This is a genomic window from Rubellimicrobium rubrum, from assembly GCF_006152115.1.
Taxonomy (GTDB): Bacteria; Pseudomonadota; Alphaproteobacteria; order Rhodobacterales; family Rhodobacteraceae; genus Rubellimicrobium; species Rubellimicrobium rubrum.
On record NZ_VDFU01000003.1, the window covers coordinates 1 to 54796 of the forward strand.

Here is a 54796-nt window from a genome sequence, read left to right on the forward strand (position 1 = left end):
GCATCTGCACGGTATGGGTGGTCTCGGTGGCGGCCGCCGCACCAGCCAGAAGAGCAAAGACGGCGGCGGTGAGGGTCTTGGTGAGCATCGGACTGTCCTATCCACGGGGTGTCGTTTCGTCTTGAAAGGAGGGATAGACTGGACGCCGAGGTCGTTTATTGATCTTGCGCAAACTCCGGAGGAACGTGTGGCCAAGCTCGACGAAAGCCTGATCGCTGCGCTGGCACCGTTCCAGAAGCTCGATCGCCACCAGATTCGCGAGATCCTCGACCAAGCTGTGCCCAAGCGCCACGACGAAGGGTCCGAGATCTTTCGCGAGGGCGAGGAGGCCGACCGCTTCTTCCTTCTGCTGGACGGCTTCGTGCGCGTGGTCCGCACGACTCCGACGGGAGAGCAGGTGATTCTCCGGCACATTCCGCCCGGCCAGCTCATCGGCATTGCGCCGGCGCTTGGTCGCCCGACCTATCCCGCCTCGGCCCTATCGGCGAGCGAGTCTCTCACCTTGGCGTGGCCGGTTCGGCTGTGGGCCGTCTTTCTGGAACGGTACCCGGGCTTCGCCAGCCATGCCATGAGCGCCATGGGGCAGCGTTTCCAGGAGCTGCATGACCATGTCACGGAACTCGCCACCAAGGCGGTGGAGCAGCGCGTGGCGGCCTGCGTGCTGCGCATGGTCAACCAGAGCGGGCGCAAGGTGGAGGGTGGGATCGAGATCGCGTTTCCCGTGACCCGCGCCAACATCGCCGAGATGACGGGCACCACGCTTCATACCGTGAGCCGACTGCTGTCGGCCTGGGAGCGCGACGGCATCGTGGAAAGCCGACGCAAGCATATCGTGGTGACCGCGCCCCACCGCCTCGTGATCCTGTCGGGCGCGACGGGGTAGCGCGACGCCCGGCCAAAGGGGCGGCCACGGGGTCAGACGGCTGCGCGCAGCCGCGCCCGGAACTCGTCCTCGTCCAGGCGGTATTCCTGCACGGCGTCGATCACGGTGTGGAACGGCGCGATCGGGCAGCCGAAGCAGAGCATCCTGCGCTCGAGGAACGCTTCCGCTGTCGCGGGCCAGTGCTCGAACAGGCGCGCCAGTGGCAGGTCCGGATCGTCGATGGAAGGGCGTCGCATGGCTCATCCTTGGGGGGTCCGGCCATGGGGCCGGGTCCGGTCAGGATCATCCCAGGTAATCTGTCCTTCTTTGCGTTGCATCAAACTCGACGCGCATCGGCTCGGCTAAGACCTGTCGGACTAGAACGTCTGCCGGAGAGCTCCATGTCGGAATACCTGACCAAGGCCAGGGCGCGGAACGTGTTCTACGGAGGCTCGCTGTTCTTCGCGGCCGTCTTCGTGGCCATGGTCGTCCACAGCCACCACTACATCGTCACCACCTCCACGGCCGGGATGCCGCTGACCGACGAGGTCGTCCTGGGCAAGCATGTCTGGGAGGAGAACAGCTGCATCAACTGCCATTCGCTCTCGGGCGAAGGCGCCTACTTCGCCCCCGAGCTCAGCAACGTCATGACCCGCTGGGGTGTGACCGACGATCCCGAGGGGGCCTACGAGATCCTCGACGGCTGGATCAAGGCGCAGCCTTCGGGGGCCGAGGGCCGGCGCCAGATGCCGTTCTTCGACCTGACCGAAGACGAGACCCGCGGCCTGGCCGAGTTCCTGCGCTGGGCCGATCACACCGACCTTCAGGGCTGGCCGCCCAACGACGCCGGCTGAGGAAAGATCGACATCATGAAGTACAAATCCCAACACGTCGCGCTGGCCTACTTCGGCGTCGCGCTCCTGCTGTTCGCGGTCCAGGTCTTCGCGGGGCTCCTCGCGGCCTGGATCTATGTCGCCCCCAACACGCTGTCCGAGCTGCTCCCGTTCAGCATCGTCCGCATGATCCACACCAACGCGCTGGTGGTCTGGACGTTGCTGGGCTTCTTTGGCGCGGCCTACTACCTCGTGCCCGAAGAGGCCGAGCGCGAGCTCTTCTCGGTCAAGCTGGCTTGGGTCCAGCTCGCCATCCTCACGGCGGGCACCCTGGCCGCGGTGGCGGGCTACCTGTTCCGCATCCATGGCGGGCGCGAGTTCCTCGAGCAGCCGCTCTGGGTCAAGTACGGCATCCTCGTGGCGGCGCTGATCTTTCTGTTCAACATCACCATGACCTCGCTTGCGGGCCGCAAGACCGCGATCACCAACATCCTGCTTCTGGGGCTGTGGCTGCTGTCGCTCCTGTGGGTCTTTGCCATCATCAACCCCGACAACCTGGCGCTGGACAAGATGTACTGGTGGTTCGTGGTCCACCTCTGGGTCGAAGCGACCTGGGAGCTGGTCATGGCGGCGATCCTGGGCTTTCTCATGCTCAAGCTCACCGGCGTGGACCGCGAGGTGATCGAGAAGTGGCTTTACGTCATCGTCGCCATGGCGCTCTTCTCGGGCATCCTGGGCACCGGGCACCACTACTTCTGGATCGGCGCGCCGGGGTACTGGCAGTGGGTGGGCTCCGTCTTCTCGACCTTCGAGGTGGCCCCGTTCTTCGCGATGATGACGTTCAGCTTCGTCATGGTCTGGAAGGGCCGCAAGAACCACCCCAACAAGGCCGCTCTCCTGTGGTCGCTGGGCTCGGCCACCGTGGCCTTCTTCGGCGCGGGTGTTTGGGGCTTCCTGCACACGCTACACGGGGTGAACTACTACACCCACGGCACGCAGGTAACCGCGGCCCACGGGCACCTGGCCTTCTACGGCGCCTATGTCTGCATCAACCTCGCGATCATGTCCTACGCCATCCCGGTCCTGCGCAACCGTGAGCCCTACAACCAGGTGCTCAACATCACGAGCTTCTGGCTGATGACCGGCGGCGTGGCCTTCATGACCTTCACGCTGACCTTCGCCGGCACGGTGCAGACGCACCTCCAGCGCGTGATGGGCCTGTACTACATGGAGGTCCAGGACCAGCTCGTGCTCTTCTACGTCATGCGCTTCGGCGCGGGTGCGGCGGTCGTCCTCGGGGCACTCCTGTTCATCTACTCGCAGGTCGCCGTCCGGCGCGAGATCGTCGCGCCCGGCCCCGCCGTCCGCCCATCCCTGCAACCGGGAGAATGACCGATGAACGCCCATCTCCAGACCCGCGCCGTGCCGTACTACCAACCCGCCGCCGACGAATGCGAGGTCTTCGCCGCCGCCCAGGCCAACGGTCTGCCCCTTCTCCTGAAGGGGCCCACAGGCTGCGGCAAGACGCGCTTCGTGGAGCACATGGCGGCCCGGCTCAACCTGCCCCTTTACACGGTCGCCTGCCATGACGACCTCTCGGCGGCCGACCTCATCGGCCGCTACCTCCTCAAGGGCGGCGAGACGGTCTGGGCCGACGGGCCGCTGACCCGCGCCGTACGCGACGGCGGCATCTGCTACCTCGACGAGGTGGTCGAGGCCCGCAAGGACGTGACCGTGGTGCTCCACCCGCTCACCGACGACCGGCGGCGGCTGTTCATCGACCGCACCGGCGAGGATCTGCACGCCCCGCCGAACTTCATGCTCGTCGCGAGCTACAACCCCGGCTACCAGAACATCCTCAAGAAGCTGAAGCCGTCCACCCGCCAGCGCTTCCTGTCGATCGGCTTCGACTTCCCCGAGCCCGAACTGGAGCAGCGCATCCTCGTCCACGAGACGCGTCTCGACGAGGGCCGCGCCAAGGCGCTGGTCCGCCTTGCGGGCCATGTCCGCAAGCTCTCGGGCATGGACCTGGAGGAGGGTGTCTCGACCCGGCTGCTGGTCTACGCCGGCACCCTGATCGCGGGCGGCATGTCCGTCGCCCGCGCTCTCGAGGCCGCCATCATCGAGCCCCTCAGCGACGACACGGACACGCAGCAGGCGCTGCGCGACCTCGCCGCCACCGTCTTCGGGTGACCGCCATGCTCCACGCCGCCCTCGACCTCATGGAGCCCGAAGATTTCGTCGGCAATCTGTGGCACGACTGGGCCAGCCGCCTCGCCGCACCCGAGCAGGGCACGACGGACCAGGCGGTCACGCTCGAGGAGATGCGGGCCTCTGTGGCCATGCTCGTTCGGGGCCTGGGTGGCGCGGGCAGCGTGGAGATCGGCCCCGCGCCCGAGACCGTGGTCGCGCGCCGGCGGCGGCTGTCCGAGCAGGTGGCCGGCGTTTGGCCCAAGGAGCACCGCGCCACCTTCGACGGCGAGCGGCTGCGCCTGCCCCCGCAGATGGCCGTGTTCCCGTCGCGTGCGCTCAATCGCGCCGCCTACCTTTGGCTGGCGGCCCTCGCGGCCGTGTCCGAGCCCCTCCCGCGGCATGACGACCCCCTGGTCGCCGACCTCCTCCAGCTCCAGGCCATGCGTGAGGCGGACCGCCGCCTTCGCGAGCTCTGCCCCGGCCTCGCGCCCGCGGCAGCGGCCATGTCGGCTCACCTCCTGATGAGCCGGGACGCCCAGCCCGCCAGTGGCGCAGAACGCGCCGTCGAGGAACTCGCCCGGCTGGTGCTCGCCGTCGCCCCGTGGACATCCGACCGCGCCCAGGCGCTCCTGCGCGACCTGGAGGCCGGCACCCTCAAGGCGCCTCGCGGCTATGTGCCCATGACCCCCGTCCCCATCTGGCCCCGGCTGGAAGCCCGCGCCCCGGGCCGCGGCGCCGCCGAGACCCAGGATCCCGCAAGCACCGGCCCCCAAGGCGCCGCCGTGTCGTCGCGCAAGAAGGGCGAGCGCCGCGACCTCGACCAGGCCAACCGCCGCGACAGCTTCATCCTGTACCGCTTCGAGGGCATCCTGTCCTGGGCCGAGAGCCTCAACCTCGCCCGGACGACCGACGACGACAACGCGGACAATGCGGCCAAGGCCGCCGAGGACCAGGACCACATCACGCTGAGCCAGCACTGGAAGCGCGCGGCTTCGCGCCTGCGGGTGTCGCTCGACCTCGCGCCCCAGGATGCCGACCACGAACGCATCGCGGACCGCTTCACCTACCCCGAGTGGAACCACCGCGCCCGGACCTACATGCCCGACCACACCCGCGTGCTGGAGGCCCCCGTCGAGCCCGGTCCCCGGGCCGTCACCCCCGACCCGCGCCTGGCCGCCCGCGTCCGGCGCCAGTTCGAGGCCCTTCACCCCCGGCGCGTCACGCTGCCCCGGCAGATGGACGGCTCGGAGCTCGATCTCGACTCGGTGGTCAGTTCCCAGGCCATGATCCGAGCCACGGGCCAGGGCAGCGACCGCATCCACATGGCCTCGCGCGCGACGGAGCGGGATCTCGCGGTCGCCCTCCTGGTGGATTGCTCGCGCTCGACCGAAGCCGTGACCGGCAACCGCTCGGTCATCGATACGGCGCGCGACGCCGTTGGTGCTCTCGCCATGGGGCTCGACAAGGTGGGCGACCGGCTCGCGATCTGGGGCTTCTCCTCGCTCAAGCGCGACCGGGTGTTCCTGCACCGCTGCAAGGGCTTCGGCGAGCCGATGTCGGCCGCTGTCACGGCCCGGATCGGGTCCTTGCGGCCCGGCCATTACACCCGCCTGGGCGCCGCGATCCGCCATGCCTCCGCGCAACTCGCACAGGAGGGCGCGGCCAAGCGCCTCCTCCTGGTCATCACGGACGGCAAGCCCAACGACCTCGACCACTACGAGGGCGTCCACGGCATCGAGGACAGCCGCATGGCGGTGCGCGAGGCCCGCGCCCTGGGCCAGTCCGTCCACGGCGTCGTCATCGACGCCGACGGCCAGGACTGGTTCGCCCGCATCTTCGGACGCGCGGGCTTCACGCTGCTGCCCGATCCGGCGCGGCTTTCCCGGGCCTTGCCCGACATCTATCACGGACTCACACGGGAGACCTGACCATGCGCGTTCTTCTCGCCTTCCTGACCCTTCTGCCCGGCGCGGCCCTGGCCCAAGCCGCATCGAGCGCTGCGCCCCAGCCCATGACCGCCGAGGCCGAGATCATGTACGCCCTGGCCTGCGCCGGGCTGGTGCTGTCGCTCGGGGCGGCGCACTGGCTGGTGGCGCGGCGATGAAGCCGTCCTGGAGGCTGGTGGCCGGGATCTACCCCTTCGCCGCCGGGGCGATGGGGCTCAACGTCTTCTTCGCCTCGCTGATCCTGGGCTGGGTGGGCGTGCCCATCCTCACGCCCTGGACGGCATTCTGGCTCAGCCTGCCGCTGGGCCTTCCGGCGGCCTGGGTCTACGCGCGGCATCTGACCCGGCTCATGGTGGAAGTGGACGGGACGCTGGAGGAGGCATGACCGGCTTCACGCTGGCCTATGCCGGCTTTCTTCTGACGCACTTCGTGCCGACCCGGCCCAGGGTCCGCGAACAGCTGATCTGGGTTATGGGACGCCGTGCCTGGTTTTCCATCTATGGGCTGATCTCGCTCGCCGTCACGGTCTGGGTCATCTGGGCCGCCGGACGCGCCACATACATCGATCTCTGGCCGCAACTCCCATGGACCCGCTGGGTGCCCAACCTTGTGCTGCCTGTCGCGATCGCGCTGACCGCCTGCGGACTGCCGGCCAAGTCGGTGACACTAGGCGGCCCGCGCGTCTCCAAGCTCGACCCCAAGCGCCCCGGCTTCGCCGCGCTGACCCGCCATCCCCTGCTCTGGGCGCTCGTCCTCTGGTCAGGGGCACACCTGTTCCCGAACGGGGACCTCGCTCATGTGATCCTGTTCGGCGGCTTCGCCCTGATGGGCCTCGCAGCCATGCCAGCCTTCGATGCCCGCGCCAGGCAGGCCCTGGACCCTTTGGAGGCTCGCGACTACTTCGCCGTGACCTCGATCTTGTCCGTCCGGCCGCTCCTCGATCCAGCCTGGAGGCACCAAGAGGGCAAGCCGCTGGTGCCAAGGCTCGTCCTCGCCGCGGCCCTCTGGCTCGCGCTCCTCCTCCTCCACCCCCTGCTGATCGGCGTCACGCCCCTGCCGCTTTGACGGAAGCCGATCCCCGAGCCGGATCCATCTTGCCAACGTCCCAACACGCGGGCTTCCTGCACGGCATGATGCAGAGTCCTGACCCGTCTGTCTTCCTTCGCGCGCTCTTCGACCGGGCGATCGAGGTCGCGGATCCCATGCGGTCCCTGATGGCTCATCTGCCAGCCCGGCCCTCGGGGCGGGTTATCGTGGTCGGCGCGGGCAAGGCGTCGGCCCGCATGGCCGAGGCGGTCGGATCTGCATGGGGCCCCTGCGAGGGATTGGTCATCACCCGCTATGGCCACGAACGACCGTTGCAGGGGATCGAAGTCGTCTCAGCCTCTCACCCGGTCCCCGACGCGGCGGGCGAGGCCGCGACCGGGCGGATGCTCGACCTCCTTGCCGGCCTGACCGAGGACGACTTCGTCCTTGCCCTCATCTCAGGCGGCGCTTCGGCTCTCCTCGTAGCGCCGGTCCCAGGCGTGACCTTGGCCGACAAGCAGGCGGTGAACGCCGCCTTGCTGGCCTCCGGCGCGCCGATCTCGGCTATGAACACGGTCCGCAAGCACCTCAGCCGGGTCAAAGGCGGGCAACTCGCCGCAACGGCCTATCCAGCGCGGATGCTCGCCCTCATGATCTCGGACGTGCCGGGCGACGACCCCGCCGTGATCGGCTCGGGCCCGACGGTTGGCGAGCCGTCTTCCTCGGCTGCCGCAGGTGTCATTCTGGAGCGCTGGGGCATACAGGTGCCGGACTCTGTCCGGCGGGCCTTGGCTGGTGCGACCGACGTGGTGCCGCCGGGCGATCCCCGCCTGTCCCGTGTCCAGAACCGCGTGGTCGCGGCACCCGCCCAGTCGCTTGCCGCTGCGGCCGAGCAGGCTCGCGCGGTCGGTTACAGGGTTCGCATCCTGGGCGATGCGCTGGAGGGAGAGGCCCGCGACGTGGCGCGGACCATGGCAGCCGAGGCTCTGATGTTGCAGCGCTCCGTGGGCCCCGAGCCGTTGGTCCTTTTGTCAGGTGGGGAACTGACCGTCACGCGCCGGGGAAATGGCGTAGGGGGCCCTAATGCCGAATTCGCGCTGGCGCTAGCTGTGGCGCTGGGTGGCTCGCCGGGCATTCATGCCATCGCCTGCGACACGGATGGCGTGGACGGCGCGGCCGAGGTGGCAGGGGCCGTGATCGGGCCGGACACACTGGCCCGATCACGCGGCCTTGGCCTCGATCCCTGGGCGGCGCTGGAACGCAACGATGCCCATGGCTTCTTCGCGGCACTGGGTAGTCAGGTGGTCACCGGTCCCACCCTCACGAACGTCAATGATTTTCGGGCCATCCTTATCATGGGGAACTGAACATGCTGCTCCACTGCGTTTTTTGTGCCATTCGCTCCGACGTCGACCCTCAAGCACTTCAGACTGTCATGGATGACCTTGCCGCCCTGCGCTCGGAGGTGGATGGGATGCTCAGCTTCCAGCACGGCCCGAATCGCGACTACGAGGGCAAGAGCCCGGGCCATGGCCATGGCTTCGTGATCGGCTTTCGCAACCGCGAGGCTCACCTCGCCTATGATGGACACCCGCGCCACAAGGATGCGGGGGCTCGGCTCGTGGCGCTCTGCGAAGGGGGATACGACGGCATCATGGTCTACGACCTGGAGGATGCGGCCAGTTCTGGATGATCGCACCTCTGGACGACAGCGGATCCGAAGGATCGGTCGTGCTCTGGCGAGTGTCCCTGCCTCGAGCTGGACGCTTGGCTGGACCGCGATCACGGCTGGCTTCCGGCAGCTTCGAAGGTCTGGGCCTCACATGGTTGCAGCCGATCGCTCAAGGTTCCGACGCGCGATGAGCTACGCTCGCGTTCCCGGACTGACGGCAGTAGCAAAAGCGTGAGCTGACAGCCAACTCCCCAAGGTCGAGAACGGCCCGGGGCCGCTCCTGAATGCCTCTTCTGAGCCATCCGTTCCATGGCAGCCGAAATCATGCCCACATCCGGCCTCGAGTGCCCAAGTTCCCAGTCACGGGTGCGTTCCCATACAGTCTGCTCGGTTTGCGCGCACAGCTTCCGATCACAGCACTCCCACGGCTTGTAACCTGCATATCATAGGCGCCGAAGTGGTCGTTCATGTCCTGCATGAAAACACTCAGGAATGGCATGGGCTTGGGGCGGCTGATCTCCGGCCTCGGCGCCCTCATGAACAGGGTGGTACATGGACCCAGGTTCGTGTTGTCCGATTGCTTGCTTCCGGTGGAGATTGATCTGCCAGCGCCACCGACAGCGCCGTCCTCCACCATTCTCTAGCTGCGTGCTGTCCCTGAGTCCGCGAACCAAGGTCACGGGATGATCGCCGGGTTCACCGACATAACGGACCAAGCTTCTCTGCACTGGAGCGTACTTGAGCGACCTTCAGTGGCATTCTTTGGGCCACGCTAGGGCCCGTAGACCCCGCAAACCTTGTACGCTGCCGTATGCGGGATTAGCCCACTTCCCTGAAGAGAGTGATGGAGGCGAGTACCGGAATCGAACCGGTCTACACGGATTTGCAATCCGCTGCGTAACCTCTCCGCCAACTCGCCGTCGCGTCGGGGGATTAGGTTTTCCGGATGCCTGCGTCAAGGGCGTATCAGGGCCGCTGGCGAAGCAGGGAGGAGAGGTCTGGGCCGACTTCGACGATTCGGCCGGTCCGTGCTCGACTTCGCGCTTCATCGGTCCTTGCAGGAACGGCTCGTGCCAGGACCTCTCGGTCAGCGCCCTCCAAGCCTGTAGCGGCGACAGCCGATGGCTTGCGGGCCACGCGGTCAGTTCATCGCGCAGGTCCGGCCGCTCGACCGATTGCTCCCGAGGATGCCCTGTGCCATCAATCGCTCTAGCTGTGACATCGGAGCGTCCCGCCCTTGCCAGATTTTCAGACCCGCCGCACGATGATGGTGGACACTCAGGTCCGCCCTTCGGACGTCACCCGGTTTCCGATCATCGAGGCCATGCTGCACGTCCCCCGCGAGGCCTTCGTGCCCGAATCGCGCCGCGAGGCGGCCTATCTCGGCGAGAACGTCGTCCTGGGACCAGGACGCGTGCTGCTTGAGCCCCGCACTCTGGCCAAGCTTCTCGAGAATCTCGACATCCAGCCGGGCGAGCGTGTGCTGGATGTGGCGACCGGGCTTGGGTACGGTGCTGCCGTGATGGAGCGGATGGGCGCGCAGGTGATCGGCGTCGAGGATGACACCGCCCGCGCTGCCGAGGCCGCGTCGATCTTGGCCGCCCAGGGCGCAGCCAACGCGCGCGTGCATCATGGGCCGCTGACCGACGGTGCGCCGGATTTCGCGCCCTACGACGTGATCCTGATCGAAGGGGCTGTCGAAACCGTCCCCGACTCGATCCTGGCCCAATTGGCGGAGAACGGGCGCATCGGCGCGCTTTTCGTCGAGGAGGCCCTGGGCATCGCCCGGCTCGGGCGGCGAGAAGGAGGGCAGGTGCATTGGCGCTATGCCTTCAACGCCGGGGCGGCGGTGCTCCCCGGCTTCGGACGGACGACCGCCTTCGTGCTTTGACGGCGGAACAACGACAGGGACAGGCGGAGGCAGATTCGATGCGCAACATCATCCGCGGGGCCCTTGCCACGCTCGTTCTTTGGACAGGAAGCGTCCAGGCCGAGACGTTGGCCGATGCCTTGGCGACAGGCTACGAAGCGTCCGGCCTGGTCGATCAGTATCGCGCCCTGCTGAGAGCGGCCGATGAGGATGTGGCCCAAGCCGTGGCGTCCCTCAGGCCCATCGTCAACTGGACCGCCGATTTATCGCGCAGCCTTAGCTATGCGGAACAGACCACGCCGTTCGGGTCTTCGGGCGTGAACACGCTGAACCTGGGCCGGTCGGCGAGCCTTGGCCTGAGCGCGAGCCTGACGCTTTATGACGCGGGCGGACGCCGGCTGACGGTGGAAGCCCAGAAAGAGACCGTCTTGGCCACCCGCGAGTCGCTTCGCAATGTGGAGCAGCAGGTTCTCCTTTCCATCGTCAGCGCCTATCAGGAGGTGCGTCGTTCAAGCGCCTTCGTGAGCCTGCGCGAGAACAACGTTCGGGTCATCACCCAAGAGTTGCGGGCAGCCCAGGACCGCTTCGAAGTGGGCGAAGTGACGCGGACCGACGTCGCGCTGGCCGAGGCGCAGCTCGCCTCCGCGCGGAGCCAGCTTGTGGCCGAGCAGGGCAACTTGGCCCAGGCCATTGCAGACTATCAGGCGGCGGTGGGTCAGGTCCCGCGCGACCTCGCGCCCGCGACGCCCGCCGCGATCCCGCAAAGCCTGGACGAGGCGCAGGCCATTGCGCAACGGACCCATCCAGCGCTTCTGCAGGCCCAGCACGAGGTCGCGGCCGCCGAGATCGGCATAGCGCAGGCCGAGGCGGCAACGCGTCCTAACCTTTCGCTGAGCGCTCAGGCCGAGGTCAACCAGGACTTCGAGGAAACGCTCGGGGTCGGGCTGTCGGCCTCGGGTCCCATTTATCGAGGCGGAGCCCTCGCTTCCCAGGTCAGGCAGTTCCAGGCTCGACGGGACGCGGCGCGGGGTGATCTTCTGGAGACGGCCCGCGACATCGTCCAGGCGGTGGGGAACAGCTACGCCTCTCTCGAGGTGTCCCGATCCAGCCGCGGTGCGTTCGTGGAGCAGGTCCGCGCAGCCCAGATCGCGTTCGAGGGCGTGCGCGAGGAGGCCACCTTGGGAGCCCGGACGACGCTCGACGTGCTCGACGCCGAGCAAGACCTTCTTGATGCCCGGGCCAACGTCGTCTCGGCCGAGATCGACGAGACGCTGGCCAGTTACCAGCTCCTGTCCGCCATGGGGCTTCTCAACGTGCAGAACCTTGGCCTCAACGTGCAGACCTACGACCCGACCGCCTACTACAATCTCGTCGATGACGCACCGTCGAGCGCTTCGGAGCAGGGCAGGGCGCTCGATCGGGTGCTCGAGGCGATTGGCGCCGGGAACTGACGCCTGCTGCAAGGCCGTTCCCTGGCTATTGAGGGTCCGGGGTGCAGGGAGGATGCTCTGATGTCCAAGCCGACCAGCCATTCCGAGGTCGAGAATGTGCTCCTGTCCATTCGGCGGCTGATCAGCGACACCCGGCCCGAACCGGTGCCGGCCGACGTGACCCCCCCGGGGCGGCTCGTTCTCATGCCATCCCTCCGCGTCGGTGAGGGGTCAGCCGACTCACCTTTGACGGGATCATCGGCTGCGGCGCCGTTGATCCTTGAAGAAGATGCCTCCCAGAAGGCGTCCCTCCTCGCCACTCCGCAGCCAGCAGTCGAGTTCGGTGCTCTGACCGTGCGCATTCCCGAAAAGGCTTCGACCGGGAGCACGGCGCAGGATGCGACCGATCGCCATGAGCAGGGCGCGTCACCGGATGCGGACGGCCCGCCAGGCTCCTTGGCCAGTGGTCATGCCGATCTGATGGCAGGGCAGGACCAGGCAGCCCTGCGGGCGCTGATCGTCGAAATCGTTCGGGATGAGCTTCGCGGCGAGTTCGGGGAAAGGGTGACGCGGAACCTCCGCAAGATCATCCGCCAGGAACTGCTCCGCACCCTCGATCCAGACGCCAAGATCTGAGGGTCACACCTCTGCCGCGAGGCCCAGGAGGGCGTCAAGATCGATGTGGCGTGCGACATGCGCGGCCAGATCATCCAACGTGGACTCGACCTGCCCGCTCCAGTCAAAGGCCTCGGCCGGCTGGCCCAGCTCGGCCAGCATCGCACCCCGAAAGGCATCGGCCGCGAAGATCCCATGGAGGTAGGTTCCCCGAACCCGACCATCCGGGGACTCCGCGCCCTCGGGGCGGCCCCCAAGGTCCAGCCAGGGCCGCGCCAGATCCGGTCCTTCGGTGCGTCCCAGATGAATTTCGTAACCTTCGACCGGGGCACCCGTGGTTCGGTGAACCCCGGAAGCCCGAGCCAGTCGCTTGTCCCGGCCCATCACTGTCGTCACGTCGAGAAATCCAAGTCCGTCGACACCGCCCGGCGGACCTTCCAAGCCATCGGGGTCTTCGATTCGCCGCCCGAGCATCTGGTACCCGCCGCAGATGCCCAGGATGCGCCCGCCCCGGCGCCGATGCGCCAGGAGATCGACGTCCCAGCCCTGGACGCGCAGATCGGCAAGATCGGCGATGGTGGTCTTGGAGCCCGGGAGCAGGACAAGGTCCGCGTTACCGGGCAGGGGGTGGCCCGGCGGGATGATCTCGACCGACACGCCGGGGGTGGCTGCAAGGGGATCGAGGTCGTCGAAGTTCGCGATGCGGCGGAAGCGCGGCACGGCGATCCTGATGCTGCCGGATGTCTTCCGCTGCCCTAGGTCAAGGATGTCCTCGGCCGGAAGACGCCACGCGTTCTCGAACCATGGGACGACGCCTAGGCCCACCCAGCCGGTTCGCTCTGCAATGAGCCGAAATCCATCGTCGAAGAGCGAGGGGTCCCCACGAAACTTGTTGACGGCAAAGGCCCGGATCATGGCCCGGTCCTCTGGGTCCAGAACGGCGTGGGTGCCTACGAGCTGCGCGATCACGCCCCCCCGGTCGATGTCGCCGACCAGGACCACGGGCACCCCGGCCGCCTGTGCAAAGCCCATGTTCGCGATGTCGCCGGCGCGCAGGTTGACCTCTGCCGGGCTGCCGGCTCCTTCGACGACGATCAGGTCGCGCTCATGTCCAAGGCGCCGGAAGCTGTCCAGGACCGGGGCCATCAGTTGCGGCTTCAACGCCGCGTAGTCACGCGCCCGGACGCTGGCCAGTCGCCGGCCCTGAACGACAACCTGCGACCCTGTGTCGGTTTCGGGCTTGAGCAGGACGGGATTCATGTCCGTCAAAGGCTCCAGTCCCGCCGCCCGTGCCTGAAGGGCCTGCGCGCGACCGATCTCTCCGCCGTCAGCCGTCACGGCAGCGTTGTTCGACATGTTCTGGGGCTTGAAGGGAGCGACCGCCAGTCCGCGGCGATGGAACGCCCGCGTCAGCCCCGCCACCAGCATGGACTTTCCAACATTCGAGCCCGCACCCTGGATCATGATCGCCTTGGGCATCGGCCCTCCTTGCAGGCAACAAAAAACGCGGTCCCGAAGGACCGCGTCAGGACTGGGAAACAAGGAAACGGATCAGGCCGCGCGCGCTTCTTCCTCGGCGGCGTGGCGACGCTCGCTTTCCTCGCGGGAAAGGGCGACAGACGTGCGGACACCCTTGGACACAAAGTCCATGAGACCTTGCACCACCCGCTCGTTAGGGTCGATGCCAGCGCAGGTCAGGACTTCGCGACCGTCCTTCGAACGCGCCCAGCGAGCAATCTGCTCGGGCCCGTTGCCGAATTTCTTGTCATCGGCGATGGCATCGTCCAACGCAGCAAGCACAACAGCGGCAAAAAGCTTGCGCGCACGGTTGCCCTGCTCGTTGTTGTAGGCGGTGCCGTCGATGAAATCCTTCATGTCGCTTCCTTTTTCGCGTTATTGTTATTTTCTCTTGCGGTCCCCGAACGCCGAGGCAAACTACCTATCGGAGTCGGTTTGAGGGGTGCTCATTCAGCATGGCTGCCATGTGAATGGGGCATGGCTGTGTGTCCTGCCGACGTGTCACAGCTTGTCTTGTCAAGCAGAGCCTCCGGCGATATGGGGGCATCGCCTAAGTGGTCAACCCTGATCACGATTTCGTCATAGGACGCCTTTCATGGCCAAGATCAATGGCAACGAGATCCGACCCGGCGCCATCCTGGACCATGACGGAGGCCTTTGGGCGGCCGTGAAGGTGGATCATGTGAAGCCTGGAAAGGGCGGCGCCTTCGCGCAGGTGGAGCTCAAGAACCTTCGTGACGGTCGCAAGCTCAACGAACGCTTCCGGAGCGCCGACAAGGTCGAGACCGTCGAACTGGAAAAGAAGGACCAGCAGTTCCTTTACGAAGCCGACGGCATGCTGACGTTCATGGACAGTTCCACCTTCGAACAGATCGAGCTTTCGGCCGACCTCCTGGGGGAGCGTCGGCCCTTCCTCCAAGACGGCATGACGGTGCGCATCGAGTATGTCGGGGACGAAGCCCTGAACGTCGCGCTCCCGCCCAAGGTGACCTGCATCATCGCGTCGACCGATCCTGTGCAGCGCGGCCAGACCGCCGCCAACAGCTTCAAGCCGGCCATGCTCGACAACGGGCTGCGCATCCTGGTCCCGCCCTTCATCGGGGAAGGGGAGCGGGTCATCGTCAACACCGAATCCATGGAATATTCCGAGCGTGCCTGAGGGGATCACCTCCGCCCAGCGCGATCTCCTCCTTGCTGCGGTGCGCGAGGCTGCGCGGCAGCGCATCATGCCGCGCTTTCGGGCGCTCCAGCCTTCGGACATCTCGACCAAATCCGGTCCTGCCGATCTCGTGACCCTGGCGGACACCGAGGCCGAGGCGCAGATCAGCGCCGCTATCCGTGCCGCCTGGCCCGAGGCCGTGGCCTTGGGCGAGGAGAGCGTCGCTGCCGATCCGTCCCTGCGCGCCGCGATGGGCGGCGCCGATCTTTGCGTGGTCATCGACCCCGTGGACGGGACGTGGAACTTTGCCAAGGGCTTGGCGGTGTTCGGGGTGCTGGTGGCGGTGCTCCGGCACGGGGTGCCGGTCTGGGGCCTCCTGTACGACCCCGTGATGGACGACTGGATAGAGGCTGCGCCCGATGCGCCCGCCTCCTTCGTCACCGGGCTGGGGACGTCGCGTCCATTGTCCACCTCCTCGGAGGCGCGGGACGAACGGCTGACCGGCTACCTGCCGCTCGGGCTGTTCGGCAAGGACGACCGGACCCGCATCGTGGCCGAGTTTCCGGATTTCATGCGGATCACCGGCCTTCGCTGCGCGCTGCATGAATACCGCATGGTCGCCCAGGGTCACGCCGAGTTCTGCCTGTCCGGCCCCGTCCCGCATCCTTGGGATCATGCCGCCGGCGTCCTCGCGGTCGAGGCGGCGGGCGGCGTGGCCCGGTTCCTGGATGGCAGCCGGTATGATGCAAACCGCCTGAAGGGCGTGCTGCTCAGCGCCGGGTCGCAGGCCGCCTGGGATTCATTGGCCCGGCGTTTCGCCTTTCTCGGCTAAGGGCGTCACGCGGGCCTCGCCCGCCGTCATGCCGTCCCGCGCCCAATCGAAGCGGAGATGCGCGATTGCCTGCCCGCCCGACCGGGTGAACAGCGTGCCCGCCTCGCGTCCCTCCGAGACGATGGGCGTACCTGCGGGGGCCGGGCCTTCGACGGCCACGCGCGTCAGGCCTTTCCGCAGTTCGGTCTTGTGCTTCATCCGGGCCGTGACCTCCTGGCCTACGTAGCAGCCCTTGCGGAAATCGACGCCATGGAGCCGCTCGAACCCGGCTTCGAGGATGTAGGTCTCGGGCGTGAGTTCCACGCCTGTCTCGGGGATGAGGTGCTCGACCCGCAGGGCGTCCCAGTCGGTGCCGTCGTCGCCGCCCTCCGTCCCATAAACCCGCCAGCCCAGAGACGGGTGGCGAGGATCGGGCAGGGCGCCCTCGGGAACCGGACCCGTGCCGCGCCGGACCAGAAGGTCGCTGGGCGCCAACTGGACGTCCGCCCGAAGCTTGTACATCGACAGCCGTTGCAGCAGCCCAGGGGCGAGCCGTTCGTCCACGTCGATCAGGATACGCCCATCCTCGCCCTTGATGAAGAAATCGGCCAGGTACTTGCCCTGCGGGGTCAGGAGCGCGGCATAGACAAGGCCATCCTTCAGGCGGCGCAGGTCGTTCGTGACGAGACCCTGGAGAAAATCCTCCCGGTCCTGTCCCGTGACCTCAATGATCGTCCGTCCGCTCATCATTCCGCTCCGATCCGGGCCGCCGGTCCGTGATGGGCCCCATCCCTGAACTGGAGACGGTGAAGCTCGGCGTAAAGGCCCCCGCGCGCCAGCAACTCCTCATGGGTGCCCTGGTCCACGACGCGGCCCCGATCCAGCACCACGATCCGATCCGCCGCCCTGACGGTGGACAGGCGGTGCGCGATGACCAGCGTCGTCCGCCCCGAGGACAGCCGATCCAGCGCCTCCTGCACGATGGTCTCCGACCGCGTGTCGAGCGCCGAGGTGGCCTCGTCGAGAAGAAGCACCGGCGTGTCCCGGAGGAGGGCCCGCGCGATGGCCACCCGCTGCCGCTGGCCGCCCGACAGCGCCGAGCCGCGTGGTCCCGCCGGACTGTCGAGCCCCCGGGGCAGGGAGGGCAGGAAGTCCGCCACATGCGCGGCCTCCACGATATGCCGGAGCCGCTCCTCGCTCACGTCGGTGCGGCCGAGCAGGATGTTCTCGCGCACTGTTTCGTCGAACAGCAGGGCATCCTGCGACACCACGCTGAACAGCCGCCGCAGGTCCGCGAGGTCCATGGCCTGCAGGGGGACGTCGCCCACCAGCACATCGCCCCCTTGCGGGTCCACGAGCCGGGTCAGCAGGTTGAACACGGTGCTCTTGCCCGCGCCGGAGGCTCCGACAAGCGCGGTGGTCTTGCCAGCCTCGGCGGTGAAGGTCAGGCCACGCAGCACCGGCTGGTCGCCGTAGGCGAGATGCACGTCCCGCAGCACGATCTCGGGCGCGCCCTCCGGGGCGGGTCGTGGCTGGGCCGGAGACAGGATCGTGGGCCGGGCCAGCAGGATCGCGTGCATCCGCTCTACGCTGGCCGAAGCCTGGCTCCACAGCCCCGACAGGTTGGCGAGGCGGCGCAGGGGCTCAAAGGCGAGCGACATTGCCGTGAAGAAGGCCATGAACTCGCCCACCGACTTTTCGCCCGCGATGATCTCGGAGCCGCCGTAGGCCAGCACGCCCACGAAGCCCAGGCCCGACATGATGTCCACCAGGGCCGGGATCGCGGCGCGTCCGGCCGCGCCCCGGACCTCGGCGCTGATCCTGCGGCGCAGCAGGTCGTCGTAGCGCCGCGCCTGATAGCCCTCGAGTCCGTTCAGCTTGATCGCGTTGAGCCCATGGAAGACCTCGTCCAGTCGCGTGGACATGCGTCCTGCGATCTCGCGCGCGGCCCCGGCGCGGCGTCGCACGAACCGCTGCACAAGGAGGGACGGGAGCACGAGAAGCGGCACGCCCACCAAGGCGACCAGAGTCCACCGCCAATCCACGCTGACGGCGACAGCGAGAAGGGAGGTGAGCGCCACCGCATCGCGACCGATCCCGGTGATCAGCGCCGTCCAGACCGAATTGGTGGCCTGCACATCGCCCTGCACCCGTTCGATCAGCGTGCCGGGTGGGTGACGGAGGTGAAAGACGCTGTCGAGCGTCATGAGATGCCGCATGAGGTCGCGGCGCAGCGACGCGGCGACCTGCTCGTTCACGCGGGTGATGACCACCTTCTGTGCCGCCGAGGACAGGGCGCGCAGGGCGAAGATGCCTGCGATGGACAGGCCGACGGTCCAGATGGCACCTTGGTTGCCCTGGACGAAGACGTCGTCGAACATCGGCTCCATCCGGCTGGCGAAAAGGCCGAGCGTCGCCCCCTCGATGGCCATGAGCAGGAGCCCCAGGCCCATCCACCGCCAGTGCGGCCGCAGATAGCCGCGCCATAGCCAGCCGAACAGGTTGCGCGGGCTCGGCTCGATCACCGGGCGGGGTCCGCTGCGAAGGGACGCTCGCAAAGCCGCGTCATGCCGGGCGTTCTGTGATGACATCGGTTCACGCGGGATCCAGCCTGTCGTTCCTGGCGCGCGTCTATGCGGAGCGGCCTTCCGGGGCAAGGCGGGCTGCCCGCTGGCGGAGGCAGGACGGGACCGCTAGGTTCGGGTGTCCGACCCACGGAGATCCCATGCTCGCCCAAGGCCGCCCTTACCTCGCAATTCCCGGACCCTCGGTCGTGCCTGACCGGGTGCTGCGCGCGATGCACCGCGCCTCTCCCGACATCTACGAAGGCGAGATCGTGGAGATGACCCATGGGTTGATCCCGTCGCTGCGCCAGGTGGCGAGGACCAGCGGCGCCGCCACGATCTACATCGGCAATGGCCACGCCGCCTGGGAGGCGTCGCTCTCCAACGTGCTGTCGCGCGGCGACAAGGTGCTGGTCCCGATCTGTGGCCATTTCGGGCGCGGCTGGGCGGGGATCGCCCGGGGCTTGGGCGCAGAGGTGGAGGTGATCGACTTCGGCCCGTCCAGCGCCATCGACCCCGCCCGTGTGGAGGCTGCCCTGCGCGCCGACCGCGACGGGCGGATCAAGGCGGTGCTGGCCGTGCATGTCGACACATCGACCTCCGTGCGCAGCGACATCGCTGGCGTCCGTGCGGCGCTCGATGCGGCGGGGCACCCTGCGCTTCTGATGGCCGATTGCGTGGCCTCGCTCGGCTGCGACCGGTTCGAGATGGACGCCTGGGGCGTGGACGTGACCATCGCCGCCTCGCAGAAGGGCCTGATGTGCCCGCCGGGCCTGTGCTTCGTGTGGTTCAACGCCAAGGCGGCAGAGGCGCGGAACGGCGCGGATTGCGTAACGCCCTACTGGGACTGGCGCGGCCGCGCCGAGCCTGCGGCCTTCTGGCAATACTGGTTCGGTACCGCACCGGCCCAGGCGCTCTATGGCCTACGCGAGGCGCTCGACATGATCGAGGAGGAAGGGTTGGAGCAGGTCTGGGCGCGGCACGACAGGCTGGCCCGGGCCGTCTGGGCGGCCTGCGAGGCCTGGGAGCAGGACGGGCCTCTCGGACTGAACGTGCCCGACCCTGATGACCGCTCCAGGGCCATCACGGCGCTCCAACTCGGGCCGGGTCAGGCGGACGCGCTGCGCGGCTGGGTAAAGCGAACCACCGGGGTCACGCTGGGGATCGGCCTTGGGCGCGAGCCGGCGGACGCCTTTTTCCGGATCGGCCACATGGGGCACGTCAACGCCCACATGGTCCTGGGCGTCCTCGGCGCCATCGAGGCCGGGCTCGGCGCCCTGAACATTGCACGCGGCCCCGGCGCCCTGGAGGCGGCGGCGCGCGTGGTGGCGGGGGCCTGACGGCCCTCACCCGCTGCCGTCACTCGGACGCGGCCTCGCCTGCGGCGTCATCGGCGCCAGCCGCCCCACCGGATACCCCCAGCCGTTCCAGCATCGCCTGCATTTCGGCGATCTCGGCCTCCTGCGCGTCGATGACGGTCTGCGCCATGGCCTTCACCTCCTCGTCGTCGCCCTGCTCCAGGACGACCCGGGCCATGTCGATGGCGCTCTGGTGGTGCGGGATCATCATCAGAAGGAAATCCGCGTCGATGTCCCCGGTCGATGTCTGCGGCATCGTGGTCATCATCGAGTGCATCGGCATCATGAGATCCTCAAGCGCAGGATCGTCCGACATCATCATGCCATGCTCCATGCCGCCGGTGCCCTCTGCCGCATCCTGGCCCATGGCCGTGCCGGCCGACAGCGTCAGCAGAAGAAGCAGGGTGGGACGCATCATCATGGGATCCTCCATCCGACTGGTGATCCCCAATAGTTAGGGCGCCGAGCGCGCTTCTGCCAGCGCGAGGGGCAGGGCCTCGGCAAAGGCGCGAAGCGCTTCGGGCGGGCCGACCGTCACGCGGATGCAGCGGTCGAGCGGAGCCACCCCCGGCATCCGCACGAACACCCCCCGACCGAGGAGCCCACCCAGCACGCGGCGGGCGAACGCGCCGTCCGCCCCGCAGTCTATCGTGACGAAGTTCGCGGCCGAGGGCAGGGGTACCAGTCCGGCCGCGCGCGCGATGGCCGCGATCCCGTCGCGCGCTTGGGCGACCCGGCCTGCGACCTCGCGCGGCCAATCGCGATCCGCCAGCGCGGCCAGCGCCCCGGCCTGGGCGATCCGTCCCAGACCGAAGTGGTTCCTCACCCGGTCGAAGGCCGCCACGAGAGGGGCTGGCCCGATGGCATAGCCCACGCGCAGTCCCGCCAGCCCGTGCGCCTTGGAGAACGTCCTCATCCGAATGACGCGCGGGTCTGCGGGATCGATGGAGGGCAGCAGGCCCTCGGGCGCGAGTTCCGCATAGGCTTCGTCCAGCACCAGCAGCGCCCCGTCGGGCACGGCCTCCACCATGCGCCCGATCACCTCGGGCCCATGGAACCCGCCCATGGGATTGTCCGGGTTCGACAGATAGACAAGCCGCGCCGACGACTCCTCAGCCAGGTGCATCAGGGCCACTGGGTCCGAGGCATCGCCATGGTAGGGAACCGTCAGGAGCCGGCCTCCGAATCCCGCCACATGAAAGTTGAAGGTCGGATAACCCCCGAGCGAGGTCACGACCGGCGTTCCCGGCCCGACCGTCAGCCGGACGAGCAGGCCCAGAAGTCCGTCGATCCCTTCGCCGACCACAACATGCGAGGGATCGCAGCCGTGATGCGCGGCCATGGCCACGCGCAGGTCGTAGACCTCCGGGTCGCCGTACATCCACACGTCCCGTGCCGTGCGCTCCATGGCCTCAATGGCTTTGGGGGAGGGCCCAAATGCGTTCTCGTTCGCGCCCATGCGCGCCGCGAAGGGCCGTCCCATGCGCCGCTCCAGCGCCTCCGGGCCGGTGAAGGGGACCGTTGGGGGAAGCGAGGCGGCGAGCGGGGTGAGGCGCGGATCGGTCATGGTCGCCAGAGTGGCCAGTCGGCGCGGCAAGGCAAGCCCGTCCGCTGTCGAATGCCGCCGCGTGTCACTCGGCCGGAACATGGCTCCAGCGCCGCTTGCGCAAGGGCTCCGCGCTGGCATGAAGGCGCTCGGACGGATCGAGCCCCACGACCCGGCGACGGCGCAGCAGGAACAGCTTGCCCCAGCCGACCCATGAACTGATCGACGGCGCGCCGACATCGCAGGGAAATCGCGCGCGCCAGTCCGGCGGAAGCGGCAATCCTTCACGCTCGAGCCGCGCCAGCATCCAGGCGAGCGGGATGTTGGCCAAGGGACGCGAGGCCGCCCGTCCGCAGACCTGCCCGCCCACATCGGCGTGGGTGCCGGGAAACCAGACCTGCTCAACGATGCCGGGCGCTTGGCCGGTGGTGGTCCAAAGGACCGGCGCGAAGGCCTCGCGCGTTTCGTGCAGCGCCAGCGCGTGAAAGGCGCGCCGGATATGCGGCCCGACTTCGTGGTTGTGGAACGAGGTCGCCGCCTCGGCCCAGCGCCACAGCACGGGAAGCCGCACCCCCAGCGCCTTGACGGTGTCCCAGCAGCCCAGGGCCGCGATCTCGACGCGCTCATGGCAGTGAAGCCGCCGGAAGGCCTCGACCGTTTGGCTCCGACGTCCAAGCCGGTAGTGGCGATAAGCGGTCCGTACGTTCCGCGCCGTGGCCGCGTCGGCCCGCAAGAGCCCCACCTGGTCGATGATGCCCGCCAGCGACCGCACGGCATAGGCCCCGCGCGAATAGCCGATCAGGATGATCTCGTCCCCGGGCCGGTAGCGCGAGGCCAGCCAGCCGTAGGTCCGCTCGATCTGCCGGTTGATTCCCTTGCCCATCATGACATGGAGCGTGCCGTTCCAGTCCCGCCACTGGACGCCTGCCTCGTAGTAGAGCGTGAGGTTCGCCCGGCGGCCCATCTCGCGCAGGAGCTTGTAGGTCAGCCCCGCGTTGGACTCATGGCCCGGCGCCAGCGAGGACATGGTGCCGTCCAGGATGATGACGTGGGTGGCTGGTCCGCGATGGCGGGCCCGCCGTTCCTTGATGCGAGGCCGCCGGTCGAACAAACCTAGGAGGCGGTCCACCGCCGCCTCGCCTGCCGTTCCTGCGCTCGCCTCCCTGCGATCCACGGACGCCTCCGCCGGGCACTGCTGGAGAATCTGCTACGGCCCGGTTGCTCAAGGCTAACAGCAATTCGTGACTACTTTGTTCCCGGATGCGTGACAGGCGAGGGGCTTGGCAGCAGCAGCCTTTTCCCCGCGCCAACCTTTCGCTAATCCCCTGGGCCGAGTTGATAGAGGTGACGCGATGGACAAGAACTTCGGGGCGGCCGAGGCCGAGGCGCGCATCGCGCGGCTTTGGGAGGAGGCGGGAGCCTTCAAGGCCGGAGCGAACGCCAAGCCCGGGGGCAAGCCCTTCTCCATCGTGATCCCGCCGCCGAACGTGACGGGCAGCCTCCATATGGGGCACGCTTTCAACAACACGCTCCAGGACATCCTGACGCGCTGGCACCGCATGAAGGGCGACGACGTCCTTTGGCAGCCCGGCCTCGACCACGCCGGCATTGCCACGCAGATGGTGGTGGAGCGCGAACTCGCGAAGCAGGGCAACCAGGGCCGCCGCGAGATGGGCCGTGAGAAGTTCCTCGAAAAGGTCTGGGAGTGGAAGGCCCAGTCCGGCGGCACCATCATCGGCCAGCTCAAGCGGCTGGGCGCCTCCGCCGACTTTTCGCGCGAGGCGTTCACGATGGACCCGCATTTCCAGAAAGCGGTCCTTCAGGTCTTTGTGCAGATGTACGAGCAGGGCCTGATCTACCGCGGCAAGCGCCTCGTGAACTGGGACCCGCACTTCGAGACCGCGATCTCCGACCTCGAGGTCGAGAACCGCGAGACCCCCGGCCACATGTGGCACTTCAAGTACCCGCTGGCGAACGGGGCGACCTACACCTACAGCGAGCGCGACGCCGACGGGCAGGTCGTGTTCGAGGAGGAGCGCGACTACATCTCCATTGCTACCACCCGGCCCGAGACGATGCTGGGTGACGGCGCGGTCGCGGTCCACCCCTCGGACGCCCGCTACGCCCCCATCGTGGGGATGCTGTGCGAGATCCCGGTTGGCCCGCAGGCGCATCGCCGCCTGATCCCGATCATCACCGACGAATATCCCGATCCCAGCTTCGGCTCGGGCGCGGTCAAGATCACCGGGGCGCACGACTTCAACGACTATGCCGTGGCCAACCGCAACGGCATCCCGCTCTACACCCTCATGGACACCAAGGCCCGGATGCGCTCCGACGGCCTGTCTTATGAGGAATCCGCCACCATCGCCGGCCAGATCGCGCGGGGCGAGCGCGAGGCGGGCGACGTGTCCCAGATCAACCTCGTCCCGGAGGAGCTTCGCGGCCTCGACCGGCTGGAGGCGCGCAAGGCCGTCGTGGCGCAGATCACCACCGAGGGGCTCGCCGTCATGGTCCCCGCCGCCGACCCCCGCCTGGGTAGCGCCTCCGCTGCGTCCGCGCCGCCGTCCAAGGGTGGGCAGGACGGGATGCCTACCGACAGCTACGAGGAAGGCGGCACCCCGCCCGAGGCGCTGCTCGTCCCGCTCGTCGAGCCCAAGCCCATCATGCAGCCCTTCGGCGACCGCTCCAACGTGGTCATCGAGCCGATGCTGACCGACCAGTGGTTCGTGGACACCGCCCGTATCGTCGGCTCCGCCATCGACGCGGTCCGCGACGGACGCACCCAGATCCTGCCGGAGCGTGACGCCAAAACCTACTTCCACTGGCTGGAGAACATCGAGCCCTGGTGCATCTCCCGCCAGCTCTGGTGGGGGCATCGGATCCCGGTGTGGTACTTCCCTTCTCACAAACTCCAGGAGCATCTGCGCGCCGCATTGGAGGCTGATCCCTCGAACAGCCTCCTCCGCAATACGCTTGACAGCTTCTCAGAGGTTCGGAGGTGGACAACCAGCGGCGGGGCTTATGCCTACTGCGCTGCCTCCGAAGAGGAAGTGAGAGAAGAAGTTGAACGCATCTTCTCGCGCCCAGTGATCTTCTTTGGGACGGAGGAGGAGGCAGTCGCCTATATCGACGCCAACTATGGCGCAGACGATTTCAAGACTCCGCTTTACCGCGATCCCGACGTCCTCGACACGTGGTTCTCCTCCGGCATCTGGCCCATCGGCACGCTCGGCTGGCCCGAGCAGACCGAGGAACTGCGCAAGTACTTCCCCACCTCCGTCCTCGTGACCGGTTTCGACATCATCTTCTTCTGGGTCGCCCGGATGATGATGATGCAACTCGCCCTGGTGAACGAGGTGCCGTTCAAGACGGTCTACGTCCATGCCCTCGTCCGGGACGAGAAGGGCAAGAAGATGTCCAAGTCGCTGGGCAACGTCCTCGACCCCCTGGACCTCATCAATGAGTATGGCGCAGATGCCGTGCGCTTCACGCTCTCGGCCATGGCTGCGATGGGCCGGGACCTGCGCCTGTCCACTCAGCGGATCGCGGGCTACCGCAACTTCGGGACCAAGCTCTGGAACGCCCACCGCTTCGCGGAGATGAACGGCGTCTTCGCCGCGCCCCGCACGGACGGCATCCCCACCGCCACCGTCCCCGTGAACCGCTGGATCATCGGGGAAACGGCCCGTATCCGCGAGGAGGTGGACGCCGCCCTCGACGCCTTCCGCTTCGACGGCGCGGCGCAGGCGCTCCATGCCTTCGTCTGGGGCGTGGTCTGCGACTGGTACGTGGAGTTCTCCAAGCCCCTCCTCTCCGGCACCGACGAGGCGCAGAAGCAGGAGACGCAAGCCGTCATGGCCTGGGTTCTCGACCAGTGCCTGATCCTGATGCACCCCTTCATGCCCTTCATCACCGAGGATCTCTGGGGCGCGACCGCGCAGCGGGCCAAACTCCTCGTCCACGCGGACTGGCCGACCTACACGGCCGCCGACCTCGTGGATGCGGGCGCCGAGGCCGAAATGCGCTGGACCATCGCGCTCATCGAAGGCGTGCGCTCCGCCCGGTCCCAACTCAACGTGCCCGCCGGCCTCACCGTCCCCGTGGTGATGACCGAGGCCGACGATGCCGCCCGTCAGGCGCTGTCCCGGAACGGTGCACTGATCCAGCGCCTCGCCCGGATCGAGGCCCCGACCGAAGGCGCGGCCCCGCGCGGTTCCATCACGGTGGCGACCCCCGGCGCGACCTTCGCGCTTCCCTTGGAGGGTCTGATCGACATCAAGGCCGAGATTGCGCGCATGACCAAGGGGGCCGACAAGGCCGCCAAGGAGGCCGCCGCGCTCCGGGGCCGCCTGTCGAACCCACGCTTCGTCGAATCCGCCGCCGAGGAGGTGGTGGACGAGACGCGCGAGAACCTTGCAGCCCGAGAGGCGGAGGAGGGGCAGTTGCGCGCCGCCTTGGCGCGTCTGGCCGAACTGACCTGAGAGTCCGGGAATTACGCGGCCCGCCTAAGGACGGGCGGGCCGCCGCTGAACCAGCCGCCGCGCACCTCATCCCCTGCCTTGACACATTCCCCGGCTTTCCGAGTTCCCTGATGGCTGCGGATGCAGCGTACAGGGAGACATGACATGAAGCTCTTGATCCAATTGACCGCCCTTTTCGGCGTGTTCGCTACAGCGGTCTTCGCCCAGGACGCAACGCCCGACTACGCCACCATGACCTGCGCCGATTTCCTTACCAGGGACGGCGCCGCACAGATGGCGACCATGGTGAGCTTGCGGGCCGCGATGAACGGTGCAGTAGCTGGCGCCAAGAGAGCAGCCACGACCGGCTCCGACGCGACCGCAGTCAACGTGACCGGCGATGCTGCCGAGGACGGAATGGAAGCCGCCCCGGTAGCGGATACGGCATCCGTCGGCGCCGACACGGCTGCGGATGCGACGCAGTCCGGGGAGACCGGCGCGGCCAGCCCCCACCTATCCGCAATGCGGACTTCATGCGAGAATGCGCCCGACACCCTGGCCGTGGATGCCATCACGGCAGCCAACGCCACCGTCGCATCCTGACCAAAGCTCAGGGCAGGGCGCCATGTCGCATGCCTCAGCCGAGCGGAGCCGTCCTCATGCGACAGCCTGCAACCGCGTCTTGGGCGTGATCCCCAAGGCAAGGCACACGTCGCGCGACAGGGACGGCTTGTTGAGCGTGTAGAAGTGCAGGTGCTCCGCCCCCCCCTGCACGAGCCTGTCGCAGAGCGAGGTCGCCGTAGCGACCGCCAGAAGTTCGGTCGTGCCGTCCCGATCGGCGTTCTCGAAGGCATGGGCAGTAGTGGCCGGAATGTCTGTCCCACAGCGCGCCGACAGCCGCTTCACCCCCGACCAGTTCTCGACCGGCAGGATGCCCGGGATGATCAGCGCCGTGATCCCGGCCTTTACGCAGGCATCGCGGAAGCGGAAGAACGTCTCAGGCTGGAAGAAGAACTGCGTGATGGCCGAGGAAGCGCCCGCGTCGAGCTTGCGCTTCAGGAACTCGATATCTGCCTTGGCATCCGCGGCGTCCGGGTGCTTTTCGGGATAGGCGCCCACGCGGATCTTGAACTTGCCGGTCCGCGCCAGTGCCTCGACCAGTTCGACCGACGAGGCAAAGCCTTGGGGGTGGGCTTGGAAGCCGTCGCTGCCCTTCGGCGGATCGCCCCGCAGCGCCACGATCTCGGTCACGCCCACATCGGCATAGCTGTCGGCGATGGCCAGGGTCTCCTCCCGCGTCGCGTCCACGCAGGTCAGGTGCGCCGCCACCGTCAGGCCGTAATGCTTGTGGATCGTGGCCACCGCGTCATGGGTCAGCGTCCGGGTCGTGCCGCCCGCGCCGTAGGTGACCGACACGAACTCTGGCCCCAGCGGCCCGAGGACATTGCAGCAGTCCCACAGCCGGAAAGACCCTTCCAGGTTCTTGGGGGGGAAGAACTCGAAGCTGACGGCAGGGCGGGACATGATGGCTCCTCGGGCGTGGTGGAACAGGTTGTAAGCCGCGCCCGCTTGTGAGACAAATTCATAATCCTCAGCATCAACATGAGCCACGTTTGCATATCGAGTTTCGCCATCTCCGCACGATCCAGGCGATCCACGCGGCCGGAAGTCTTGCCGGGGCGGCGGATCTGCTCGGGCTCACGCAGTCGGCCTTGTCCCACCAGATCCGGGGGATCGAGGAGCAGGCGGGGGTGGAACTGTTCGTACGGGCGACGAGGCCATTGCGCCTGTCACCGGCGGGCCTGAGGCTTCTGGCCGCCGCGCAGGCGATCCTGCCCCAGGTGGCCGCGCTCGAGGCCGAGTTCGCGAACCTGGAGGCCGGGCGCGCCGGCCGGATGCATGTGGCCATAGAATGCCACGCCTGCTTCGAATGGCTGCTGCCGGTGATGAATCAGTTCCGCAAGGCATGGCCCGAGGTCGACATCGACATCCGTCCCGGGCTGGCCTTCGACGCGTTGCCCGCGCTCCGGCGGGAGGAGGTGGACCTCGTGGTGTCCTCCGACCCCGAGGATCTGTCCGGCATTCTCTTCAACCCGCTGTTCGACTACGAGCCCGTCCTGGTCACGGCGGCAGGCCATCCTCTGGCGACCAAGCCGGGTATCGAGGCGCGCGACTTCGCAACCCAGACCCTGATCACCTATCCTGTGGACCGGGCGCGCTTGGATGTCTTCACCGAGCTGCTCACGCCCGAAGGGGTGGAGCCTCTCGCGCAGCGGCCGGTGGAACTGACCGCCATGATCCTTCTTCTGGTCGCGTCGGGGAGGGGCGTGGCGGTGCTGCCCGACTGGGTGGTGCGGTCGACGGCACGGGCCGACATGGACATCGTCACCCGACGCCTGACGCGGGGCGGTGCCCCCGTCGTCAAGCGGCTCTATGCGGCGACGCGGAGCGCGGAGGCGACCCGACCCTATGTCTCCCACCTGATCCGACTTGCCCGGCAGGAGGCCGTCAAGCTGCAGCGCGGCTGATTCGCGGGCTGTCCCCGCTTGCCCTTGTGACGGGCGCCGCCCTTGGTCTATATGCGCGCCTTGACCTTGGAAGGAGCATCCGGATGGCCGCCAGCGCGAACATGAACGTCATGATCAAGGCCGCGCGCAAGGCAGGAAGGGGACTCCTCAAGGACTTCTCCGAAGTCGAGCAGCTTCAGGTTTCCATGAAGGGCCCCGGCGACTTCGTCAGCCGCGCCGACCGGAACGCCGAGCAGACCATCCGCGAGATGCTGATGGAAGCGCGCCCCAGCTACGGCTTCCTGGGCGAGGAAGGCGGCGCCAAGCCGGGCGAGGATCCGACGCGACGCTGGATCGTGGACCCTCTCGATGGCACCACGAACTATCTTCACGGCCTGCCGCACTGGGCGGTGTCCATCGCTCTGGAGCACAAGGGCAACATCGTCGCCGGAGTCGTCCACGACCCCGTCAAGGATGAGACCTTCTGGGCCGAGCGGGGCGAGGGCGCTTGGCTCAACGACTCGCGGCTTCGGGTGTCGGGGCGTTCGCGTCTCATCGACTGCATCTTCGCCACCGGCGTTCCTTTCGGGGCCAAACGGACGCTGCCCGCCACGCTGGCCGACCTCGCGCGGCTCATGCCGGAATGCGCAGGTGTGCGGCGCTTCGGGTCGGCGGCCCTGGACCTCGCCTATGTGGCGGCGGGCCGCTACGACGGCTATTGGGAGCGGGAGATCCAGCCCTGGGACATGGCGGCGGGCCTCATCATCGTGACCGAAGCCGGCGGCTTCGTCGGACCGATCCGCGATGGTCACAAGCCTATCGAGCACGGGGAGATCGTGGCCGCCAACGCCCAGATCTTCGAGAAGTTCGCCCAGATCGTCCGCGCGCGCCCCTGAGGACGATCAGCGCCGCCGCCGGATCGTCGGAATCCGTGATGGCGTGAGCTGGCCCCATGCGGCGTCCGGATGGGGCGGACGGCCGTCGGTGCGCGTCCACCAGCCCGCCCCGCCGCGCCGGACCCAAGCCGGCACCATCATGACGAAGCCGATCAGGAAGCCGCCCGCATGGGCCCAGTAGGCCACGCCCCCAGTCAGGGGATCGGCCCCGAGTCCGCTGAACACCTGCACGACAAGCCAGAGCGCCAGCATGATCCAAGCCGGAACGGGAATGATCCGGATGATGATCACGATGAAGACGAGAACGTCCACCTTGGCTTTGGGAAACAGCAGCAGGTAGCCCCCCATCACCGCCGCGATCGCACCCGAGGCCCCGACCGTCGGAATCGCCGACATCGGTCCCGACGCCCATTGGCAGAGCCCTGCGCCGATTCCCCCAAGCAGGTAAAAAGCCAGGAAGCCCAACCGCCCCAGCGCCTCCTCCAGGTTGTCGCCAAAGATATAAAGGAACAGCATGTTCCCGATCAGGTGCATCCACCCGCCATGCAGGAACGTCGAGGTGACCAGCGTGACAAGATCCCGGCCCGCGCTGATCTCGGCCGGAATCATCGCGTAGGCGTCGTAAAGATAGTAAAGCTGCGCTTCGGTCTGGATCGTCGCGGCCTGCCAGACCTGGATCCCCACGTTGAGGGCGATCAGGAGCCAGGTGACGATCGGCGTGGTGCTGGACGGGTTGTGGTCTCGGATGGGGAACATGCGGGGTCGGACCTCGGGCGATTTCCTCTAGGCTAGGGCGCGTGGGCCCGACTCCAAGCGAGGCCGGTCACAAGATGGGGGGCGGGGCATGGACCCCATCGATGCCTACTGCGAACGTCTGGGTCCCGGCCTTTCGGCCGAGCCCGTGAACGCCCTGACCAACGTGGCTTTCTTGGTGGCCGCGTTGGTGATGTGGCGGCGCTGGCCCGAACCAGGGATCTGCCGCGTGCTGAGTGTTTTGCTGGCCGTCATCGGGCTGGGCAGCGGCCTGTTCCATACCTTTGCCACACCCTGGGCTGCGGCGGCCGACACGCTGCCGATCCTGGCGTTCATCCTTGTCTACGTCCATGCCGTGCATCGGGTGATCTGGGGGCAGGGCGCCTTGGCTGCCTTGGCCTTTTCGCTGTGCACGGTTCCCTGGATTGCGGGGCTGACCTTGGTGTTCGCACGTCTACCCGGCTTTGAGATCTCGGCCTTCTACTGGCCGGTGCCGCTCCTGATCCTGCTTCATGCGGTTCTGCTGCGAAGCCGGACTCCCGGCACGGCGGCAGGCTTCGCGGCCGGGGCCTGCCTCCTGAGTATGTCGCTGGTTCTTCGATCGCTCGATCAGGTGGCCTGTCAGGCGTTTCCGCTGGGCACGCACTTCCTGTGGCACCTGATCAATGCGGTCATGCTGGCTTGGATGATCGAGGTCCTGGGCCGCCATGGCCGTGCCCTTGCGATGGGACGGATCCGGCGCTAACACCCCGCAAACCCGAAGGGACCCCGATGGCCATCGACACCGACACCGCCCGGAAAGTGGCGCGCCTCGCACGAATCCGCGTCGAGGAAGAGCGTCTGCCAGCCCTCGCGCGCGAGTTCGACGCGATCCTGGGCTTCATCGAGCAGCTCAACGAAGTGGACGTGGAGGGCGTGGAGCCCATGACCTCGGTCACGCCCATGCGCCTCAAGCGGCGGCAGGACGTGGTGACCGACGGCAACCAGCAGGACAAGGTCCTCCTCAACGCCCCCGACTCGCGCGAGGGCTTCTTTGCCGTTCCCAAGGTGGTCGAATGACGGACCTGACCAAACTCACCCTGGCCCAGGCCCGTGACGGTCTGCGCGCCAAGGAGTTCACCGCGCCCGAACTGACCGAGGCCTATCTCGGGGCGATCGATGCGGCGGACGCGCTCAACGCCTATGTCCATAAGACGCCCGATATCGCCCGTCGTCAGGCCGAGTTCGCGCAGACCCGAATCCGTGCGGGCATGTCGCCGGACCTGTGCGGCATTCCGCTGGGCATCAAGGACCTGTTCTGCACGACCGGCGTGCCGTCACAGGCCGCCTCGCGCATCCTGGACGGCTTCAAGCCGCCCTACGACTCCACCGTGACCGAGCAGTTGCACAAGCAGGGCGCGGTCATGCTGGGCAAGCTCAACATGGACGAGTTCGCGATGGGCTCCTCCAACGAGACGTCGTGCTACGGCAACGCCGTGAACCCCTGGCGGCGCGAGGGCGACGCGACCCCTCTCACCCCTGGCGGCTCTTCGGGCGGGTCGGCCTCGGCGGTCGCGGCGGACCTTTGCGCGGCGGCCACGGGGACGGACACCGGTGGCTCGATCCGGCAACCGGCGGCCTTTACCGGCATCGTGGGGATCAAGCCGACCTATGGCCGCGTGTCGCGCTGGGGCATCATCGCCTTTGCCTCCTCGCTGGATCAGGCCGGGCCCATGACCAAGGACGTGCGCGACGCGGCGATCATGCTGCGGGCCATGTCCGGGCACGATCCCAAGGACTCGACCTCGGCCGATCTGCCGGTTCCCGACTTCGAGGCCATGCTGACCGGGGACATCCGGGGCAAGGTCATCGGCATCCCCCGTGAATACCGCATGGAAGGCATGCCGCAGGAGATCGAGACGTTGTGGCACGACGGCACCGCGATGCTCCGCGACGCCGGAGCCGAGATCCGCGACATCTCGCTGCCGCATACGAAATACGCGCTGCCCGCCTACTACGTGATCGCGCCCGCCGAGGCGTCGTCGAACCTCGCCCGCTACGACGGGGTCCGCTTCGGCCGCAGGGCCAAGCTCGCGCAGGGCGACGGCATCACGGACATGTACGAAAAGACCCGTGCCGAGGGCTTTGGCCCCGAAGTGCAGCGTCGTGTGATGGTCGGGACCTATGTGCTGTCGGCGGGCTACTACGACGCCTACTACAACCGGGCCCGCAAGGTCCGTGCCCTGATCAAGCGCGACTTCGACCAGGTCTTCGCCGAGGGCATCGACGCGATCCTGACGCCCGCGACCCCGTCCTCCGCGTTCGGCCTGGGCGAGATGGCCAATGCCGACCCGGTGCAAATGTATCTCAACGATGTCTTCACGGTCACGGTGAACCTGGCCGGCCTCCCCGGCGTGGCGGTGCCGACGGGGTTGGATTCCAAGGGCTTACCCCTTGGTCTTCAACTGATCGGACGGCCTTGGGAAGAGGGTGACCTTCTCAACGTCGCACATTCACTGGAACGTGCGGCCGGCTTCGTGGCCAAGCCGGATAGGTGGTGGTAAGGCCCCCCGCGGTCTTGGAGAGACAAATGCGCGCATTTCTGGCACTCGGCCCCGTGGCTCTTCTTGCGGCCTGCGCCTCGCCTGCGCCTTACGCCAACCAGGGCGTGGGCTTCGGCGACTACAACCAGTACTCCGCCCAGCGCGAGGCGGTCCTGACGGGGCAGCCTGCACCGGCGGGGGGCTTCACTGCCCCGGGCGTGACCACTTCGCCTTACGGCCTCGCCACTCCGACGACCTCCGTGCCGCCTGGCGGCATCCCCAGCACGGCCTTGGCCGCAGCGGGGATCGGCGCGGCCCCCATCGCGACCGGCCCCATCGGCGCCCCGGTTCCTGGTGGCATTGCCAACACGAACGGCATCGTGGCCGTAGCCTCGAGCAGTGTCGCGGGCGATGTCAACATGATGCGTTCCACTGGCATCGAGGCCTCGCCCAGCAACGCCGCGCCTGTCCTGGTCGGAGCGGTGCCGATGGCGGGCTCCTCCGTTCCGGGCAGCAGCGGCGGAATCTCGGACGAGCAGGACTTCGAGGCCGTTTCCTCGCGAGAGAGCATCGAGTCCGACGCGGCCCGTCGCGCGCAGCAAGCGGCGCAGTACCAGGTCATGCAGCCCCAGGCGCTGCCGCCTCCGCCCGCCACGACCGGTCCGAACATCGTGGAGTACGCGATCAACGCGCCGAACGCCAAGGGGCAGGCGTGGTACTCCCGCTTCATCCTGTTCTCGAGCGAGAACCGCATGCTTCGGAACTGCGGCGACTACCGCACGCCTGACGATGCCCAGCGCGACTTCCTTCAGCGGGGCGGGCCCGAGCGCGACGCGCGCGGCCTTGATCCCGATGGCGACGGCTTTGCCTGCGCCTGGGATCCCGCGCCCTTCCGCGCGGCCGTGGGCCGGAGCTGACCCTTTCGCCTAATCACGGCGAGCGTCGGGGCGGTCTACGTCCCGACCTCGTCGTGCTGCATTACACGGCCATGGCATCGGCCCGCGAAGCGCTGGAACGGCTTTGCGATCCGGATGCCGAGGTCTCGGCCCATTACCTGATTGCCGAGGATGGCGATGTCGTGGCCCTGGTGCCCGAGGAGCGTCGCGCCTGGCATGCCGGTGCCGGTCGGTGGGGCGACGTCAGGGACATCAACTCCCGGTCCATCGGCATCGAACTGGCCAACCGGGGCACGCATCCCTTCTCGCATGTCCAGATGACCGCCTTGGAGCGGTTGCTGGGTGAGATCCTGCCCCGGTGGAGCATTTCCCCCGAGCGGGTCATCGGACATTCGGACATGACTCCGGCGCGCAAGAAGGATCCCGGACCCCGTTTCGACTGGCGGCGGCTGGCGCAGGCGGGGCTGTCCATATGGCCCGACGAAGGCGTGGCCGAAGTGGAAGCCTTCTCCCCTTCGTTGCGGGCCTTCGGCTATGATCCAGCCATTTCGCTGGACTTGCTGCTCGATGCGTTCCGCTGGCGCTTTCGTCCCTGGGCGACCGGGCCGTTGTCCCCCCGCGATGCCGGGGCTGCACTCGATTTGGGACGGCGCTTTCCCGTTGACCGCGGGGCAGGGGCAGCCTAGAGCGGCCCTTGCGTGGATGGCTGGATGATCGCGGGGGCCGCAAGGCCTACGAGGAAAGTCCGGACTCCGGAAAGCACGGTGCCGGGTAACGCCCGGCCGGGGAAACCCGAGGGAAAGCGCCACAGAGAACGAGACCGCCCGTCGGACCGGAAGTTCGCCAACGGACAAATCCGCCGGGCAAGGGTGAAACGGTGGAGTAAGAGCCCACCGCGGGACGGGCAACCGGACCGGCACGGCAAGCCCCACCGGGAGCAATGCCAAATAGGGGCCCCGCGTCCGCAAGGGCAGGGATGCTTCAACCCAGGGGCCCGGGTTGGCAGCTTGAGGCCCGTCAGTAACGGCGGGTCCAGAGGAATGGTCATCCAGGGGGCTTCGGTCCCCGGACAGAATCCGGCTTACAGGCCGTCCACGCACCTCCGCCTTTATGGGTTGACTACGTCCCCGTCCTGACTAAAACGCAGGCTTCATCCGAGATTCACGCGGGCCCACCTCCCGCGAGGGGAGAGACGCATATGGCCAAGCCGACCACCATCAAGATCCGCCTCAACTCTTCGGCGGGCACCGGGCACTTCTACGTCACCAAGAAGAACGCCCGCACCATGACCGAGAAGATGTCCGTGCGGAAGTACGATCCCGTCGTGCGCAAGCACGTCGAGTACAAGGAAGGCAAGATCAAGTAATCGCCTTCCAGCGGTGAACTCGACGGGGCTGCGTGCGATGCACGTGGCCCTTTTTCATATCTGGGTTCTCCGATGCTGATCATCCGCTCTGCCAGCCCGTCCGACATCGGCGCGGTGGACTCCATGCTGGCGCGGTCCTACGGGCCCCTTCTTCGGGCGGACTACCCGCCTTCGATTCTCGTGGTCGCGCTACCGCGGATGGCGCGTGCCCAGCCCGGGCTACTCGCCTCGGGCCGCTACTTCGTGGCCGAGCGGGACGGGATGGTTGTCGGAGCCGGAGGCTGGTCGCCGGAGAACCCCAGGGGCGGCCCGGTCCGGGATGGGCTTGGCCATGTCCGTCATGTCGCGACCGACGCACGGGAGATCCGACATGGGGTCGGGCGCGCCGTCATGGCCCGCGTGCTGGACGACGCAGGCAGGGCCGGAATGCTGCGCCTTTCGGCGCTGTCCACGCTGACGGCCGTGCCGTTCTACGCCGCGCTGGGTTTTCGGGAGGTGGGCCGCCTCAGCCTGTCGTTCGGGACGGCCATCAGCTTTCCGGCGGTCGAGATGATGCGCGAGCTTTGAACGCAAAAAGGGCTGGCGTTCCCGCCAGCCCTTGTCGTCCGTTCAGTCGTTGCCAGGAGCGTTATTCGCGCTGGCCGAGGAAGTTCAGCAGGAACATGAAGATGTTGATGAAGTTCATGTACAGGTTCAGCGCGCCAAGGATCGCCGACTTGCCCAGCCATTCAGCATCGCCATGGGCCGCATGCTGCACATACTCGGTCTTGATGCGCTGGGTATCCCAGGCCGTCAGGCCTGCGAAGATCAGCACGCCGATCAGCGAAATCGCAAAGGCCATCGCGCTCGACTGCACGAACAGGTTGATGATCATCACCACCAGCAGACCAATCACGCCGATCATCAGGAACGCGCCGAGCGGGCCGAGGTCGCGCTTTGTTGTGTAGCCGTAAAGCGACATCGCACCGAAGGCGACCGAGGTCGCGAGGAACGTCTGGGCGATGGACACGCCGGTGAAGGCCGCAAAGATCCAGGCCATCGACAGACCCATCAGGGCCGAGAAGACGTAGAACATCGTCTGCAGCGCCGAGGCCGAGACCCGGTTGACCGCCCCGCCGATGACGAAGACGAAGATCAGCGGCGCGAACATCGCGATCCAGCCCAGGATGTTGGGCTGCAGCGTTGCCGGGTCGCGAAAGACCGACAGCAGCGCAGGGGAGGAACCCACCGCCCAAGCGACCGCAAACGTCACCAGCATGCCTACGGACATCGTGCCGTAGACCTTGTTCATATGGGCGCGGAGCCCTTCGTCGATCCGCGCCGCCCGGGCGCCGGCCGGCGTCGCGCGGATCGTGTTGTATTCAGCCATCGTACCCCCTCCGAGTTGCATGTGGGGCGCTGTCCTGGGACAACAGCACCTTCGCCCCAGCATATCGGAAACGGACCGGTCCATTTCAAGATGCCATGGCGGGGGACAGCCCGTTCAGCGCAGCCAGTGTGCCGGGGCGTTCCAGGCCGGCCTGTCGGCTTCGGCCATGGCTTCGGACCGGGACAGCCCAACATCCCTCAGCAGGTGGTCGTCCAGGTTCATAAGCCGCCGGCGCGACCGCCTGAGGGCGAGCATCGAACCGAGATCCGGTCTTCCAATAATTCCGTGCCAGCGCAGAGGACTGGCGAAAGCGGTGAGGTAGCTCATCTGTGCCTCCTTGTTCCTACACCCCAACGGTCAGTGATGCTTTGGGGCTCTATCATCCGAATGGTTGATATATGGGCTCTGCCGTGATATAAGTGAAATGAATGTTTGCAAGCACGAGCATCAAAGGATGTGATATGCCAAGGACCATGGACCTGACGGCCCTCCGCTCCTTCGTGGCGGTGGCAGAGGCGGGCGGCGTGACCCGCGCAGCCGGCCTGTTGAACCTGACGCAGTCGGCTGTATCGATGCAGCTCAAGCGTCTCGAGGAATCAACGGGGCTCGACCTGATCGACCGGTCCGGTCGGGGCGTGTCCCTGACCGCCACCGGCGAGCAGCTACTGAGCTATGCCCGCCGCATGCTGGCGCTGAACGACGAGGCATGGGGCAGGTTGACGCGATGCGACCTGGAAGGCGAGATCGTGCTGGGGGTTCCGCACGATGTCGTCTATCCGGCGATCCCCAACGTTCTCAAGCGCTTCGCCCTGGATTTCCCCAGGATCAAGGTGAACCTGATCTCCTCCTTCACGCTGGCTCTCAAGGAGCAGCTTGCGCGGGGTGAGGTGGATGTGATCCTGACGACCGAGGACGCCCCCGCGCCAGGCGCGGAAACGCTGGGAGAGCGTCCTCTGGCGTGGATCGGCGCAAAGGGCGGTCAGGCGTGGCGATCGCGGCCCCTCCGGTTGGCCTTCGAATCGCAATGCATCTTCCGCAAGGGCGCGCTGCGGCGTCTGGATCAGGCAGGCATCCCCTGGGAGATGGCCGTCGCGGGATCATCGACCCGCACCAACGAGGCGGTGGTCAGCGCGGATCTGGCTGTCTTCGTGCAGATCGAGGGGGCGGAGCCTCCGCATCTGGAGAGGATCGCTCATGGAGGTCAACTCCCGGATCTCTGGTCCGTGCATCTCAACCTTTACGAACGCGAACCGGCACGCGCACCTGCCCAGGACGAGCTGATCGAACTGCTCCGCCGGCAGTTCCTCGCGCCCTCGGTCCTGCGGTCGCGTCCCGTGTTCGAGCAACCTTTCGGTGTACCGGCATGAAGGCAGGATGTTGCCCAGGGAACACCTAGCTAAAATGGCAAGGTGACTTGTTCAACCTATCCGTGTTTCTGTTTAGTCACGGCGAAATCGGAACGCGAAGCCTGCGTCCCTATCTTTGGGGCGGTCGGACCTCGCCTGTGGGGGGTGAGCGTGTTCTGTCGCGAAACGGAACAGCAAAGGAAGCACGAGATGAAGCATCCCGTCGATGTGCATGTGGGCAAACGCATCCGCCATCGTCGTTGGACGCTTGGGACCACCCAGCAGCAGTTGGCTGACCGGGTCGGGATCAAGTTCCAGCAGATTCAAAAATACGAGACCGGCGCGAACCGCGTGAGCGCCTCCCGCCTTTGGGATATCGCCGGGGCACTCAGCGTCCCCGTGTCCTTCTTCTTTGAAGGCATGGACGCCCAGTCGCAGCCGAATCTCGTCGTTGGCTCGGACATGCCCAACGACATCCTGTCCGACCGTGAGGCGCTTGAGCTTCTCCGCTCCTATTACGCGATCCCCGAGGCGCAGCGCCGTCGGCTCTTCGACTTGGCCCGCGTGCTGAGTGACGCGGCCTGACTTGACCCTGCCATCAGGGCCGCGATACCGCCACCCCGAACGGGGAGCGGAGCGGCCCGATGCGCGACACCTTGACCGAAGACGAAAGGGCCGTCCTGATCCGGACAGCCCATGCCCTCGCGGATGCCGCCCGGCCGGAGACGCTCCGGCATTTCCGGACGGGCATTGCGACCGATGACAAGGGCCCTGGACCGGGCGGACTGTTCGATCCCGTCACCGAGGCCGACCGCGCCGCCGAACGCGCCATGCGCGCCGTCCTGAGCCGCGAGCGGCCCGATGACGCCATCCTGGGTGAGGAATACGGACCGCAGCCGGGCACCAGCGGCCTGACCTGGGTGCTCGACCCGATCGACGGCACGCGCGGGTATATCAGCGGCACGCCGACCTGGGGGGTCCTGATCTCGGTCGCCGATGAGACGGGGCCGCTTTATGGCATCATCGACCAGCCCTATATCGGAGAACGCTTCGAGGGCGGTTTCGGACGCGCCAGCGTCAACGGCCCGCACGGACGGGCTGAGCTGAAGGTGGGTAAACCTCGCCCCCTGTCCGAGGCCATCGTCCTGACCACCTTTCCCGAGATCGGCACCGCGGCCGAGCATGCCGCATTTCGGCGGGTCGCAGACCGCGCCCGGCTCGTGCGGTATGGGATGGACTGCTACGGTTATGCGCTGCTTGCGGCGGGGCAGGTGGACCTCGTCATCGAGGCGGGGCTGCAGCCCTACGATGTGCAGGCGCCCATCGCGGTCGTGACGGCGGCCGGTGGCCTCGCGACCGGGTGGGACGGCTCGCCCGCCCATGGCGGCGGGCGGTTGCTGGCGGCCGCGAACCCGCAGATCCATGCCGCCGCCATGGAGCTTCTGGCAGGATAGGGCAGGGCTTCAGTCCACTCACTCGGCTGCACCGGCGTGACTTCGGCTGCGGTCTGCGGCAGGCAGGACCCCGAGCCCCGGAGGATACCCATGCCCGATCTGCTGATCCGCAACGCCGACCTGTGTCTCACGATGGACGATGAGGGCCGGGAGATCGCAGGTTGCGACATTCTCGTGCGCGGCGGAGTCATCGCGCAGGTCGGGCCGGGCCTCGTCGGGGAGCGAGCAGAGATCGTGGATGCATCGGGATGCCTTCTGACGCCCGGGCTCGTGAACACGCACCACCATCTCTACCAGACGCTGACGCGGGCGGTTCCGGGCGCGCAGGACGCGCTGCTGTTCGGCTGGCTTAGGACGCTTTACCCGATCTGGGCGCGCTTCGGCCCCGAGGAGATGCATGTCTCGGCCCTTGTGGGCCTGTCCGAACTGGCGCTGTCCGGCTGCAGCCTGACTTCGGATCACCTCTACCTATTCCCGAATGGCGCACGGCTCGATGATACCATCGCCGCCGCGCAGGAGGTGGGCCTCCGCTTCCATCCCACCCGCGGCGCCATGAGCATCGGCCAAAGCCAGGGCGGGCTGCCCCCGGACGTTCTGGTGGAAGCCGAGGGGTCGATCCTTGACGACTGCATCCGGGTCATCGACACGTTCCACGACCCGCGCGAGGGGGCGATGGTCCGGGTCGGCGTGGCACCCTGCTCTCCGTTTTCGGTCAGTCGCGAACTGATGCGGGATGCCGCTCTCCTGGCTCGCGACAAGGGCGTCATGCTCCACACCCATCTGGCCGAGAACAACGAGGACGTCGCCTATTCGCTGGAACGGTTCGGCTGCCGTCCGGGCCAGTACGCCGAAGATCTGGGATGGACCGGGGCCGATGTCTGGCACGCGCATTGCGTCAAGCTTGACGAAGGGGAGATCGGACTGTTCGCCCGGTCCCGGACGGGCGTGGCGCATTGCCCATGCTCCAACTGCCGTCTCGGATCGGGCATCGCCCCGGTGCGTGCGATGCGCGACGCGGGCGTGAAGGTTGGCTTGGGCGTCGATGGGTCGGCCAGCAACGACCTCGGCAACCTCGCGCATGAGGCGCGACAGGCAATGCTCCTCCAGCGGGTCGCGCAAGGGGCCGATGCCATGAGCGCGCGCGAGGCGCTCTGGATCGCCACGCGTGGCGGGGCCGAGGTGCTGGGCCGCCCCGATTGCGGTTGCATCGCTCCTGGCGCTCGGGCCGACTTGGCGCTCTGGGACATGAGCGGCATCGAGGCCGCCGGAAGCTGGGATCGCACGGCGTTGCTGTTGGCCGGGCCATCCCGGGTGCGGGATCTATGGGTGGAAGGTCGCCGAGTGGTGGCAGACGGCCGCCTAATCACCGTCGACCTGCCCGCCATCCTGCGCCGTCAGGGGCTTCTCGCGCGGAAACTGGCCTGAGGCCTGCGCGGCACGCCGCCCGATCCAAGGTTCGCCTTGGTTCCGCCCATGGAATGACAGAATCAGCGTCGGTACTCGCACGTGAGAGATAACCCGCGAGTAGATCATGAAGTTCCTGGCTCTGGCTCTTGCCGCATCGCTTTTGTCCGGCTGCATGCAGCCTCGCCCATCACCCGAGTCAGGCATTGCCCCCAACGGCGGGGCAATGGGCTTCGTGGAAACCGCTCCGGCACGGCACTCGATCTCATCCAGCTCCACGACCTCGGGCTTTGGCGTGGCCCTGAACGATCTGAGGGCTCGGTATGGAATGGGCGCGCTGCGGGAGGACCGGCGCCTGTCTGCGGCCGCCCAGGCCTTTGCGGAGGATATGGCCCGGCACGGCTACCACTCGCATTATGGCCGCGACGGCTCTGATATCGTGACGCGCGTGCAGGGAGCGGGATGTCGCGGCGGCGGCCATTTCGCCGAGAACATCGCCTGGGGTCAGGACACCGCCCAAGACAGCCTGTCGGGCTGGTTCGCGTCACCCCACCACCGCGACAACATGCTGAGCCGCAAGTACGGCGTGTACGGCCTGGGGCAGGCTGGCGGGGTCTGGGTTCTCGACTTCGCGGGTGGTTGCTGAGACACGATCAGGTCCGCGTCACGGGACGGCCTGCAACCCAGCTCGCGCGGATGGCGCGGTCGTCGCCCATCATGATGGTGGGAAACACCGCCTCCCATAGGTCGCGCGCCCGTTCCTGCCGCTGGGCGATGACAGGGGTAGAGGCGAGGTCCAGGACCACGAGGTCGGCCTCGGCCCCGGCTTGGAGGCTGCCGACGACCCCGCCCAGATGCAGCGCACGCGCCGATCCCTCGGTCGCGAGCCACAGAAGTTGGACCGGATGCACGGCCTGTCCGCGGATCTGCGCGATCTCATAGGTCGCTGCCATGGTGCGCAGCATGGAGAACGACGACCCCCCGCCGGTGTCCGTCGCGAGCCCCACAGTGACTCCGCGCCGCTTGAGACCCATCAGGTCGAACAGCCCCGAACCGATGAAGGTGTTGGAGGTCGGGCAATGCACCGCTGCCGCGCCGACCTCGGCCAGCCTGTCCCGTTCGCGGGGCTCCAGGTGGATGACGTGCCCATAGACGCCGCGCGGTCCAAGAAGGCCGTGCGCCTCGTAGGTGTCGAGATAGTCCCGCGCTTGTGGGTACAGGCCACGCACCCACTCGATCTCGTCGGTCTGCTCGCTCAGATGGGTCTGCATGAGGCAGGTCGGGTTCTCGGCCCAAAGCGCGCCCAGTGCCTCTAGCTGCTCCTCTGTCGAGGTGGGGGAAAAGCGTGGCGTGATGGCGTAGGAGGCCCGCCCCTTGCCATGCCAGCGGGCGATCAAGCGCGCGCTTTCGTCATAGGCTGAGCGGGCAGTGTCGCGCAGCCCTTCGGGCGCGGTGTCGCGGTCCATGCAGGTCCGACCGGCTGCGACCCGCATCCCCCGCGCCTTTGCGGCTTCGAAGAAGGCGTCCGCCGATCCTTCGTGGATGGTGCAAAAGGAGCAGAGCGTCGTCGTACCATGGGCTAACGCAAGGTCCAGCGTCCTGTCGGCCAGCGCGCGGGCATAGGCCGGATCCGCGAAGCGCATCTCCTCGGGGAAGGTGTAGGTGTTCAGCCAGTCGATCAGCCGCTTGCCCCAGGAGGCGATGATCCCGGTCTGAGGATAGTGCATGTGGGCGTCCACGAAGCCCGGCAGGATGAGGTCGCGTCCGTAGTCCATGACCCTTGCCGCGGGGTTGGCGGCCCTCAGCGCCGTGCCGTCTCCTATGGCCGTGATGTAACCATCCTCGATCAGCACGCCACCGAATTCGCGGTGGCTCACGCACTCCTCCCAGGGGCGGAGGAAGGGATCGCCCGTAAAGGACAGGGTCTGGCCAAGGAGAAGCGAAGTCATCATGCGGTCACCCTAGGCACCCGCCCGGCGGGTTGCAAACCGAGCGCACCCGGTTGCCCCCGCCGCGCAAATCTGTAGGGTCCGCCCGAACGCGGCACGGGGCAGGGGGGCCAGGATGGACGATCGATCCAGCACTTTGACCCAGCCCCAGAACCAGGACGAGGACGACGAGTTCGGCCTCCCGGCACGTCTGGTGGGACAGGCGCTTGAGGCCGTCGAGGCGCGGGACGCTGTCCAGCTCGATGAGCTTCTCGACCCATTGCATCCCGCCGACATCGCCGACCTGCTGGAGCAGATCGGGCCGGGCCAGCGCCGGAGCCTGTTGGCCTTGTGGCGGGGCGGCATGGATGGCGACATCCTGTCCGAGCTCGATGAATCCCTCCGCGAGGAGGTGATCGAGGGGCTTGCTCCGGGCGAGCTGGCCGAGGCCGTCCGCGATCTCGAAACCGACGACGTCGTGGACCTTGTCGAGGATCTCGACCCTGCCGCGCAGGAAGCGGTGCTGGGCGCCCTGGCGGCCGCCGACCGGGTCGCGGTGGAAAAGGCGCTGACCTATCCCGAGTACTCGGCTGGGCGCCTCATGCAGTCCGAAGTCGTTCGCGCGCCGCATCACTGGACGGTGGGCGAGGCTATCGACTTCCTGCGCAGCGGCACCCTGCTGCCCGACCAGTTCTACCATGTCGTGCTGATCGACCCGCGCCTCAAGCCCGTGGGCTACGTCACGCTGGGCCGCATCCTGAGCGCCCGACAGGAGACGCGCCTACGGGATCTGACCGAGGAAAGCTTCCGCACCTTCCACGTGGAGGACGAGCAGGGCGATGTGGCCCAGGCCTTCAACAAGTACCACCTGATCTCGGCCCCGGTGGTGGACGACGACGACCGGCTAGTGGGCGTCATCACCATCGACGACGCCATGAACGTCCTCGACGAGGAACACGAGGAGGATATCCTCCGCCTGGCCGGTGTGGGCGACGGCGCGCTGTCGGACAGCGTGCGCGAAACGATCCGGGGGCGGCTGCCCTGGCTGGTCGTGAACCTGGGCACGGCGGGCCTTGCCGCCTTTGTCATCTCCCGGTTTGAAGGCACGATCCAGGCGCTTGTGGCCCTGGCGACGCTCATGCCGATCGTGGCCTCCATGGGCGGCAATGCCGGAACCCAGTCGCTCACCGTCGCGGTGCGGGCGCTGGCCACGCGCGACCTCACCCGGTCGAACGCCTGGCGCGTGATCCGCCGCGAAGCGGCGGTGGGCCTTCTCAACGGCGTCGTCCTGGCGACGGTGCTGGGCGGCCTGACCGTGCTGTTCTTCGGCTCCTGGGCCCTGGGCGCGGTGATCGCGACGGCGCTGGTCGTGAACCTGATCGCGGCGGCGCTGGCCGGGGTCTTCGTGCCGCTGCTGATGGAGCGGATCGGCGTGGACCCCGCGCTCGCCTCTGGGACGTTCGTGACGACGGTCACCGATGTGGTCGGCTTCTTCTCCTTCCTCGGTCTCGCTACCCTGGTGCTCATGTGAGCGACCTGACCCGCATCAAGGCCGAGGCCCGCGCCCGCGCCTTTGCCCGGCGGCAGGACGCCTGGGAGGCGGGGCACTCTGCCCCCTGGACCCTGCTGTCCGAGGTGCTGAAGCCGCATCTGGGTCGCCCGCTTGCTGGTTATCTTCCCATGAGGACCGAGATCGATCCCCTGCCCGCGATGGCCGAGGCTGCCGCTCATGGCCTTGTGGGCGTTCCCATCACGCCCAAGCGCGGCCTTCCCCTCACCTTCCGCCAGTGGTCCCCTGGCTGCGCCATGATGGACGGTGGCTTCGGAACACAGATCCCGGCAAGCGGCGATGTGGTCGTGCCTGAGGTGCTGATCGTTCCCTTGGTCGCCTTCGACCGGCGGGGCGGGCGCTTGGGCTATGGGGGCGGTTTCTACGACCGGACCCTGGCGGCGCTTCGGGCCGACCATGCGGTGATGGCCATTGGTTACGCATGGGCTGCCCAAGAGGACGGGGACCTTCCGCTCGAGGAGACCGACGCCCCTCTCGATCTGATCGTCACCGAGTCCGACGTCATCCGGCCTTGAGGGACCCGCTCCGCTTGCCACAGCGGTTCGGCGCTCCTATGACGCCGCCATGAGACTTCTGTTCCTGGGCGATGTCATGGGCCGGTCCGGCCGCGCGGCGGTGGCTGAGCGCCTGCCGAAACTGCGGACCGAGTGGCGGCTCGACTTCGTCGTCGTCAACGGCGAGAACGCGTCGGGCGGGATGGGCCTGACGCCCGAGCACGCCCGCGTCCTGCTGAATGCCGGGGCGGATGTGGTGACGCTGGGCGACCATGCCTTCGACCAGAAGGACATGATCCCCTTCATCGAGCAGGAGCAGCGGATCATCCGTCCGCTGAACTTTGCCAAGGGCGCGCCGGGCCGGGGCCACCGGGTGTATGACGCCCCTGGCGGGCGCAAGGTCCTCGTGACCCAGGTGCTGGGCCAGGTCTTCATGAAGCGGCCCTTCGACGACCCGTTCTCGGCCGTCGATGGCGTCCTGCGGGCCCACCCACGAGGTGGCCTCGTGCAGGCGAGCCTTGTGGACATCCATGCCGAGGCCACCTCGGAAAAGATGGCCGTGGGCCATTACTGCGACGGACGGGCGAGCGTCGTGGTCGGAACCCACACCCATGTGCCTACTGCTGACGTCGTGATCCATGCGAACGGCACGGCCTACCAGTCCGACGCCGGCATGTGCGGCGACTACGATTCGGTCATCGGCATGCAGAAGGAAGAGCCCATGCGCCGGTTCATCACCGGCATGGGCCGCGACCGCTTCACGCCGGCGCTGGGCGAAGCCACCCTGTCAGGCCTTTATGTCGAAACCGAAGACCGGACCGGCCGTGCGACCCGGGCTGTCCCGGTGCGCGTGGGCGGGCGGCTGGCCGAGGCGCGGCCCTGACCACGTGACCCTCCGGCCCTCTTCCAGGAGACCCTGAATGTTCGGTCTGGCCGTTCCGGCAGAGATGCAGCCCTGGGCGGCCATCATTGTCACGTTGCTGATGTTCGCCGCCTTCATGTGGGAACGTTTCCCCGTCGAGGTGGTGGCCATCGTGGGTGCCGCCGTGCTCCTGATCCTCGGGATCCTGCCCATGGACGAGACGCTGGATGTCTTCTCCAACAGCGCCCCATGGACGATCGCTGCGATGCTGATCCTCGTGGGCGCTCTTGTACGGACCGGAGGGCTGCACTTCGTCGGGTCGCTTGCTGCAAAGCATGTGGAGCAGCGGCCCAAGCTGACCCTGGCGCTGATCTGCGCGGGGATCGTCGCGACCTCGGCTTTCGTCAACAACACGCCCATCGTGGTGGTGATGTTGCCAATCTTCATCCAACTCAGCCGCCAGATGGCCATGTCGCCATCCAAGTTGCTGATCCCGCTTAGCTACCTCACGCTTCTGGGGGGCTGCATCACATTGATCGGGACGTCCACGAACCTTGTCGTGGCGGGCGTCGCGCGGGATGCTGGGCTGGAGCCCTTCCATATCTTCGAGATGAGCCCGGTGGGTCTGCCCGTGGCCATCGCGGGCGCTTTGTACCTGGCCGTCTTCGGGCCGCGGCTGTTGCCAGACCGCAAGAGCATGGCGGATTTCCTGACCGACCGGTCCCGCATGCGTTACTTCACCGAAGTAGTAGTCCCCGAAGGCAGCAACCTGATTGGGCGCGAGGTGCTGGACGTGCAGCTCTTCAAGCGGGAGGGGGTGCGCTTGATCGACGTGATCCGGGGCGATGCTTCGCTGCGTCGGGACTTCGCGCCGGTCACGCTCCGGGCCGGCGACCGCATCATCCTGCGGACCGCCATGGCCGAGCTCCTGTCGCTCCAGAAGGACAAGTCGCTGCGCCGGGTGGATCAACTGTCCTCGGTCGCAACGACCACCGTAGAGGCCCTGATCGCCGCTGATTGCCGCATGGTGGGGCGGCGCCTGGGGGACCTGCGTCTGCGCCGCCGCTATGGGGTCTATGTCATTGCGGTGCATCGGCGGGACAGGAACTTCGGCTCGAATCTCGACGACGTGGTGATCCGGGCCGGCGACACCCTGCTTTTGGAAGGCGCGGCCGAGGATATCCAGCGTCTCGCGCAGGACCAGAACCTCGTGGACATCGCCCATCCGACGCAGCGCGCCTATCGACGCGGGCATGCGCCGATCGTGATCGCCACCATGGCCGCCGTCGTCGGGCTGTCCGCCATTGAGGTCGCCCCCATCGAGATCCTGGCCCTTCTGGGCGTGGCGGTGGTGCTGGTGACCCGCTGCATCGACGCGGACGAGGCCTTTGGTCTGATCGACGGGCGGCTCATGGCGATGCTTTTCGCCATGCTGGCCGTCGGCTCGGCCCTGGAGCATTCCGGCGCAGTCGAACTGATCGTCGGGGCCGTGGCGCCGCTGATGGCGGGCTGGACACCGGTACTGTCGATCTTCGCCATCTATGCGCTTTGTTCCATCCTGACCGAGCTGCTGTCGAACAACGCCGTGGCGGTGGTGGTCACTCCGGTGGCGATAGGGCTGGCGCAGACGCTGAACCTTGATCCGCGGCCCGTGCTGATCGCGGTGATGATGGGGGCGTCCTTCGGCTTCGCCACGCCGATCGGCTACCAATGCAACCTGCTCGTCTATGGACCGGGAGGCTACAAGTTCAGCGACTTCCTCAAGGTGGGCATCCCGTTGAACATCCTGGCGGGCCTTGTGGCCAGTCTCGTGATCCCCCTGATCTGGGACCTCTGAGCGCACTCTTGCCCCCCGTTGCGCGGCTGGGGTAAGGGAGCGCGATCCTTCGCATTCGGAACTTTCGGGAGTACAAGCCCATGGCCGGCCATTCCAAATGGGCCAACATCCAGCACCGCAAGGGCAAGCAGGACAAGCTGCGGTCCAAGCTGTTCTCCAAGCTCTCCAAGGAAATAACGGTCGCGGCCAAGATGGGGGACCCGGACCCCGACAAGAACCCGCGCCTGCGTCTGGCGGTCAAGGAAGCGCGGTCCAACTCCATGCCGCGGGACGTCATCGACCGCGCGATCAAGAAGTCGCAGGGCGGCGAGGCCGAGGCCTATGAGTCGATCCGCTACGAGGGCTATGGCCCCGGCGGCGTGGCCGTCATCGTCGAGGCGCTGACCGACAACCGCAACCGAACCGCGTCCAACGTCCGATCCACGTTCACCAAGAACGGCGGCAACCTGGGGGAGACGAACTCGGTCGCCTTCCAGTTCGAGCGAAAGGGCGAGATCTTCTACAAACCCGAGGTCGGCGACGCCGACGCCGTCATGATGGCCGCCCTCGAAGCCGGAGCCGAAGACGTCGAATCCGACGAGGACGGCCACTGGATCACCACCGGTGAGGACGATCTGGGCACCGTGTCCGCGGCGCTGGAGCAGTCCCTGGGCGAAAGCGAGACGGCCAAGTTCGTTTGGCGGCCCAAGGTCACGGCCCCTGCCGATGGCGAGGTCTTCGAGAAGCTGATGCGCCTCATCGAGGTGCTCGAGGATGACGACGACGTGCAGAACGTCACCACAAATGTCGATGCGTCCGAGGACGTGATGGCGGCCTACGCGGCCTCCTGAGGATGGCGCAGTCCCGGCCTGTCGCGGGCATCCTGTGGATGCTGGTGACGGGCCTTCTGTTCGTCGGCATGACGGCGGTGGTGAAGCATGTCGGAAGCGACGTGCCCGCCGCGCAGTCCGCCTTCCTCCGTTTCGCCCTGGGGCTGCCGTTTGCGGTGCCGATGCTCTGGCCACTTTGGCGGACCGGCCTTGGCCGGAACGAGGCTGGCCTTTTCGCGGCGCGTGGGGTGGTTCACACCGTCGGCGTGATCTGCTGGTTCTTCGCCATGACCCGCATCCCGCTCGCGGAGGTCACGGCCATGAACTACCTCAACCCGATCTACGTCACCCTGGGCGCGTCACTGTTCTTGGGCGAGCGATTCGAGGCTCGCCGCCTTGTGGCCGTCGGAGCGGCACTGGTCGGAGCGCTGGTGATCCTGAGACCGGGTTTGCGGGCCGTCGAGGCGGGGCACTTCGCCATGCTTGTCACCGCCCTGTTCTTTGCGGGCGGCTACCTGATCGCCAAGCGTTTGTCCGGTCAGGTCAGCGCCGGGGTTGTCGTGGGGATGCTGTCGGTTACGGTGACCCTGGGCCTGCTGCCCTTCGCTCTGTGGGTGTGGGTGCCGGTGGGCTGGGCCGAGATCGGCTGGTTCTTCCTGGCCGCGGTTCTTGCCACCTTGGCCCACTACACGATGACGCTGGCTTTCGCCTCGGCTCCGGTCAGCGCGACGCAGCCCGCGACGTTTCTCCAGCTTGTCTGGTCCGTCCTCCTGGGCGCCGCCGCTTTTGGCGAGCCGGTGGATGGCTGGGTGATCCTGGGCGGCGCGATCATCATGGCCGCCGTCAGCTTCATCACCTGGCGCGAGGCCGTCGCCCGGCGCGTGGGTCTGGTGACCGAGCCTTAGGCGCGCGGGTCGAGCAGCCGTGCCAGGACCCCGTCCGCCGTGATGTGGCCCAGCGTGGCCCCGTCCTCGCGCACGGCGAGGGGTCCGTCGCGCAGTTGGCTCATGACGTCGCGGATATCGGCGTCCGGCGCGATCTCCCCGTGGGGAAGCTGGCCATTCGGCGTCACCATCACATCGCGCGCCCGCAGCACGCCCAAGGGGTTCATGTGGGCCACGAACTCGGCCACATACGAGGTGGCCGGTGCGCGGAAGATGTCGCGGGGCGTTCCGCATTGCACGATTCGTCCCCCCTCCATGATCGCAATGCGGTTGCCCAGCTTGAACGCCTCGTCGAGGTCATGGCTCACGAACACGATCGTGCGGTTCCGCTTGGCCTGCAGGTCCAGCAGCTCGTCCTGAAGCCGCGTCCGGATCAGCGGGTCGAGAGCCGAGAAGGGTTCGTCCATCAGAAGGACAGGCGCGTCGGTGGCAAAGGCGCGGGCGAGTCCCACGCGCTGCTGCATCCCGCCCGAGAGCTGTCCGACAAGCGCGTCTGCCCGGTCGCCCAGGTTGACGAGCCGCAACTCCTCCTCGACCCGCGCCGTCCGTTCGGCCTTGGACTGGCCGCGCAACTCCAGCCCCAGGCCCACATTGTCGCGGACGGTGCGCCAGGGCAGCAGGCCGAACTGCTGGAACACCATGGCGACGGTGCGCTGGCGAATCCGGCGGAGCGTTTGCGGATCGGCCTTGGTGACCGAGACCACGTCGCCATCGGTGCGGACGCGCACCTCGCCCCGGCAGACGGGATTCAGGCCGTTCACGGCGCGGAGCAGCGTGGACTTGCCCGACCCCGACAGACCCATGAGCACGAGGATCTCGCCCTCGGCCACCTCGAGCGAGCAGTTGTGCACGCCCAGGACCTGTCCGGTCCTCTGCTGGATCTCGGACCGGCTCAGGCCCTGGTCCATGAGCGGCAGCGCGCGGTCGGGCCGGTCGCCGAAGACGATGTTCACCTGATCGAAGACGACAGCGCTCATTGCGGACGACTCACACGAAGCATGCGATCAAGGATGATGGCGACCACCACGATGATGAACCCTGACTCGAAGCCCAGGGCTGTGTTGACCGAATTGAGCGCCCGGACCACCGGCACCCCGAGCCCGTTCGCCCCCACCAGCGCCGCGATGACCACCATGGACAGCGACAGCATGATGGACTGGTTCAGCCCCGCCATGATCTGAGGAAGCGCGAAGGGCAGTTCCACCTTCCAGAGCTTCTGGCGCGGCGTGGCCCCAAAGGCTTCGGCGGCTTCCAGAAGCGCCTGTGGGGTGGACGCGATGCCGAGATAGGCGAGCCGTATGGGGGCAGGGAGGACGAAGATCACCGTCGCGATGAGACCGGGCACCATGCCCAGGCCGAAGAACACGATGGCGGGAATGAGGTAAACAAAGGTCGGCAGCGTCTGCATCAGGTCCAGCACGGGTGCCATGGCCTGATACAGCCGCGGCCTGTGCGCCGCCGCGATGCCGATGGGAACACCGATCCCCATGCACACCGCGCAGGCCGTGAGCACCAAGGTCAGGCTTTCGGTCGTTTCTTCCCAATAGCCCTGGTTCAGGATGAACAGGAAACCCAGCAGCACCAGCAGGCAGGTCTTCCAGGATCGTTGAAGGATCCAGGTCAGGCCGACGAAGATCGCGATCAGGACAAGAGGGTGGGGCGCCTGCAGGGCCCACATGATGCCGTCGATGGTCGCCCCGATCACGTCCGCGATCCCGTCGAACACGACTTGCCCGTGTGTCTGCAGCCAGTCGAAGAAGTCGGCGGCGAAACGGCCTACGGGTATTTTCTGCGTCACCCAGTCCATGAGCCCCTCGCTCTACCGTATCATCACCCGTGCATCGGGGTCATTCACCAAGGAATGCGACGATGCGTGCGCCCACATCCTCGGGTCGTTCCCAGAACATGTTGTGTCCGTGCCCGGCGTAGGTCTCGAACTCCGCCTCGGGCAGCGTGTCGCGGACCCAGTCCTGGGTGCCCGCATCGAACAAACCGTCCTGATCGCCCCAAAGGACCAGCACCGGCGACTCGATCCGCCGGGCGTACCAGGACCAGTCCGTCATGGTCAGGGCCCGCAGCACCCCGGTCCACACGTGGAGCGGCACGGCGGCGCTCTCGGCGCGTTCGCGCGACAGGAAGTCGTCGTCCACCGGGGTGGGATTGGCATACCAGTCCAGCATGAACTGGCTGTTGGGGTCGATGGGCGGGGTCAGGGCCGGTACGTTGTCCCAAAGCCAGTCGGTCGGTCCCTTGGGAACCGAGAAGGCGGTGCTGACCAGAACGAGATGGTCCACGCGATCGGGATGCTCGGCGGCAAAGACTCCGGCGGTCATGGAGCCCAGCGAGTGCCCGACGATGTCGGCGCGGTCGATGCCAAGGGCGTCCATGAAGCCCAGCAGGTCCCCCGAGAACGCGTCGATCCCGTAGCAGCAGGCTGGCGCGTCCGATCCGCCGTGGCCGCGAAGGTCTACGGCATAGACGTGCCGGCCGCCCAGATGCGGCACGAGAAGCGACCAACTCCGGCTGTTGTCCGTGTAGCCGTGAAGCAGGATCAGCGGGTCGTCCACGACCCCGTCCGTTCCATCGACCTCCACGTAGCTGAGCTGTTGGCCGTCCGCCGTGGTGACTGACTGCCGCGCGCCGGCCCAATCGTCCTGAGACGGCAGGGGACCGGCAAGGAGGGGCACCCCCGCCATCAGAAGTGCTGCAAGGGGGCCCCAGACCCGCATGGTCAGAGCCCCATGGCCGAGCGGACGGCCGCGAGTCCCTCGCCGCCATCGACGGTCGTCACGCCCTGGAGCCAAGCATCAAACATCTCGGGGTGCTGGGTGAGCCACTGCTTCACAGCCTCGTCGGGCTCCAGCTCTTCGTCGAGGATGAGGCCCATCATCTCGTTCTCCATGGGCAAGGTGAACGTCATGTTCTTGAGCAGCGTCGCCACGTTCGGGCATTCCGTTGCAAAGCCCTTGCGGGTCACGGTGTACACGTTCCCTTGCCCGCCGAAGAAGTCTTCGCCGCCTTCGAGGTATTGGAGGGGGAAGTTGGCGTTCATGGGATGCGGCGCCCAGCCCAGAAAGACCACCGGCTCCTCGCTATCCACCGCGCGGCGCACCTGCGCGAGCATCCCCTGCTCGGAGGATTCGACCACCTCGAAGCCTTCCAGGGGGCCGCCGGCCTCGGTGAGGCCGATGAGATAGGTGTTGGCTTCGTTGCCGGGCTCGATCCCGTAGATCTCGCCGTCGAGCTGGTCGCGGAAGGTCGCCAGATCCTCGTAGGTCTTGAGGCCTTGATCATAGAGATAGGCGGGTACGGCGAGATTGTACTTGGTGCCCTCGAGGTTGACGCCGACCGTCTCGATCGAGCCGTCGTCCAGATACGGCTGGATCGCGCTCTGCTGCGAGGGCATCCAGTTGCCGAGGAACACGTCGAGGTCGCCGGTGGACAAGGCCTGGAAGGTCACGGGAACTGACAGGACCTGCACGTCGACTTCGTAGCCCAGCCCCTCGAGCACCTGCTTGGCGGCCGAGGTCGTGGCAGTGATGTCGGTCCAGCCCACGTCCGACAGGCTGACGGCTGTGCAGGCCTCCTGTGCCAAAGCCGGACTGGCAGCCGCAAGCAGCGCAATCGCGCTCAGCGTCGTGCGGAGGGTCATCAAATATCTCCCTGTTAGCAGGCGGTGTTGCCCCGCCGTTTCTTGATTGACGAGTCAATCAATCACTCGATATTGCGGCCTGGCAAGTCTTTTTCCGGGGAACGCTATGCCTCGTCATGCCGCCGAGCCTATCCGACGCGCCGCAATCGTCAAGGCAACGATCCAGGAGGTCGCGCGGGCCGGCTCGCTTGAGGTGACCGTGGCGCAGATCGCCGCGCGGGCCGGGGTGTCGTCGGCCTTGGCGCATCATTATTTCGGCTCAAAGGAAGCGATCTTCGTCGCCGCCATGCGCCATGTCCTGACGCTGTTCGGGGCCGAGGTGCGCGGCGCTCTCGCCACGGCCGATTCCCCTCGCTCCCGGATCGAGGCGATCGTCCGCGCGTCCTTTTCCGCAGGGTCGTTCCGGCGCGAGGTCATCGCTGCCTGGCTCAACTTCTACGTCCAGGCCCAGACCACCCCCGAGGCGCGGCGCCTCCTGTCGCTGTATCGCAAGCGCCTCCATTCCAATCTGGTCCATTCCCTGAAGCCTCTGGTGGGGGACCGGGCAGGGGAAGTGGCCGAAGGGGTCGGGGCACTGATCGATGGCGTCTATCTAAGGCAGGCCCTCGCCGGCACCACGCCCGACCGGCGTGCGGCGGCGGACCTGGTGCTGAACCATGTCATCCGCGAGATCGGGGCATGAGGCCCAACATCCTCATCCTCATGGCGGACCAGCTGACCGGGACGCTGTGGCGGGACGGACCGGCGAACTGGCTGCATGCGCCCAACCTGCGCAAGCTGGCCGAACGGTCCGTGCGGTTTGCCAATGCCTATACCGGCTCCCCGCTGTGCGCCCCGGCCCGCGCCTCGGTCATGTCCGGGCAGTTGCCGTCCCGGACAGGGGTCTATGACAACGCGGCCGAGTTCACGTCCTCCGTACCGACCTTTGCCCATCACCTGCGGCGGGCGGGCTATCAGACCGCGCTGTCGGGCAAGATGCATTTCGTCGGCCCCGACCAGTTGCACGGCCTGGAGCAGCGGCTCACGACCGACATCTACCCGGCCGATTTCGGCTGGACGCCGGATTACCGCAAGCCCGGCGAACGGATCGACTGGTGGTATCACAACTTGGGCTCCGTTTCGGGCGCGGGCGTGGCCGAGATCACCAACCAGTACGAGTACGACGACGAGGTGGCCCATCTGGCCGTCCAGAAGCTGTATGACCTGGCGCGCGGCCACGATCCCCGGCCCTGGTGTCTGACGGTGAGCTTCACGCACCCCCACGACCCCTATGTGGCCCGGCGCAAGTACTGGGACCTGTACGAGGATTGCGAGCACCTCGATCCCCCGGTCGCGCCGATCCCCTACGACTCTATGGACCCGCATTCGAAGCGGCTCATGGACGCCTGCGACTGGCGGTCCTCCGAGATCACGCCCGAGATGATGCGCCGCGCGCGCCGGGGCTACTTCGCCAACATCACCTATGTGGACGAGAAGATCGGCGAGATCCTGGCGGTGCTGGAGGCCACGCGGCAGGAAGCCATCGTCGTCTTCCTGTCCGACCACGGTGACATGCTGGGCGACCGGGGCCTGTGGTTCAAGATGAACTTCTTCGAAGGCTCGGCCGCCGTGCCGATGATGATCGCTGCGCCCGGACTGGAGCCGGGTCGCATCGAGACCCCGGTCAGCACCATCGACCTCTGCCCGACGCTCTGCGACCTTGCAGGCGTCTCCATGGATGACGTGATCCCATGGACGGACGGCGTTTCGCTGGTCCCCGTCGCCCGCGGGGCAGAGCGCGGGCCGGTGCCGATGGAATACGCCGCCGAAGGCTCCGAAGCGCCGATGGTGGGGCTGCGGGATGGGCGCTGGAAATATGTTCGCTGTGCGCTCGATCCGGAGATGCTGTTCGACCTTGATGCCGACCCGAACGAACTGACCGACCTGGCCGGCGATCCGGCGCAGGCCGAGGTGTTGGGCCGGCTGCGTGCCATGGCGGACGAACGCTGGGACCTGAACGCCTTCGATGCCGCCGTGCGCGAAAGCCAAGCCCGTCGCTGGGTCGTCTACGAGGCCTTAAGAAACGGGTCGTATTACCCTTGGGACTTCCAACCGCTCCAGCGGGCGTCCGAGCGGTACATGCGAAATCATATGGACCTCAACGTGCTCGAAGAGAATCAGCGCTTCCCGCGGGGCGAATGACATGACCCAGATCCAGCCTGCCGCCAGCCATTTCGTGGACGGCCAGTACCTTGAGGATGCGACCGGGGAAGCGATCCCCGTCCTGTACCCGGCAACGGGCGAGGTCATCGCGACGGTCCACGCCGCAACGCCCGCGGTGG

The 54796-nt window shown here is 67.2% G+C and carries 58 protein-coding genes, 1 tRNA gene and 1 other RNA gene (1 of these 60 cut by a window edge); 42 read left to right on the top strand and 18 right to left on the bottom strand.

Annotation, left to right across the window (positions count from 1 at the left end):
• Positions 1-187: 187 nt before the first annotated feature.
• Complete coding sequence (locus tag FHG66_RS03070; protein WP_139075235.1) at positions 188-883, top strand: Crp/Fnr family transcriptional regulator; 696 nt, start codon at positions 188-190, stop codon at positions 881-883.
• A 32-nt stretch (positions 884-915) separates the two neighbouring features.
• On the opposite strand, the gene FHG66_RS03075 is transcribed toward FHG66_RS03070, so the two are convergent.
• On the bottom strand, positions 916-1119 hold the full coding sequence (locus FHG66_RS03075) for a DUF1858 domain-containing protein (protein ID WP_139075236.1): 204 nt from the start codon (positions 1117-1119) through the stop codon (positions 916-918).
• 144 nt (positions 1120-1263) lie between these two features.
• Between FHG66_RS03075 and FHG66_RS03080 the strand changes: the two genes are divergently transcribed.
• The 9 genes from FHG66_RS03080 to FHG66_RS03115 all read left to right on the top strand — a co-directional run bounded on the left by FHG66_RS03080 (position 1264) and on the right by FHG66_RS03115 (position 8553).
• Positions 1264-1716: a c-type cytochrome gene (locus FHG66_RS03080; protein WP_139075237.1), complete on the top strand. Its 453-nt coding sequence runs from the start codon at positions 1264-1266 to the stop codon at positions 1714-1716.
• Between the two features lie 15 nt (positions 1717-1731).
• The gene (locus FHG66_RS03085) at positions 1732-3087 is read left to right on the top strand and encodes a cbb3-type cytochrome c oxidase subunit I (RefSeq protein ID WP_139075238.1); all 1356 of its coding nucleotides are present in this window, start codon (positions 1732-1734) and stop codon (positions 3085-3087) included.
• 3 nt (positions 3088-3090) lie between these two features.
• On the top strand, positions 3091-3888 hold the full coding sequence (locus tag FHG66_RS03090) for a CbbQ/NirQ/NorQ/GpvN family protein (protein ID WP_139075239.1): 798 nt from the start codon (positions 3091-3093) through the stop codon (positions 3886-3888).
• Positions 3889-3893: 5 nt separating this feature from the next.
• Positions 3894-5816, top strand: a complete 1923-nt coding sequence (locus FHG66_RS03095; RefSeq protein WP_139075240.1) for a nitric oxide reductase activation protein NorD — start codon at positions 3894-3896, stop codon at positions 5814-5816.
• Positions 5817-5818: 2 nt separating this feature from the next.
• Positions 5819-5992, top strand: coding sequence for a hypothetical protein (locus tag FHG66_RS21475; protein WP_176556110.1), 174 nt, complete (start codon positions 5819-5821; stop codon positions 5990-5992).
• Positions 5989-6219, top strand: a complete 231-nt coding sequence (locus tag FHG66_RS03100; RefSeq protein ID WP_139075241.1) for an NnrT protein — start codon at positions 5989-5991, stop codon at positions 6217-6219. The genes FHG66_RS21475 and FHG66_RS03100 overlap by 4 nt, the downstream gene beginning before the upstream one ends.
• Complete coding sequence (locus FHG66_RS03105; protein WP_139075242.1) at positions 6216-6899, top strand: NnrU family protein; 684 nt, start codon at positions 6216-6218, stop codon at positions 6897-6899. Before FHG66_RS03100 ends, FHG66_RS03105 begins: the two co-directional genes overlap by 4 nt.
• A 68-nt stretch (positions 6900-6967) precedes the next feature.
• The gene (locus tag FHG66_RS03110) at positions 6968-8227 is read left to right on the top strand and encodes a glycerate kinase type-2 family protein (RefSeq protein WP_425471697.1); all 1260 of its coding nucleotides are present in this window, start codon (positions 6968-6970) and stop codon (positions 8225-8227) included.
• A gap of 2 nt (positions 8228-8229) precedes the next feature.
• Entirely contained in the window at positions 8230-8553 is a 324-nt protein-coding gene (locus tag FHG66_RS03115; protein WP_139075243.1) for a Dabb family protein, read from the top strand.
• 824 nt (positions 8554-9377) lie between these two features.
• Here FHG66_RS03115 and FHG66_RS03120 read toward each other — a convergent pair.
• A tRNA-Cys gene (locus FHG66_RS03120) sits at positions 9378-9451 on the bottom strand.
• A gap of 318 nt (positions 9452-9769) precedes the next feature.
• On the opposite strand from FHG66_RS03120, the gene FHG66_RS03125 reads away from it, so the two are divergent.
• The 3 genes from FHG66_RS03125 to FHG66_RS03135 are packed head-to-tail and all read left to right on the top strand — an operon-like array spanning position 9770 to position 12468.
• A complete protein-coding gene (locus FHG66_RS03125) occupies positions 9770-10423 on the top strand; it encodes a protein-L-isoaspartate O-methyltransferase family protein (RefSeq protein ID WP_139075244.1) in 654 nt (217 codons plus the stop codon).
• Between the two features lie 38 nt (positions 10424-10461).
• Positions 10462-11853, top strand: a complete 1392-nt coding sequence (locus FHG66_RS03130) for a TolC family outer membrane protein (protein ID WP_139075245.1) — start codon at positions 10462-10464, stop codon at positions 11851-11853.
• A gap of 60 nt (positions 11854-11913) precedes the next feature.
• Positions 11914-12468, top strand: a complete 555-nt coding sequence (locus FHG66_RS03135) for a hypothetical protein (RefSeq protein WP_139075246.1) — start codon at positions 11914-11916, stop codon at positions 12466-12468.
• Positions 12469-12471: 3 nt separating this feature from the next.
• On the opposite strand, the gene FHG66_RS03140 is transcribed toward FHG66_RS03135, so the two are convergent.
• Together FHG66_RS03140 and FHG66_RS03145 are read right to left on the bottom strand one after the other, a co-directional pair.
• Positions 12472-13926 carry a cobyric acid synthase gene (locus FHG66_RS03140; RefSeq protein ID WP_139075247.1) on the bottom strand — a complete coding sequence of 485 codons (1455 nt, stop codon included), beginning with the start codon at positions 13924-13926 and terminating at the stop codon, positions 12472-12474.
• Positions 13927-13998: 72 nt separating this feature from the next.
• A complete protein-coding gene (locus FHG66_RS03145; protein ID WP_139075248.1) occupies positions 13999-14322 on the bottom strand; it encodes a DUF6280 family protein in 324 nt (107 codons plus the stop codon).
• A 238-nt stretch (positions 14323-14560) separates the two neighbouring features.
• Here FHG66_RS03145 and efp point away from each other — a divergent pair, with 238 nt between their 5' ends.
• Positions 14561-15124 (top strand): elongation factor P, encoded by a 564-nt coding sequence (gene efp / locus FHG66_RS03150; protein WP_139075249.1) that lies wholly within the window; start codon positions 14561-14563, stop codon positions 15122-15124.
• Positions 15117-15956 (top strand): inositol monophosphatase family protein, encoded by an 840-nt coding sequence (locus tag FHG66_RS03155; protein ID WP_139075250.1) that lies wholly within the window; start codon positions 15117-15119, stop codon positions 15954-15956. Before efp ends, FHG66_RS03155 begins: the two co-directional genes overlap by 8 nt.
• Here the strand turns inward: FHG66_RS03155 and ygfZ are convergent.
• Positions 15924-16682, bottom strand: a complete 759-nt coding sequence (gene ygfZ, locus FHG66_RS03160) for a CAF17-like 4Fe-4S cluster assembly/insertion protein YgfZ (RefSeq protein ID WP_139075251.1) — start codon at positions 16680-16682, stop codon at positions 15924-15926. The genes FHG66_RS03155 and ygfZ overlap by 33 nt on opposite strands.
• Positions 16682-18526 carry an ABC transporter ATP-binding protein gene (locus FHG66_RS03165; RefSeq protein WP_139075252.1) on the bottom strand — a complete coding sequence of 615 codons (1845 nt, stop codon included), beginning with the start codon at positions 18524-18526 and terminating at the stop codon, positions 16682-16684. The genes ygfZ and FHG66_RS03165 overlap by 1 nt, the downstream gene beginning before the upstream one ends.
• A 134-nt stretch (positions 18527-18660) precedes the next feature.
• On the opposite strand from FHG66_RS03165, the gene FHG66_RS03170 reads away from it, so the two are divergent.
• Positions 18661-19839, top strand: a complete 1179-nt coding sequence (locus tag FHG66_RS03170) for a pyridoxal-phosphate-dependent aminotransferase family protein (RefSeq protein ID WP_139075253.1) — start codon at positions 18661-18663, stop codon at positions 19837-19839.
• A 19-nt stretch (positions 19840-19858) separates the two neighbouring features.
• Here FHG66_RS03170 and FHG66_RS03175 read toward each other — a convergent pair whose 3' ends face one another.
• The 3 genes from FHG66_RS03175 to FHG66_RS03185 form a co-directional block, all read right to left on the bottom strand.
• Positions 19859-20278 (bottom strand): DUF305 domain-containing protein, encoded by a 420-nt coding sequence (locus FHG66_RS03175; protein ID WP_218013784.1) that lies wholly within the window; start codon positions 20276-20278, stop codon positions 19859-19861.
• A gap of 33 nt (positions 20279-20311) precedes the next feature.
• On the bottom strand, positions 20312-21424 hold the full coding sequence (locus tag FHG66_RS03180) for a pyridoxal phosphate-dependent aminotransferase (RefSeq protein WP_139075502.1): 1113 nt from the start codon (positions 21422-21424) through the stop codon (positions 20312-20314).
• Between the two features lie 64 nt (positions 21425-21488).
• The gene (locus FHG66_RS03185; protein ID WP_425471692.1) at positions 21489-22577 is read right to left on the bottom strand and encodes a DUF2235 domain-containing protein; all 1089 of its coding nucleotides are present in this window, start codon (positions 22575-22577) and stop codon (positions 21489-21491) included.
• A 178-nt stretch (positions 22578-22755) separates the two neighbouring features.
• Between FHG66_RS03185 and FHG66_RS03190 the strand changes: the two genes are divergently transcribed.
• A complete protein-coding gene (locus tag FHG66_RS03190) occupies positions 22756-25887 on the top strand; it encodes a valine--tRNA ligase (protein WP_139075254.1) in 3132 nt (1043 codons plus the stop codon).
• Positions 25888-26031: 144 nt separating this feature from the next.
• Positions 26032-26469 carry a hypothetical protein gene (locus tag FHG66_RS03195; RefSeq protein ID WP_139075255.1) on the top strand — a complete coding sequence of 146 codons (438 nt, stop codon included), beginning with the start codon at positions 26032-26034 and terminating at the stop codon, positions 26467-26469.
• A gap of 54 nt (positions 26470-26523) precedes the next feature.
• Here FHG66_RS03195 and metF read toward each other — a convergent pair whose 3' ends face one another.
• On the bottom strand, positions 26524-27390 hold the full coding sequence (gene metF / locus FHG66_RS03200; protein ID WP_139075256.1) for a methylenetetrahydrofolate reductase [NAD(P)H]: 867 nt from the start codon (positions 27388-27390) through the stop codon (positions 26524-26526).
• 89 nt (positions 27391-27479) lie between these two features.
• Between metF and FHG66_RS03205 the strand changes: the two genes are divergently transcribed.
• Complete coding sequence (locus FHG66_RS03205) at positions 27480-28394, top strand: LysR family transcriptional regulator (RefSeq protein ID WP_139075257.1); 915 nt, start codon at positions 27480-27482, stop codon at positions 28392-28394.
• A gap of 83 nt (positions 28395-28477) precedes the next feature.
• A complete protein-coding gene (locus FHG66_RS03210; protein WP_139075258.1) occupies positions 28478-29269 on the top strand; it encodes an inositol monophosphatase family protein in 792 nt (263 codons plus the stop codon).
• 6 nt (positions 29270-29275) lie between these two features.
• Here the strand turns inward: FHG66_RS03210 and FHG66_RS03215 are convergent, their stop codons facing one another.
• A complete protein-coding gene (locus FHG66_RS03215) occupies positions 29276-30025 on the bottom strand; it encodes a rhomboid family intramembrane serine protease (RefSeq protein ID WP_139075259.1) in 750 nt (249 codons plus the stop codon).
• Between the two features lie 88 nt (positions 30026-30113).
• On the opposite strand from FHG66_RS03215, the gene FHG66_RS03220 reads away from it, so the two are divergent.
• From FHG66_RS03220 to FHG66_RS03255, 8 genes are all read left to right on the top strand, one after another.
• A complete protein-coding gene (locus FHG66_RS03220; RefSeq protein ID WP_139075260.1) occupies positions 30114-30767 on the top strand; it encodes a ceramidase domain-containing protein in 654 nt (217 codons plus the stop codon).
• Positions 30768-30793: 26 nt separating this feature from the next.
• Positions 30794-31081 (top strand): Asp-tRNA(Asn)/Glu-tRNA(Gln) amidotransferase subunit GatC, encoded by a 288-nt coding sequence (gene gatC / locus FHG66_RS03225; protein WP_139075261.1) that lies wholly within the window; start codon positions 30794-30796, stop codon positions 31079-31081.
• Entirely contained in the window at positions 31078-32565 is a 1488-nt protein-coding gene (gene gatA, locus FHG66_RS03230) for an Asp-tRNA(Asn)/Glu-tRNA(Gln) amidotransferase subunit GatA (protein WP_139075262.1), read from the top strand. The genes gatC and gatA overlap by 4 nt, the downstream gene beginning before the upstream one ends.
• Positions 32566-32591: 26 nt before the next feature.
• The gene (locus FHG66_RS03235; protein WP_139075263.1) at positions 32592-33461 is read left to right on the top strand and encodes a hypothetical protein; all 870 of its coding nucleotides are present in this window, start codon (positions 32592-32594) and stop codon (positions 33459-33461) included.
• On the top strand, positions 33458-34126 hold the full coding sequence (locus FHG66_RS03240; protein ID WP_139075264.1) for an N-acetylmuramoyl-L-alanine amidase: 669 nt from the start codon (positions 33458-33460) through the stop codon (positions 34124-34126). The genes FHG66_RS03235 and FHG66_RS03240 overlap by 4 nt, the downstream gene beginning before the upstream one ends.
• Positions 34127-34138: 12 nt before the next feature.
• Positions 34139-34540: RNase P RNA component class A (gene rnpB / locus FHG66_RS03245), an RNA gene on the top strand.
• A gap of 98 nt (positions 34541-34638) precedes the next feature.
• Positions 34639-34806 (top strand): 50S ribosomal protein L33, encoded by a 168-nt coding sequence (gene rpmG, locus FHG66_RS03250; RefSeq protein ID WP_139075265.1) that lies wholly within the window; start codon positions 34639-34641, stop codon positions 34804-34806.
• Positions 34807-34878: 72 nt separating this feature from the next.
• Entirely contained in the window at positions 34879-35373 is a 495-nt protein-coding gene (locus FHG66_RS03255) for a GNAT family N-acetyltransferase (RefSeq protein WP_139075266.1), read from the top strand.
• Positions 35374-35434: 61 nt separating this feature from the next.
• Here the strand turns inward: FHG66_RS03255 and FHG66_RS03260 are convergent, their stop codons facing one another.
• The gene (locus tag FHG66_RS03260) at positions 35435-36175 is read right to left on the bottom strand and encodes a Bax inhibitor-1/YccA family protein (RefSeq protein WP_139075267.1); all 741 of its coding nucleotides are present in this window, start codon (positions 36173-36175) and stop codon (positions 35435-35437) included.
• A gap of 114 nt (positions 36176-36289) precedes the next feature.
• Positions 36290-36502, bottom strand: a complete 213-nt coding sequence (locus FHG66_RS03265) for a DUF1127 domain-containing protein (RefSeq protein ID WP_139075268.1) — start codon at positions 36500-36502, stop codon at positions 36290-36292.
• Between the two features lie 134 nt (positions 36503-36636).
• On the opposite strand from FHG66_RS03265, the gene FHG66_RS03270 reads away from it, so the two are divergent.
• The 5 genes from FHG66_RS03270 to FHG66_RS03290 all read left to right on the top strand — a co-directional run bounded on the left by FHG66_RS03270 (position 36637) and on the right by FHG66_RS03290 (position 41025).
• Positions 36637-37542, top strand: a complete 906-nt coding sequence (locus tag FHG66_RS03270) for a LysR family transcriptional regulator (RefSeq protein ID WP_139075269.1) — start codon at positions 36637-36639, stop codon at positions 37540-37542.
• A gap of 189 nt (positions 37543-37731) precedes the next feature.
• Positions 37732-38106 carry a helix-turn-helix domain-containing protein gene (locus tag FHG66_RS03275; protein ID WP_139075270.1) on the top strand — a complete coding sequence of 125 codons (375 nt, stop codon included), beginning with the start codon at positions 37732-37734 and terminating at the stop codon, positions 38104-38106.
• Between the two features lie 59 nt (positions 38107-38165).
• Entirely contained in the window at positions 38166-38975 is an 810-nt protein-coding gene (locus tag FHG66_RS03280) for an inositol monophosphatase family protein (RefSeq protein WP_139075271.1), read from the top strand.
• Between the two features lie 90 nt (positions 38976-39065).
• Entirely contained in the window at positions 39066-40400 is a 1335-nt protein-coding gene (locus tag FHG66_RS03285) for an 8-oxoguanine deaminase (RefSeq protein WP_139075272.1), read from the top strand.
• Positions 40401-40506: 106 nt separating this feature from the next.
• Positions 40507-41025, top strand: a complete 519-nt coding sequence (locus FHG66_RS03290; protein ID WP_246082439.1) for a CAP domain-containing protein — start codon at positions 40507-40509, stop codon at positions 41023-41025.
• Between the two features lie 7 nt (positions 41026-41032).
• On the opposite strand, the gene guaD is transcribed toward FHG66_RS03290, so the two are convergent.
• A complete protein-coding gene (gene guaD, locus FHG66_RS03295; protein WP_139075273.1) occupies positions 41033-42331 on the bottom strand; it encodes a guanine deaminase in 1299 nt (432 codons plus the stop codon).
• Between the two features lie 112 nt (positions 42332-42443).
• Here guaD and mgtE point away from each other — a divergent pair, with 112 nt between their 5' ends.
• From mgtE to FHG66_RS03325, 6 genes are all read left to right on the top strand, one after another.
• On the top strand, positions 42444-43838 hold the full coding sequence (gene mgtE, locus FHG66_RS03300; RefSeq protein WP_139075274.1) for a magnesium transporter: 1395 nt from the start codon (positions 42444-42446) through the stop codon (positions 43836-43838).
• Positions 43835-44392, top strand: coding sequence for a 5-formyltetrahydrofolate cyclo-ligase (locus tag FHG66_RS03305; protein ID WP_139075275.1), 558 nt, complete (start codon positions 43835-43837; stop codon positions 44390-44392). The genes mgtE and FHG66_RS03305 overlap by 4 nt, the downstream gene beginning before the upstream one ends.
• A gap of 49 nt (positions 44393-44441) precedes the next feature.
• Entirely contained in the window at positions 44442-45254 is an 813-nt protein-coding gene (locus tag FHG66_RS03310) for a TIGR00282 family metallophosphoesterase (protein WP_139075276.1), read from the top strand.
• 37 nt (positions 45255-45291) lie between these two features.
• Positions 45292-47070 (top strand): SLC13 family permease, encoded by a 1779-nt coding sequence (locus tag FHG66_RS03315; RefSeq protein ID WP_139075277.1) that lies wholly within the window; start codon positions 45292-45294, stop codon positions 47068-47070.
• A gap of 80 nt (positions 47071-47150) precedes the next feature.
• Positions 47151-47900 carry a YebC/PmpR family DNA-binding transcriptional regulator gene (locus FHG66_RS03320; protein ID WP_139075278.1) on the top strand — a complete coding sequence of 250 codons (750 nt, stop codon included), beginning with the start codon at positions 47151-47153 and terminating at the stop codon, positions 47898-47900.
• Between the two features lie 2 nt (positions 47901-47902).
• Positions 47903-48784, top strand: a complete 882-nt coding sequence (locus FHG66_RS03325) for a DMT family transporter (protein ID WP_246082440.1) — start codon at positions 47903-47905, stop codon at positions 48782-48784.
• On the opposite strand, the gene choV is transcribed toward FHG66_RS03325, so the two are convergent.
• From choV to choX, 4 genes are read right to left on the bottom strand one after another with little or no spacing between them, the layout of a single operon-like run.
• Positions 48781-49800, bottom strand: coding sequence for a choline ABC transporter ATP-binding protein (choV, locus tag FHG66_RS03330; protein ID WP_139075279.1), 1020 nt, complete (start codon positions 49798-49800; stop codon positions 48781-48783). The genes FHG66_RS03325 and choV overlap by 4 nt on opposite strands.
• Complete coding sequence (gene choW / locus FHG66_RS03335; protein ID WP_139075280.1) at positions 49797-50630, bottom strand: choline ABC transporter permease subunit; 834 nt, start codon at positions 50628-50630, stop codon at positions 49797-49799. Before choW ends, choV begins: the two co-directional genes overlap by 4 nt.
• Before the next feature lie 40 nt (positions 50631-50670).
• A complete protein-coding gene (locus FHG66_RS03340; protein ID WP_139075281.1) occupies positions 50671-51552 on the bottom strand; it encodes an alpha/beta fold hydrolase in 882 nt (293 codons plus the stop codon).
• 2 nt (positions 51553-51554) lie between these two features.
• Complete coding sequence (choX, locus tag FHG66_RS03345) at positions 51555-52475, bottom strand: choline ABC transporter substrate-binding protein (protein WP_139075282.1); 921 nt, start codon at positions 52473-52475, stop codon at positions 51555-51557.
• Positions 52476-52581: 106 nt separating this feature from the next.
• Between choX and betI the strand changes: the two genes are divergently transcribed.
• The 3 genes in view from betI to betB are tightly spaced (at most 1 nt apart) and all read left to right on the top strand, a layout consistent with a single transcriptional unit that may run on beyond the window.
• A complete protein-coding gene (betI, locus tag FHG66_RS03350) occupies positions 52582-53157 on the top strand; it encodes a choline-binding transcriptional repressor BetI (RefSeq protein ID WP_139075283.1) in 576 nt (191 codons plus the stop codon).
• Complete coding sequence (betC, locus tag FHG66_RS03355) at positions 53154-54656, top strand: choline-sulfatase (RefSeq protein WP_139075284.1); 1503 nt, start codon at positions 53154-53156, stop codon at positions 54654-54656. The genes betI and betC overlap by 4 nt, the downstream gene beginning before the upstream one ends.
• Before the next feature lies 1 nt (position 54657).
• Positions 54658-54796 carry the start of a betaine-aldehyde dehydrogenase gene (gene betB, locus FHG66_RS03360; RefSeq protein WP_139075285.1) on the top strand. It continues 1316 nt past the right edge of the window, so the window shows 139 of its 1455 coding nt (coding positions 1-139); its start codon is at positions 54658-54660; its stop codon lies beyond the right edge, outside the window.

What these genes read in the sequence shown, in the direction of transcription:
- gatA (WP_139075262.1), top strand. Translation starts at nt 31,078, where the DNA reads ATGACGGACCTGACCAAACTCACCCTGGCCCAGGCCCGTGACGGTCTG.
- FHG66_RS03280 (WP_139075271.1), top strand. Translation starts at nt 38,166, where the DNA reads ATGCGCGACACCTTGACCGAAGACGAAAGGGCCGTCCTGATCCGGACA.
- FHG66_RS03085 (WP_139075238.1), top strand. Translation starts at nt 1,732, where the DNA reads ATGAAGTACAAATCCCAACACGTCGCGCTGGCCTACTTCGGCGTCGCG.
- FHG66_RS03270 (WP_139075269.1), top strand. Translation starts at nt 36,637, where the DNA reads ATGCCAAGGACCATGGACCTGACGGCCCTCCGCTCCTTCGTGGCGGTG.
- FHG66_RS03145 (WP_139075248.1), bottom strand. Translation starts at nt 14,322, where the DNA reads ATGAAGGATTTCATCGACGGCACCGCCTACAACAACGAGCAGGGCAAC.
- FHG66_RS03165 (WP_139075252.1), bottom strand. Translation starts at nt 18,526, where the DNA reads ATGTCATCACAGAACGCCCGGCATGACGCGGCTTTGCGAGCGTCCCTT.
- betC (WP_139075284.1), top strand. Translation starts at nt 53,154, where the DNA reads ATGAGGCCCAACATCCTCATCCTCATGGCGGACCAGCTGACCGGGACG.
- FHG66_RS03310 (WP_139075276.1), top strand. Translation starts at nt 44,442, where the DNA reads ATGAGACTTCTGTTCCTGGGCGATGTCATGGGCCGGTCCGGCCGCGCG.
- FHG66_RS03235 (WP_139075263.1), top strand. Translation starts at nt 32,592, where the DNA reads ATGCGCGCATTTCTGGCACTCGGCCCCGTGGCTCTTCTTGCGGCCTGC.
- mgtE (WP_139075274.1), top strand. Translation starts at nt 42,444, where the DNA reads ATGGACGATCGATCCAGCACTTTGACCCAGCCCCAGAACCAGGACGAG.
- FHG66_RS03175 (WP_218013784.1), bottom strand. Translation starts at nt 20,278, where the DNA reads ATGATGATGCGTCCCACCCTGCTTCTTCTGCTGACGCTGTCGGCCGGC.
- FHG66_RS03080 (WP_139075237.1), top strand. Translation starts at nt 1,264, where the DNA reads ATGTCGGAATACCTGACCAAGGCCAGGGCGCGGAACGTGTTCTACGGA.
- choX (WP_139075282.1), bottom strand. Translation starts at nt 52,475, where the DNA reads ATGACCCTCCGCACGACGCTGAGCGCGATTGCGCTGCTTGCGGCTGCC.
- choV (WP_139075279.1), bottom strand. Translation starts at nt 49,800, where the DNA reads ATGAGCGCTGTCGTCTTCGATCAGGTGAACATCGTCTTCGGCGACCGG.
- FHG66_RS03140 (WP_139075247.1), bottom strand. Translation starts at nt 13,926, where the DNA reads ATGCCCAAGGCGATCATGATCCAGGGTGCGGGCTCGAATGTTGGAAAG.
- FHG66_RS03135 (WP_139075246.1), top strand. Translation starts at nt 11,914, where the DNA reads ATGTCCAAGCCGACCAGCCATTCCGAGGTCGAGAATGTGCTCCTGTCC.
- FHG66_RS03290 (WP_246082439.1), top strand. Translation starts at nt 40,507, where the DNA reads ATGAAGTTCCTGGCTCTGGCTCTTGCCGCATCGCTTTTGTCCGGCTGC.
- FHG66_RS03130 (WP_139075245.1), top strand. Translation starts at nt 10,462, where the DNA reads ATGCGCAACATCATCCGCGGGGCCCTTGCCACGCTCGTTCTTTGGACA.
- FHG66_RS03285 (WP_139075272.1), top strand. Translation starts at nt 39,066, where the DNA reads ATGCCCGATCTGCTGATCCGCAACGCCGACCTGTGTCTCACGATGGAC.
- FHG66_RS03115 (WP_139075243.1), top strand. Translation starts at nt 8,230, where the DNA reads ATGCTGCTCCACTGCGTTTTTTGTGCCATTCGCTCCGACGTCGACCCT.
- FHG66_RS03100 (WP_139075241.1), top strand. Translation starts at nt 5,989, where the DNA reads ATGAAGCCGTCCTGGAGGCTGGTGGCCGGGATCTACCCCTTCGCCGCC.
- FHG66_RS03265 (WP_139075268.1), bottom strand. Translation starts at nt 36,502, where the DNA reads ATGAGCTACCTCACCGCTTTCGCCAGTCCTCTGCGCTGGCACGGAATT.
- FHG66_RS03315 (WP_139075277.1), top strand. Translation starts at nt 45,292, where the DNA reads ATGTTCGGTCTGGCCGTTCCGGCAGAGATGCAGCCCTGGGCGGCCATC.
- FHG66_RS03105 (WP_139075242.1), top strand. Translation starts at nt 6,216, where the DNA reads ATGACCGGCTTCACGCTGGCCTATGCCGGCTTTCTTCTGACGCACTTC.
- FHG66_RS03195 (WP_139075255.1), top strand. Translation starts at nt 26,032, where the DNA reads ATGAAGCTCTTGATCCAATTGACCGCCCTTTTCGGCGTGTTCGCTACA.
- FHG66_RS03325 (WP_246082440.1), top strand. Translation starts at nt 47,903, where the DNA reads ATGGCGCAGTCCCGGCCTGTCGCGGGCATCCTGTGGATGCTGGTGACG.
- FHG66_RS03275 (WP_139075270.1), top strand. Translation starts at nt 37,732, where the DNA reads ATGAAGCATCCCGTCGATGTGCATGTGGGCAAACGCATCCGCCATCGT.
- FHG66_RS03110 (WP_425471697.1), top strand. Translation starts at nt 6,968, where the DNA reads ATGCAGAGTCCTGACCCGTCTGTCTTCCTTCGCGCGCTCTTCGACCGG.
- choW (WP_139075280.1), bottom strand. Translation starts at nt 50,630, where the DNA reads ATGGACTGGGTGACGCAGAAAATACCCGTAGGCCGTTTCGCCGCCGAC.
- guaD (WP_139075273.1), bottom strand. Translation starts at nt 42,331, where the DNA reads ATGATGACTTCGCTTCTCCTTGGCCAGACCCTGTCCTTTACGGGCGAT.
- FHG66_RS03260 (WP_139075267.1), bottom strand. Translation starts at nt 36,175, where the DNA reads ATGGCTGAATACAACACGATCCGCGCGACGCCGGCCGGCGCCCGGGCG.
- FHG66_RS03090 (WP_139075239.1), top strand. Translation starts at nt 3,091, where the DNA reads ATGAACGCCCATCTCCAGACCCGCGCCGTGCCGTACTACCAACCCGCC.
- rpmG (WP_139075265.1), top strand. Translation starts at nt 34,639, where the DNA reads ATGGCCAAGCCGACCACCATCAAGATCCGCCTCAACTCTTCGGCGGGC.
- FHG66_RS03320 (WP_139075278.1), top strand. Translation starts at nt 47,151, where the DNA reads ATGGCCGGCCATTCCAAATGGGCCAACATCCAGCACCGCAAGGGCAAG.
- FHG66_RS03215 (WP_139075259.1), bottom strand. Translation starts at nt 30,025, where the DNA reads ATGTTCCCCATCCGAGACCACAACCCGTCCAGCACCACGCCGATCGTC.
- gatC (WP_139075261.1), top strand. Translation starts at nt 30,794, where the DNA reads ATGGCCATCGACACCGACACCGCCCGGAAAGTGGCGCGCCTCGCACGA.
- ygfZ (WP_139075251.1), bottom strand. Translation starts at nt 16,682, where the DNA reads ATGAGCGGACGGACGATCATTGAGGTCACGGGACAGGACCGGGAGGAT.
- metF (WP_139075256.1), bottom strand. Translation starts at nt 27,390, where the DNA reads ATGTCCCGCCCTGCCGTCAGCTTCGAGTTCTTCCCCCCCAAGAACCTG.
- FHG66_RS03180 (WP_139075502.1), bottom strand. Translation starts at nt 21,424, where the DNA reads ATGACCGATCCGCGCCTCACCCCGCTCGCCGCCTCGCTTCCCCCAACG.
- FHG66_RS03170 (WP_139075253.1), top strand. Translation starts at nt 18,661, where the DNA reads ATGCTCGCCCAAGGCCGCCCTTACCTCGCAATTCCCGGACCCTCGGTC.
- FHG66_RS03220 (WP_139075260.1), top strand. Translation starts at nt 30,114, where the DNA reads ATGGACCCCATCGATGCCTACTGCGAACGTCTGGGTCCCGGCCTTTCG.
- FHG66_RS03210 (WP_139075258.1), top strand. Translation starts at nt 28,478, where the DNA reads ATGGCCGCCAGCGCGAACATGAACGTCATGATCAAGGCCGCGCGCAAG.
- FHG66_RS03255 (WP_139075266.1), top strand. Translation starts at nt 34,879, where the DNA reads ATGCTGATCATCCGCTCTGCCAGCCCGTCCGACATCGGCGCGGTGGAC.
- betI (WP_139075283.1), top strand. Translation starts at nt 52,582, where the DNA reads ATGCCTCGTCATGCCGCCGAGCCTATCCGACGCGCCGCAATCGTCAAG.
- FHG66_RS03340 (WP_139075281.1), bottom strand. Translation starts at nt 51,552, where the DNA reads ATGCGGGTCTGGGGCCCCCTTGCAGCACTTCTGATGGCGGGGGTGCCC.
- FHG66_RS03190 (WP_139075254.1), top strand. Translation starts at nt 22,756, where the DNA reads ATGGACAAGAACTTCGGGGCGGCCGAGGCCGAGGCGCGCATCGCGCGG.
- FHG66_RS21475 (WP_176556110.1), top strand. Translation starts at nt 5,819, where the DNA reads ATGCGCGTTCTTCTCGCCTTCCTGACCCTTCTGCCCGGCGCGGCCCTG.
- efp (WP_139075249.1), top strand. Translation starts at nt 14,561, where the DNA reads ATGGCCAAGATCAATGGCAACGAGATCCGACCCGGCGCCATCCTGGAC.
- FHG66_RS03095 (WP_139075240.1), top strand. Translation starts at nt 3,894, where the DNA reads ATGCTCCACGCCGCCCTCGACCTCATGGAGCCCGAAGATTTCGTCGGC.
- FHG66_RS03075 (WP_139075236.1), bottom strand. Translation starts at nt 1,119, where the DNA reads ATGCGACGCCCTTCCATCGACGATCCGGACCTGCCACTGGCGCGCCTG.